We start from the raw sequence: 48,610 nt of genomic DNA, 5'->3' as shown, positions 1-48,610 counted from the left end.
ACCCCGTCGGTCCTCGGCCAGCTCGTCGCCCTCTACGAGCACAAGGTGTTCGTGCAGGGCGCGGTGTGGAACATCGACTCCTTCGACCAGTGGGGCGTGGAACTGGGCAAGGTCCTCGCCAAGCGCATCGAACCCGCCCTCACCGAGGGCGCGGACGTGCCGGGACTCGATCCCTCCACCCGCGCCCTCGTCGCCGCCTACCGTTCTCTCAGGAAGTGAAGTGACATGCAGCTCGGACTGATCGGTCTCGGCAAGATGGGCGGCAACATGCGCGAGCGCATCCGCCACGCCGGCCACACCGTCATCGGCTACGACCGCAACCCCGAGGTCTCCGACGTCAAGAGCCTCGCCGAACTCGTCGAGAAGCTCGACGCGCCGCGCGCCGTCTGGGTGATGGTGCCGGCCGGCACCGCCACCCAGTCCGTCATCGACGAGCTGAAGGACCTGCTCGCCGAGGGCGACACCGTGATCGACGGCGGCAACTCCCGCTGGACCGACGACGAGAAACACGCCGCCGAACTCGGCGTGCGGGGCATCGGCTTCCTCGACGCCGGCGTCTCCGGCGGCGTGTGGGGGCTGAAGAACGGCTACGCCCTGATGGTCGGCGGCGACAAGCAGCACGTCGAGCGGCTGCGGCCCGTCTTCGACGCCCTCAAGCCGGAGGGGCCCTACGGCTTCGTCCACGCGGGCAAGGTCGGCTCCGGGCACTTCTCCAAGATGGTCCACAACGGCATCGAGTACGCCATGATGCAGGCCTACGCCGAGGGCTGGGAGCTGCTGGAGAAGGCCCGTTCGGTGGAGAACGTGCGTGAGGTGTTCCGCTCCTGGCAGGAGGGCACCGTCATCCGCTCCTGGCTGCTGGACCTCGCGGTCAACGCCCTCGACGACGACGAGCACCTGGAGCGGCTGCGCGGGTACGCGGAGGACTCCGGTGAGGGCCGCTGGACGGTCGAGGCGGCCATCGACAACGCGGTGCCGCTCCCGGCGATCACCGCCTCCCTGTTCGCCCGGTTCGCCTCCCGGCAGGAGGACTCGCCGCAGATGAAGATGATCGCGGCGCTGCGCAACCAGTTCGGCGGCCACGCCGTCGAGTCCGCGAAGCAGGACTGAGCCGCCGTGGGGGACCTGCTGCTGGTCCGCCACGGTGAGACGGAGTGGAGCGCGTCGGGACAGCACACCAGCTGGACCGACCTGCCCCTCACCCAGCACGGCGAGGAGCAGGCCAAGGCCCTCGCTCCCCTGCTCACCGGCCGGACCCTCGCCCTCGCGCTGACCAGCCCGCTCGGCCGGGCCGTGCGTACCGCCGTCCTCGCGGGCGTCACCGGCGCCCGGCCCGACCCGGACCTGTGCGAGTGGGACTACGGCGGCTACGAGGGCGTCACCACGGTTGCGATCCACCGGACGCGCCCGCGGTGGTACCTGTGGACGGACGGCGTACCGCCCGGCCCGCAGGGCCACCCCGGCGAGTCGGCCGAGCAGGTGGGGGCGCGCGCCGACCGGGTGCTGGCCCGGGTGGACGCGGCATTGGCGGACGGCACCGGAGACGTGCTGCTCGTCGCCCACGCCCACTTCCTGCGGGTGCTGACCGCCCGCCGGCTCGGCCTCGCGCCCGCCGAGGGCCGCCTGTTCCAGCTGGCGACCGGCACGGTCAGCCGCCTGTCCACCGAGCACGGGCGGCCCGTGCTCGCCGAGTGGAACACGGTGCCGTAGCCGGCCCGCCGCGGTACGACGCCCCGGCCCGGGTCACCGTCGGTGACCCGGGCCGGGGCGTCCGACGTGCGGGGCCGGTCAGGAGGGCGGGGCCACGGCGGCGTCGAGCAGCGGGGCGAGTTCGCGGGCCACGGTCGTGAGGGGGCGTACGTCCCGCTCGGCGCGGGCCAGCAGGATCGCCCCCTCCAGGGCGCTGATCATCAGGACGGCGAGCGCGTCCGCCCGGGCGGCGGGCACGTCCATGCCGGTCAGGGCCTCGGCCAGCGGCGCCCGCCAGGTGGCGAAGGCGTCGGCCGCCGCCTGGCGGGTCGAGGCGCCCGCCGAGGCGCAGTCCACGGTGGCGGCCGCGACCGGGCAGCCGGCCGCGAACCCGGCCGTGCGGTACTCCTCGCTCCACTGCCCCACCATCGCCGCGAACAGCGCGCTCGGCGTCGGCTCCGGCAGCCGCGCCAGGAAGCGGGCGATGCGCTTGCCCGCGTACCGGCCCGCCCAGCTCACGGCCTCGTTGACCAGCTGTTCCTTGCCGCCCGGGAAGTAGTGCTGGAGCGAGCCGCGCGGGGCGCCGGCATGGGCGGCGACGTCCCGCATGCCGGTCGCGGTGACGCCCTCGCACCGGATGAGCTGTGCGGCGCTGAACACCATCCGCTCGCGCGGCCCCCGCGTGGGTTCCTCGGACCCCGCCATCCTCGACCTCCGTTCCTCACCGCCAGCCTATGACCGACGTCATAACAGCCGCTACTATGACCGCTGTCATAGTCGGTCGGGCGAGCGACGCGGGGCGGGCCGTTCCCGGGCGCCCGCGGGCCCGGCACGTCGAGCGGAAGGCGGCATCCGTGCACGTCGGTTTCATCGGTCTCGGAGTGATGGGGCAGCCGATGGCGCTGCGCCTGGCCGCCGCCGGCACTCCGCTGGTGGTCTGGAACCGCACCCCCGGCCGCGCCGAACCCCTGCGGGCGGCCGGCGCCGAGGTGGCGGCGGACGCCGGGGCGGTCTTCGCCCGGGCGGACGTGGTGCTGCTGATGCTCGCGGACGAGGCGGCGGTCGACGAGGTGCTCGGCCGGGGCACGCCGGCCTTCGCCCGGCGGGTCGCGGGCCGGATCGTCGTCCACATGGGCACCACCTCGCCCGGCCACTCCCTCGCCCTGGCGGCCGACGTGCGCGCCGCGGGCGGCGACTACGTCGAGGCCCCGGTCTCCGGCTCACGCGTCCCCGCCGAACAAGGGCAGTTGGTGGCGATGACGGCCGGGGACGAGAAGGCCGTGGACGTCGTACGGCCGCTGCTCGCGCCGCTGTGCCGGGAGATCTTCCACTGCGGCGCGGCACCCGGCGGCCTGCTGATGAAGCTGTCCGTGAACCTCTTCCTGATCACCCAGGTGACCGGGCTGACCGAGGCCTTCCACTTCGCCGAGCGCCAGGGCCTGGACCGGCGGCTGTTCCTGGACGTCCTGGACGCGGGCCCGATGGCCAGCGGCGTCTCGCGGATGAAGGCGCCCAAGCTGCGTGAGCGGGACTTCGGCGTGCAGGCGGCCGCCCTGGACGTGCTCAAGAACAACCGGCTGATCGCCGACGCCGCCCGGGCGGCGGGGCTCGCCTCACCGCTGCTCGACGCCTGCCACGCCCTGTTCGAGGAGACCGTGGCGCACGGGCACGGCGGCGAGGACATGGTGGCGGTGCTGCGCGCGATCGAGGCCCGCACGGACGCGGTGGCGCCGCCGGACAGGGGCCGGGCGGCCGGATAGCGGCACCCTCCGCTCCGCAAAGGCGGCTGGTGGGGGTTGCGTACGATGCAACGGTGACCGACCGGTTGGACCTGAACCTGCTGCGGGTGTTCGACGCGCTGCTCCAGACGGGCAGCGTCACCGCCGCCGCGGAGCGCCTGCACCTGTCCGTCCCGGCGACCAGCCGCGCGCTGGGCCGGCTGCGGCGGGCGATGGGCGACCCGATCCTGGTGCGGGCCGGGCGCGGGATGGCTCCGACGCCGTTCGCGCTGCGCACCGCCCCCCGGGTGCGCTCGCTGCTGGACGAGGCGTCGGCGCTGATCAGCGCCGACCGGGAGGTCACGGTCGCCGATCTCGCCCGGACCTTCACCGTCCGCATCAACGACGGCGTGGCCGCGACCCTGGCCACGGCGGCGGTCGAGGCGACGGCCGCCGCCGCCCCCGGCGTGACCCTGCGCTTCGTCGCCGAGGGCACCGAGAGCGTCGAGGCCCTGCGCGACGGCTCGGTCGACCTGGACATCGGCGTCGGCGACCTCACGGCCCCCGACATCCGCACCGCCCCGCTGTACCGGGAGCGGCTGGTCGGCATCGTCCGCGCCGGCAGCCCGCTCAGCCGGCACCAGCGCCCGACGCTGGCGCAGCTGTGCGAACCTCCCCATGTCTCGGCCTCCCGCCGGGGGCGCGCCCGCGGGCCGCTGGACGACGCGCTCGACGCCGCCGGACTGCGCCGCCGGGTCGCCGCCGTGGTGCCCACCTCCGCCGTCGCCGCGCTCCTGGTCGCGTCGACCGACTACGTCGGGCTCGTCCCCCAGCGCCTCGCCGAACAGCACGGCGCCACCCTGGGCCTGCACTGGTTCCCGGTCCCGGCGCCGCTGCCGGAACTCGACGTACGCCTGTTCTGGCACGCGCGGCTCGACGCCGACCCGGCACAGCGCTGGCTGCGCGCCACGGTGCGCGACGCCCTGCGCTGACCCGGCGGCGGGACGGGGTCCCCGCGGGTGGCCGTGAGCGACGATGGAGAGCGGACGGGACACGCGCGGGAGCCGGGGGGCGCCGCGCAGGACGCGACCGGAGGAGAGCGATGGCACAGCTGCGGCAGGAAGCCGATCCGGGCGAGGCCCGGCTGGACGTGAAGGCGCTGGACCGCCTCGACCGGCACCTCGCCGCCCACGTCGACGAAGGGCGCCTGCCCGGCTACCTGGTGGCCGTGGCGCGCGGCGGCCGCGTCGCCCACCTCACCACGTACGGGTACCGCGACGTCGCGGCCGGGCTGCCGGTGGAGGCGGACACGCTGTGGCGGATCTACTCCATGACGAAGCCGGTCACCGCGGTCGCCGTGCTGCTGCTGGCCGAGGAGGGCCGGCTGTCGCTCGACGACCCGCTGGAGCGCCACCTGCCCGCGTTCGCCGGTCCCCGCGTGTACGTGGACGGCACCGGCGCCGGCGTCCGCACCCGCCCGGCGGACGGCCCGGTCCGCATCCGCCAGCTGCTCACCCACACCGCGGGGCTGACCTTCGGGTTCTACCGGTCCCACCCCGTCGACGCCCTCTACCGCGAGGCGGGCCTGGAGTCGTCGGTGCCGCCGGGCATGGACCTCGCGGAGACCGTGGACGTGTACGCCGCCCAGCCCCTGCAGTTCGAGCCCGGCACGCAGTGGAACTACTCGGTCGCCTCCAACGTGCTCGGCCGGGTCGTCGAGGTGGTGTCCGGGCGGCCGCTGGACGCGTTCTTCGCCGAGCGGATCTTCGGCCCGCTCGGCATGACCGACGCCGGGTTCCACGTCCGGCCCGAACAGGCGGACCGGCTGCCGGAGTTGTACGGCGAGAGCGACGACGGCGGCATCGAGCCGGTCCCCGGGCTGCCGCTGCGGGGCCGCCCCCGCTTCCTGTCGGGCAGCGGCGGCCTGGTCGCCACCGCCCACGACTACCACCGGTTCATGGAGATGCTGCGCCGGGGCGGCGAACTGGACGGCGTCCGGCTGCTCTCCCCCGGCGCCGTCGCCCTGATGACCCGCAACCACCTGCCCGGCGGCGCCGACCTGCGGGCCTTCGGCGCCCCCGCGCACCGGGAACCCGGCAACGCGGGCCTCGGCTTCGGCTTCAACGTCTCCGTCGTCGTCGACCCCGCGCGCACCCTCGCCCCGGCCGCCCCGGGCACCTACGGCTGGACCGGGGTGGCCGGCACCGCCTTCTGGATCGACCCCGCCCGTGACGTCACCGTGCAGTTCATGACCCAGGTGCGCCCGAAGAAGCTGAAGATCTTCCCCGAGCTGCGGCGCCTGGCGCACGAGGCGGTCCTGGACTGACGGGTCCGCAGGCCCGGCCCGGTTCCGGCTGCCGGCTCCCGGCTCCCGGCTCCCGGGTCAGGAGCCGTGGGCGACGGCGTCCAGGTGGGGCAGGATGTGGTCCATCCGCTCCCGCTTGGTGCGCAGGTAGGTGATGTTGCTCTCGCACGGCTCGATCAGCAGCGGCACCTGCTCGGTGACCTGGACGCCGTGCCGCACCAACGCCTCCCGCTTGCGCGGGTTGTTGGACATCAGCCGCACCGAACGCACCCCGAGGTCGTGCAGGATCTCGGCGGCCACGCCGTAGTCGCGGGCGTCGACCGGCAGGCCGAGCGCCAGGTTCGCCTCCACCGTGTCCAGCCCCTCCGCCTGGAGCGCCATCGCCCGCAGCTTGGCCAGCAGGCCGATGCCCCGGCCCTCGTGGCCCCGCAGATAGACGACGATGCCGCTGCCCGCCGCGACCACCGCCCGCAGCGCGGACGCCAGTTGGTCGCCGCACTCGCAGTGCCGGGAGCCGAACGCGTCACCGGTCAGGCACTCCGAATGCAGTCGCGTCAGCACGTTCTCCGTACCGATGTCACCGTGGACGAGCGCCACTTGCTCGTCCCCGCGGTCGTGGTCGAGGTAGCCGATCGCCTGGAATTCCCCGTACACGGTGGGCAGCGGGGCATTCACTACGCGTTCCGCGCCAGAACGCCGCGGGGACTTCGTGCCGAGGACGCCGAGGTTTTCTGTCATGATCTGATTCCTAAGCAGAGACGAAAGGCCGTGAAAAAGATGAGTGGTTCGGGCTCGCCTACGGCGGCACAGAGTATGGTGCCGACGGACACCACGGAAGACGTACGCAGGCGGGCGGCGGACGGTGCGGCCCGGATCGCCGTCCTTCCCGTCGGGAGCTACGAACAGCACGGCCCCTTCCTCCCGCTGGCGACGGACACGCTCGTCGCCTGTGCCGTGGCCCGGGAGATCGCCGCCGCGCACCCGGTGCACCTCCTGCCGCCGGTGACGATCGGCTGCTCCCACGAGCACGCGGCCTGGCCGGGGACCGTCAGCATCTCCGCCGTGACCCTGCACGCGGTGGTGCGGGACATCGCCGACTCGCTGCGCCGCTCGGGCGTCGAGGCGCTCGTCGTGGTGAACGGGCACGGCGGCAACTACGTGCTCGGCAACGTCGTGCAGGAAGCCTCCGCGCGCGGCGAGAAGATGGCGCTGTTCCCGGCCGCCGAGGACTGGGAGACGGCACGGGAACGGGCCGGCGTCGTCACCTCGCTGCTCACCGACATGCACGCGGGGGAAATCGAGACCTCCATTCTGCTGCACGCTCATCCCGAATTCGTCCGCCCTGGTCACGAGTCCGCCGATTTCATCGCCGACGACCGTCGGCATCTCCTCACCGTGGGAATGTCCGCCTATACCGATTCGGGCGTCATCGGCCGTCCTTCCCTGGGGTCGGCGGAAAAGGGGAAGGAACTGCTGGCGAGCCTGGCGGAATCCTTCGGCGCGCACGCGGCGCTGCTCACCTCCGGCGACGGACCGGCACCGGTGCGGGAGTGACCGCGCGGGCCGCGCCGGCGGCGGGTGACGAGGACGACGGCGCCGGGCAGGCTCGCCACGAGGCTGAGCACGCCGTACACCACGGCGGTGGTGACCCCGCTGCCCGCGCCGAGCCCGGCCGCGCCGAACGCCCAGGCGGTGACGCCCTCCCGGGGCCCGAAGCCGCCGACGTTCAGCGGCAGGCCCATGGCGACCAGCGCGAGCACCGCGAGCGGCAGCAGCACGGGCACCCGGGCGGCGCAGCCGGCGACCCGGGCCGCCACCACGAAGGTGGCCAGGTGCCCGGCCAGGACGACGGCCGAGGACAGCGTCACACCCGGCCAGGCGGCGCGGGACAGCAGGGCCGCGCGGGCCTCGCGCAGGGTCGTGCTCAGGGCGCCGCCGCGCCGGGACGGCGCCCGGTTCATCCGGACCGCCGCGGCCACCGCGCAGGCGCCCGCGGCGGCCAGCGCGGCCGGCGCCGCGAAACCGCGGACGTCGGCCAGCACCGGTGAGGGCAGCGTGAGCAGTACGGCCGCGCCGGTCACGCCCAGCGTGACTTGTCCGGCGACGCGTTCGAGGACCACCGCGCGCACTCCGCGCCCGAGGTCACCGGTGCTCCGGCCGTGCCTGACCGCGCGGTGCACGTCGCCCAGGACGCCGCCAGGCAGCGCCGCGTTCAGGAACAGGGCGCGGTAGTAGTCCGCGACGGCCGCGGCGAGGGGCAGCCTGGCACCGAGGCCCCGGGCCACCAGCTGCCAGCGCCAGGCGCTGCACACGGTGGTGACGGCGCCGATGCCGACGGCCGCGAGCAGCGTCACCGCGTCGATCCTGCGCAGCCCGTCCAGCAGGACTCCGGTGCCCAGCCGCCACAGCAGCACGGCCAGGATGACGGTTCCGGCGACGGTGCCCGCGTGGGTGCGCAGCGCCGGGGAGTCGAGGCGGGCGAAGCGTGACGGGGCCGGTGGTGCCGGTGCCGGAGCCGCCGCTACGGCCGCGGGGGCCGGCGCGGTGGGGGCCGGGCGGACCGCCGTACGGGGGCTCATGACGTCTCGCCCGTCGGGGCGGGCAGGGCCAGCAGGTCGGTGTGGTGGACCACGACCCGCAGCGCGCCGGCCGCGCAGGCGGCCAGCCGGTCCCGGAGGTAGCGGTCGGCGCGGTCCCGCAGGGCGGGGCGCTGCTCGACCGCTGCGGCCACCCAGCCCCGCAGCCACTGGGCCGTCAGCGCGGACTCCCCGGGACCGAGGCGCCACGGGCTGGCGTGCACCCGTACCGTCGCCCCGCGCGCGGTGAACGCCTCGCGGGCCGCGGTGACGGCGTCCGGCCCGAGCAGTCCGGCGCGCCGCTGGTGCTCGTTGAACGCCTCGGCCAGTTCGGCGTCCAGCGGGTCGGCCGGGGTCAGCTCGACGCGTCCGGCCACCGACAGGGTCAGCAGGGCCGGGCAGCCCGCCCCGGTGCAGGCGTCCGCGAGGGTCTCGATCTCCGGGCGGGTGAGGACGTCGAGCAGGGCGGACGCCGTCACCAGCGACGCGCCGGCCAGCGCCGGCGGAGTGAGCCGGGCGACGTCGCCGCGCCGGGTCTCGACGGTGACGCGGCTGCCGTCGGCGGCGGCCCGCGGGGAGGCGGCGGCGGCGAAGTGCAGGAGGTAGGGGTCGCGGTCGTGCAGGACCCAGTGCTGGGCGCCGTCGAGGCGGGGGGCGAGCCAGCGGCCCATCGAGCCGGTGCCGCAGCCCAGGTCATGGACGACCAGGCCGTCCGTGCCGCGTGGCAGCCCGGCCTGCCGGGTCCGCAGCGGTTCGAGCAGCTCGGGTGCGCGGGCGGCCGCGTCGGCGCCCTCCCGCAGCTGGAGCCACTCGGGCGCGTACCGGGGCGGCTCGTCCGGCCCGCCGTCCCGCAGCCGTACGGTGGCCCGCTCCCCCGGCCGCCCCACGGGTCCGGCGCCGGCGATCGCGCCGGCGGGTTCGCCGGTCGTGTTCCTCATGCCGCCCTCCGCGGGGTGCCGGGGAGCCGCTGGAGGACTCCGGCCAGGCTGCGGGCGGTTGTCGCCCAGCCGTCGAGTGCCGCGCGGCGGCCGCGGGCCGCGGCCTTGAGGCGGCGGCGTACGTCGGGCTCGCCGAACCAGCCGCGCAGCTCGGCGGCGAGGGCGGCGGGGTCCTCCGGCGGGACGAGGATGCCGGGCACACCGCCGTCGGGTGCCCGGCCGACCGCCTCGGGCAGCCCGCCGACGTCGGTGGCCAGCACCGGGATGCCGCGGGCGAGGGCCTCGGTGACCGCCATGCCGTAGGTCTCGGCGTAGGAGGTGAGGACCATCAGGTCGGCGGCCGCGTAGCGGGCGTCGAGGGCGGCGCCGGAGCGCGGGCCCGTCAGGTGCAGGCGGTCGCCGAGGCCGTGTTCGTCGATCAGGGCGCGCAGCCGGGTCACGTACGCGGGGTCCTGGTTCAGGCCGCCCACGCACTCACAGGTCCACGGCAGGTCCCGGACCGCCGCCAGCGCCTCGACCAGGCGGTGCTGGCCCTTGCGCGGGGTGACCGCGGCGACGCACAGCAGGCGGGAGACGCCGTCGGTGCCGGGTGCCAGGGGGGCGATGTCGGCGCCGGGGGCGGCGACGTGGACGCGGTCGGGGGCGAGTCCGTGGTGGGAGACGAGGCGGCGGACCGCCCAGTCGCTGGTCGCGACGACCGCGGGGACCGCGCGCAGCACGGCGCGTTCCCGGGCGTCGAGGTCCGCGGCGACGGCCGGGGCGAGGCCCGTCTCGTCACCGAGGGGCAGGTGCACCAGGACGGCCGGCCGCAGCCGTTCGGCCTCGGGCCCGACGATCTCGGGCACGCCGCAGGCGACCAGCCCGTCGAGCAGGACGACCGCGCCGTCCGGCAGCTCCCGCAGGACGCGGGCGAGTTCGCGGCGGGCGGCCGGGCCGGGGCGCGGCCAGTCGCCCGCCACGGTGTGCCGGGTGACCTGCCAGCCGAAGCCGGGCAGGTCGAGGCAGAGCCGGCGGTCGTAGGCGTTGCCGCCGCTGGGCACGGCCGGGTCGTCGACGCCGGCCGGCATGACGAAGTGCACGGTGCGCAGGGACATGGGGACGATCCCGACGGTGTCCAGGCCCGCGCGCTGCGCGGGCACGTAGGCCAGGGGCGGGGCGCCGTCCAGGGGCGCCCGGTCGACGGTGCGGCCGGTCACAGCGCACGCTCGTAACTGGCCCAGGCGATGTGCGACTCATGCAGGGTGACGGTGAGCCCCGCCAGGCCCTTGGCGCCCTCGCCCAGGGCGCCCTTGTGGACGCGCTCGGCGAGCCGGTCGGCGACGACCTTCGCGAGGAACTCCGTCGAGGTGTTGACGCCGGCGAACTCCGGCTCGTTGTCGAGGTTGCGGTAGTTCAGCTCGCTGACGACCGCGCCGAGTTCGCGCGTGGCCAGTCCGATGTCGACGACGATGTTGTCGTCGTCCAGCTGCTCGCGGCGGAAGGTGGCGTCCACCAGGAAGGTGGCCCCGTGCAGTCGCTGCGCGGGGCCGAACACCTCGCCGTGGAAGCTGTGGGCGATCATGATGTGATCGCGGACGGTGATGCTGAACAACGGACGACCCTCCAGGTGCGGCGCGTCTGGTGCCCCCCGGCGTTCCCGGCCGGGGGATGACGTGTAGTACGGCTCCTCACTCCCCCGCGTTCAGCCTCCTCATACTCTTTTCTCAGGTCAGGCCGGTGCCGCCGTAGGTGATGCGGTGGCACAGGGCGGGGATGCGCCCCGACGCGAGCCCGGGCATCACCTCGGGCAGGTCCTCGAAGGCGCTCTGCCCGGTGACGAGGGCGTCGAGCGCCGGGTCGGCGAGCAGGTCGAGGGCGAGGGCCAGCCGGTCGCCGTAGCCGCGGCGGGCGCGCCGGGCCGGGGAGACGGCACCGACCTGGCTGCTGCGCACGGTGAGGCGGCGCGAGTGGAAGGCCTCGCCGAGCGGGAGGGTGACGCGCCGGTCGCCGTACCAGCTGAGTTCGAGGACGGTGCCCTCGGGCGCGAGGAGTTCCAGCGCGCGGGACAGGCCCTGTTCGGTGGCGCTGGCGTGGACGACCAGGTCGCAGTCGCCGAGCGCGTCCGCGGGCGCGGCGAAGTCGACGCCGAGGGCCTCGGCGGTCGCGGCGCGGGCCGGGTCGACGTCGACCAGTTGCAGCCGTACGCCCGGGAAGCGGGCCAGCAGGGCGGCCACCGAGCAGCCGACCATGCCGCCGCCGAGCACCGCGATACGGTCCCCGACCAGGGGCGCCGCGTCCCACAGGGCGTTGACGGCCGTCTCCACGGTGCCGGCCAGCACGGCCCGGGCGGCGGGCACGTGGTCGGGGACCACGGTCACCGCGCTCGCCGGGACGACGTAGTGCGTCTGGTGGGGGTAGAGGCAGAACACCGTGCGGCCGGCCAGCGCGTCCGGTCCCTCCTCGACGACACCGACGCTGAGGTAGCCGTACTTCACCGGGCCGGGGAAGTCGCCCTCCTGGAACGGCGCGCGCATCGCGTGGTGCTGGCTCTCGGGGACGCCGCCGCGGAAGACGAGCGTCTCCGTGCCCCGGCTCACCGCGGAGTACAGCGCGCGCACCAGCACCTCGCCCTCGGCGGGGCGTGCCAGCGGCACGTCGCGGATCTCGCCGTTGCCCGGTGAGTGGAGCCAGAACGCGCGGGCCGAACGGTTCATCGGCGTCCTCCTGAACGATCGGGGAGTTGTTCACGTACCGAGAAGTGCACAGGCCGCGCACAGTACGCGGCGGTGATCGACTCTGTCACTCGGCCGGAGGATGCACGGTGGCCCTGAACAACTCGTACGACGCGAGGCCGGTCCTGCAGGAGACCGCTGTGGGAGCGGGCGTGCAGATCCTGCTGCTGGCCGCGCTGGGCTCACTGATCGGCATGGGTCCGGCGGGCTGGCTGACCGGGCTGGCGTTCGCGTTCGCCACCTGGGCGGTGCTCTCCCGGGCGCTGCACCGCGCCCGGCCGCGCTCCTTCGGCCCCGCCAACCGGGTCACCCTCGGCCGGGCCACCCTGGTCGGCGGGGTGACGGCACTGGTCGCGGACTCCTTCGCGAGCGCGCCGCCGGTGACGGTGCTGGTGGGCCTCACGGCCGTGGCCCTGATCCTGGACGGCGTCGACGGCAAGGTGGCCCGCCGCACCGGCACCTCCACCGCCCTGGGCGCCCGCTTCGACATGGAGGTCGACGCGTTCCTGATCCTGGTCCTCAGCGTGTACGTGGCCACGCAACTGGGCCCCTGGGTCGTGCTGATCGGCGCCATGCGCTACGCGTTCGTCGCGGCGGCCCGGGTCCTGCCCTGGCTGAACGCCCCGCTGCCCCCGTCCTTCGCCCGCAAGACGGTGGCCGCGCTGCAGGGCGTCTGCCTGCTGCTGGCGGGTGCCCGGCTGCTGCCGCCCGCGGCCGACCTCGCGGTGGTCCTGCTGGCGCTGGGCTCCCTGCTGTGGTCCTTCGGCCGGGACGTGCTCTGGCTGTGGCAGCGCTCCCACCTTGCCGCCGAGGAGGTGCTCGCCGAGCCGAGGACGCTGGAACTGGCGGCGGGCTGAGCCGGGCACGGGGAACGCGGGAGGGCCCGGACCGAGATGCGGTCCGGGCCCTTCGGGCGTGGGCCCCAGCACGGGCCGGCGGCCTCGGCCGGGGGCTCATTGCCGGTGGCCTTCGCTGGTGGCCTTCGTTGGTGGCCGGCGGACGCGGGGTTCCTCGCCGCGTCCGCCGGTCGTCCGGGCCGGGCTCAGGCGGCCCGGCGTGACTGGGCGCGGTGGACGCGGACGATGTCCGCGTACCGGTGTCCGCTGCCCTTGATCGTGCGCACCTGGGTCTCGTAGTCGACGTGGACGAGGCCGAAGCGCTTGGCGTAGCCGTACGCCCACTCGAAGTTGTCCAGCAGCGACCAGGCGAAGTACCCGGCCAGGGGGGCGCCCTTGCGGGCGGCCGAGGCGCAGGCGGCGAGGTGGCCGACCAGGTAGTCCTGGCGCTCGGGGTCGTCCACGGTGCCGTCGGGGCGGACCACGTCGGGGAAGGCGGAGCCGTTCTCGGTGACGTAGATCTTGCGGGCCTGGTACTCGTCGGTGAGGCGCAGCAGCAGCGTCTCGATGCCGCTCGCGTCGATCTCCCAGTCCATGCCGGTGCGCGGCACGCCGGGCCGGCGTACGGCGCGGGCGTAGGGCGCGGGGCCCTCGGGGTCGGCGGTGACGTACGCGGGGAAGTAGTAGTTCAGGCCCAGCCAGTCCAGCGGCGCCGCGATGGTCGCCAGGTCGCCCTCCCGCTCGGGGAGGTCGACGCCGTACACCTCGCGCATGTCGGCCGGGAAGCCGCGGCCGTGCACCGGGTCGAGCCACCAGCGGTTGACGTGCCCGTCCTGGCGGCGGGCGGCCGCCAGGTCCTCGGGGGCGTCGGTGGCGGCGTGCACCGTGGAGAGGTTGTTGACGATGCCGATCCGGGCGTCGGGCGCGGCGGCGCGGATGGCCTGGGTGGCCAGGCCGTGGCCGAGGAGCAGGTGGTAGGAGGCGCGTACGGCGGCGGTGAGGTCCGTCAGGCCCGGCGCCATGGTGCCCTCGAGGTGGCCGATCCAGGCGGAGCAGGACGGCTCGTTGAGGGTGGCCCAGTGGCTGACGCGGTCGCCGAGGCGTTCGGCGACGGCCGAGGCGTACGCGGCGAAGTGCTCGGCGGTCTCCCGCTCGGGCCAGCCGCCGCGGTCCTGGAGCGCCTGCGGCAGGTCCCAGTGGTAGAGGGTGACGGACGGGGTGATGTCCGCCTCCAGCAGCGCGTCCACCAGCCGGTCGTAGAAGGCCAGGCCCTTGGCGTTGACGGGGCCGTCGCCGCCGGGCACCACGCGGGGCCAGGCGACGGACATGCGGTAGGCGTTGACGCCGAGCCGCCGCATCAGGCCGATGTCCTCGGGCCAGCGGTGGTAGTGGTCGCAGGCGGTGTCGCCGTTGTCGTCGTTGTCGATCTTCCCGGGGGTGTGCGAGAAGGTGTCCCAGATCGACGGCGACCGGCCGTCCTCGGCGACGGCTCCCTCGATCTGGTAGGCCGCTGTGGCCGTGCCCCACAGGAAGTCCTGCGGGAGGGCAGCGAGGTCGATGCGTTCGGACACTGGAGTCCCTTCGGGGATGAGCGGGCCGGTCACTTGACGGCGCCCGCCGTCAGACCGGCGACGAGATAGCGCTGGAGCAGCAGGAAGCCGGCGACCACGGGCACGCTGACGACCAGCGAGGCGGCCATGATCTGGTTCCAGTAGACGTCGTTGAGCGTCGAGTAGCCCTGGAGGCCGACGGCGAGGGTGCGGGTGGCGTCGTTGGTCATGACGGACGCGAAGAGCACTTCTCCCCAGGCCGTCATGAAGGCGTACACGGCGACCGCGATGATGCCGGGGATCGCCGCCGGGACGATGATCCGGAACAGCGCGCCGAGCGGGCCGCAGCCGTCCACCAGGGCGGCCTCGTCCAGATCCCGAGGCACCGAGTCGAAGTACCCGATGAGCATCCAGATCGAGAACGGCAGCGAGAAGGTCAGATACGTCAGGATCAGCCCGCCCCGGGAGCCGAACAGGGCGATCCCGGTGGCGTTGCCGATGTTGACGTACAGCAGGAACAGCGGCAGCAGGAAGAGGATGCCGGGGAACATCTGGGTGGACAGCACCGTCACCGTGAACACGCGCTTGCCGCGGAACTCGTAGCGGCTGACCGCGTAGGCGGCGAACACCGCGATGACCACCGAGCAGAACGTCGCCGCGCCCGCCACGATCAGCGAGTTGACGAAGTACTTCGCCAGCGGCACGGTCGACCAGATGTCGATGTACGGCCGGACGGTCAGCCCGCTGGGCAGCCAGCGGAACTTGCCCGTGACGTCCGCCAGCGGCTTCAGGGAGCTGGAGATCATCACGTACACCGGCAGCAGCACGAACGCGGTGAGCAGGGTGAGGAAGATCCGCCGGGACCACACGAAGGACCGCGGCGGGGCCAGCGGGGAGGAGTTGCTAGACATCGGTGGTCCTCCGTCCGCGCGAGGTGAGCAGCAGGTAGCCGCCGGTCACGACGAGCAGGAACAGCAGCAGCAGGACGGACATGGCCGAGCCGGTGCCGAAGTTCCAGGTCACGAAGGAGGCCTGGTAGATGTGGACCGAGATGAGGTCGGCGGCCTCCGGCGCGGACTTGCCGAACAGCACGTACGGCGTGTTGAAGTCGTTGAACGTCCACAGGAACAGCACCAGGATCAGCACCTGGTTGACCGGGCGCAGCGACGGCAGGGTGATGCGGCGGATCTGCTGCCACTGGCCGGCGCCGTCCAGCGCGGCGGCCTCGTACAGCTCCTTGGGGATGTTCTGCAGGCCGGCCATCACGATCAGGAAGGCGAACGGCCAGCCCTTCCACACCGACACGGTGAGCAGGGCGTAGAAGCTGTTGTCGCCGATGAGCCAGAACGACGGCTTGTCGGTGAGGTGCAGCTGGTCGTGCAGGACGTGGTTCACCAGGCCGTTGTCGTGCTGGAACATGAACACCCAGGTGATGACGGCCGCGTAGACGGGCAGCGCGTACGGCACCAGGAACAGGGCGCGCAGCAGGCCGCGGCCGCGGAAGGTGTCCTGCATGCAGATGGCGGCGGCCGTGCCGATGAACCAGCACAGGCCGACCGACAGCAGGGTGAAACCGACGGTGACGAGGAACGAGTGCAGCAGCGCCTCGCCGACGGGGGCGTCGAAGTCGACCGCCATCTTGTAGTTGCCGAGGCCGGACCAGGGCGCGGTGCCCCAGTCGCGGATGTAGAACTGGGTCAGCTCCTTGAAGCTCATCACCATGCCGATGACCATCGGCACCAGGTGCACGAGGAGTTCGAGCACCAGGGCCGGCAGCAGCAGCAGGTAGGGCAGTGTGATGCGGCGGACCCGCCCGGTGCGGCGGCGGGGTTCGCGCGCCGCACCGGGTGAGGTGTCCCGCACCGGTTCCTTGAGGGCGGTGGTCGTCATGCTGCTCACGCCGCCGGCATCTGCTGCTGGGCCTTCTCCAGCTTGGCCTTGACGGAGTCGGTGGTGATCGCCCGTCCGGCGGCGGCGTCGGCGAACAGGTCCTTCACGGCCGTACCGACCGCCGTCTCGAACTGGGACTCGGAGGACACCTGCGGCAGCGCGGCGGCGCTGGTGGCGAGGGTGTTCTTGAGCACGCCCACGGACGGGGAGTTGAACGCCGCGTCGGCCTGCGCGGTCTTGACCGGCGGGATGGACGTGTAGGCGGTGTTGAGGATCTTCTGCTCGGCGTCGCTCGTCATGAACTTCACGAACTTGGTGGCGCCGGACAGGTTGTGGCTGTTCTTGAAGACGGCGATGTTGATGCCCGCGACCATCGAGTTGGTCTGGGTGCCGGTGCCGGGCTTGCCGGACTGCACGGGGACGGGGGCGACGGCGTAGTCGTCCTCGCTCATGCCCTGGGACTTGAGGTTGGCGACGGCCGACTGCCACAGCAGCATGGCCTGCTTGCCCTTGGCGAAGTCGCTGACGGACTGGTTCTGCGCGTACTCGGCGTCGTTGGTCGGGATGACCTTGTCCTTGGCCATCAGGTCGACGTACTGCTTGACCGCCTCGACCACCTTGGGGTTGGTGAAGTCGGGCTTGCCGTCGGCGGTGAAGAAGTCCGCGCCGTGCTGCTTGGCGAACACGAAGACCTGGTGGATGTTCTCCGACAGGTTGGAGCCCTCGGCGCCGAGCACGATCTTGCCCTTGGCCTTGATCTTCTTGCCGTCGGCGAGCAGCTCGTCCCAGGTGGCGGGCGGCTTGCTGATGCCGGCGTCCGCGAAGATCTTCTTGTTGTAGTAGAGCGCGTACGACATCGAGTACAGCGGCACCGCGGCCGGGTCCTTGCCCTGCACGCCGGTCGAGCCCAGCGCGGAGTCCACGAACCGGTCCCGGCCGCCGATCTTGTCGAAGTTCGCGGCGTCCCACGGCAGCAGCGCGCCGGTCGCCTGGAGGGAGGCGCTCCAGGTGTTGCCTATGTTGAGGATGTCGGGGCCCTGCCCGGAGGTGGTCGCGGTCAGGATGCGGTTGAGCAGGTCCGACCAGGGCACGACCTCCAGCTTCACCTTGATGCCCGTCTGCTTCTCGAACTTGTCGAGTTCGGGCTGGAGGACCTTCTTGTCGACCGAGATACTGGCGCCCTGGTTGGAGGCCCAGTACGTCAGCGTCTTGGGCGAGTCGTTGGACCCCTCGCCGTTGGACGAACCGCCTCCGCAGGCCGTGGCCGCGAGGGCGAGAGACATGGTGACGGCGCCTACGGCCGCGGCTCGGATGCTGCGCATGGCTCCTGGGTCCCTTTCCGGGAGTCGAGGCCCGAGGGCCGCGTTCAGGGGGCCGCGATGCGTCCGGCCCCCATTGGCCCTCATGGCTTAATTTACGACGTGAGTTAAACCCCCCGCAGAGAACTCGTCAAGAGATCCGGCACGGTCCGCGAATCCGGCGGGACACGAAAACCCGGAGGCCAGACGCGTTCCGACGCCGCCGCACCCGGTGTGACCTGCACGGGGAGACCGGGAGAGGGGTTGTACAACGGTTGGGTGTCGACCCGGGCCGGGCGCGCCGCGGACCCGGGAGGGTTCGCGGTGCACCCGGCCGGGTGGGGCTGCGGTTACCGGGACGGGGCCGTGCGGGGCGCCGGGGCGTAGCCGGTGGGCCGGGTGGTGAAGGTGCCCCGGCCCTGGGTGCGGCTGCGCAGCCGGGTCGCGTAGCCGAACAGTTCGGACAGCGGCACGGTCGCCGTCAGCACCGCCGCGCCGCCCCGCGACCCGGAGCCGGTGATCCGGCCGCGCCTGGCCGCCAGATCACCGAGCACGCAGCCCACCGCGTCCTCGGGCAGGGTCACCGTGACCTCGGCGACCGGCTCCAGCACGGTCATCACGCAGCCCCGCAGGGCCTCGCGCAGACCGAGCCGCCCGGCGGTGCGGAACGCCGTGTCGGAGGAGTCCTTCACATGCGTGGACCCGTCCGTCAGCGTCACCCGCAGCCCGGTGACCGGGTGCCCGCCGAGCGGACCCTCGGCCAGGGCGTCCCGGCAGCCGGCCTCCACCGCCCGCACGTACTCCTGCGGCACCCGTCCGCCCACGACCGCCGAGCGGAACTCGAAGCCGGTGGCGCCGGGTTCGTCCCCGAGCGGCTCGACGTCCAGCACGACGTGCGCGAACTGCCCGGCTCCGCCGTCCTGTCTGACGTGCCGGAAGACCAGCCCGCTCACCCCGTGCGCCACCGTCTCGCGCAGCGCCACCCGCGGGCGGCCGACGGCGACCTCGGGGCCGCCGTCGCGGCGGATCTTCTCCACCGCCACCTCCAGGTGCAGTTCCCCCATCCCGGACAGCACCGTCTGCCCGGTCTCGGGGTCGGTCCGCACCACCAGCGAGGGGTCCTCCTCCGCCAGCCGGGCCAGCGCGGAGACCAGCCGGCCGGTGTCGGACCCGCGCCGCGCCTCGACGGCGACGGACACCACCGGGTCCGCGGCCGCGGGCGGTTCCAGCAGCAGCGGAGCGTCCGGGGCGCACAGCGTGGAGCCCGCCCGGGCCGACTTCGGCCCGACCAGGGCGACGATGTCCCCGGCCACCGCCCGCTCCAGGGGCTCGTGCCGGTCGGCCATGACGCGCAGGATCCGCGCGACGCGCTCGGCGCGCCGGGTGCCGGGGTCCCACACGGTGTCTCCCTTCTCCAGCGTGCCCGAGTAGACACGCGCGTAGGTCAGCCGTCCGGTGCTCGTCGCGTTCACCTTGAACACGAGGGCCGCGAACGGCTCGCCGGGGTCGGCGGTCCGCCGCTGCCCGGCGCCCGCGTGGACGCCGCGCACGGCGGGGACGTCCAGCGGGGACGGCAGATACGCCACCACCGCGTCCAGCAGCGGCTCGATCCCGCGGTCGCGGTAGGCCGAGCCGCACAGGACGACCACGCCCTCGCCGGTGCGGGTCAGATCGCGCAGGGCGGTGACGAGGGTGGCGGTGGACAGGGCCGACTGCGCGCAGAACTCCTCCAGGGCCTGCGGATGCCGTTCGGCCACCGTCTCCTCCAGCGCCCGGCGACGCCGCCGCGCCTCGTCCTCCAGCGCTCGCGGCACCGGCCCCCGCACCGCCGTACCGCCGCCGTCCGGCCAGGTGAGGGAGCACATGCGGAGCAGATCCACCACGCCGGTGAAGCCGTCCTCGGCGCCGATCGGCAGCTGGACGACCAGCGGGGCCGGGTGCAGCCGGCGCCGGATCGACTCGACGGCCGTGTCGAGATCGGCGCCGGCCCGGTCCAGCTTGTTGACGAAGGCGATGCGCGGCACGCCGTGCCGGTCGGCCTGGCGCCACACCGACTCGCTCTGCGGTTCGACGCCGGCCACCGCGTCGAACACCGCGATCGCGCCGTCGAGGACCCGCAGCGAGCGTTCGACCTCGTCGGTGAAGTCGACGTGGCCGGGGGTGTCGATGAGGTTGATGCGGTGGGCGTCCCAGGCGCAGCTGACCGCGGCGGCGAAGATGGTGATGCCGCGGTCGCGTTCCTGGGGGTCGAAGTCGGTGACGGTGGTGCCGTCGTGGACCTCACCGCGCTTGTGCGTGGTACCGGTCGCGTACAGGATGCGCTCGGTGACGGTGGTCTTGCCCGCGTCCACGTGGGCGAGGATGCCCAGGTTGCGGACGGCGGCCAGGGTGTCGACGGGGTGCCGGCGGGGTTCGGTGCGCATGGCCCGACGCCTTTCGAAGGATGATCCGTGCAGGGGGCGGCGCGATGTTCCCGGCGCCACGGCCGGACGGACGGCTCCACGACGGGCCGACGGGCCGACGGCGGGTCGGCGGCGACGGCGCGTCGGTGGCCGGGACGGCGCCGGGGCGGGCGTGGGCCTGCCCGGGCGGCGTGGCGGTGACGTCAGCCGGGTGTGACCGGGGTCCGGTGCCGGCCGCGCAGCGGGCACCGGTCGGACGTGGACACGAGGATCACCTCGGAGCGGGAACGGGGAACGACGACAGCGATGCGGTCACGCACGGCCCGGCTCCCCTCGCTCGTCCCCCGGCCTCGGCGGTCGCAGGGGTGTTCCGTGGTCTTGCTGATGTCTGATGTCATCCGCTCGACCGCCCGCACGGCGCGGTGCGGCGCAGCGCGGCACGGCCCGAACAGCGCCACGGCGCACGGCGGTTGCGTGCGCCGCGGTGCCCGGCACCGCGCGGCGGTCGATGCGGCGAGTGTAGGCAGGGCCGGACGGCCGCCTCACCCCATTTTCCTGAAGCGGTGCCGGTCCGCTCCGGCCCACTCCGGTCCGCTCCGACCGGAAACCCGCTGACATTCCCGGGAATCCCGCTGGATCCGCTTTTCGCACCGCGCGATTCCTGGCTTTCCGGTGATCTCGGCGATTCCACCGATTCTCGCGAGTCCCCCGATTCCCGTGATCCCTCACGATTCCTTTGATCCCTCGCGATTCCGGGCGGATTGCCGCGCGATCGGCGGTGGTCCGGCAGGAGACATACGTCCCGAATGTCCTGCCGGGCGTCTCCCGGCGCGCGGGGCCGGTGCGCCGGTCCGGCATTTTCCGGTCATTCATCCGCCGGGCACCCCGAGTCACCCGGCGGCACCCCGGCGCCTCCCCGGGCGGCACGCGGTGCATCTCCGGCGAACGAAGGCAAGAGGCCGCACATCACGACTCTGGCCGAAAATCGCCGTTCCGACGGGCGCCTGTCACCCGGCGGCGTACGACCGGGGCCCGGAACTGGCTTCTCGCGCCCGGGCGGACGGCCGTTTCCGCGCGGCCCGCGACCTCGTGAAGAAGATGTGTGGACTTCCCGCGAAGTGCCGTTCTTGGCCGAGAAAGCGGGAGCGTTTCAGCAGTACCGGGACCGCGGTGAAGGTGTCCGGAAGCAGCCTGCCCGAGTGGCCGGTCGACGACCTTCTCCCGTTCCGGCAGGCCTAATCTGTTGCGCGGCAGCGCGAATGGACGCGGCAGGCAGATGGATTGGACTGGATTGGACACGCACAAGAGGCGGAAGACGACCTTCGCCGCGCTGCGCAGCCGAACGATCCCGGGCGCCGCCCTGGTGCTGATCGCCGGCACGCTGTTCTCCCGCATCGGTGACTCTCTCGCCTCGCTCGGCCTGGTGCTGGACGCCGCGGACAAGGGCATCAGCTGGGGCGTGACGGAGGTCTTTCTGGCCGAACTCCTGCCCACGGTCATCGCCGCGCCCCTCATCGGCTCCCTGGTGGACCGGTTCAGCGCGCGGTCGGTCTGCCTGTGGGCACTGATCGCCCAGGCGCTGTCCCTGGGCGCCGCGACCGCGGTGGACGCCTTCCACGTACGGGTGGCCCTGATCGCGCTGTCGGGTCTGGCCGGGGTGGCGTCGGTGGCCGCCGGATTCAAGATGCTGCCGGTGGTGGCCGGCGCCGAGCACACCGGCCGGGCGAACAGCCTGCTGACGGCCGGGCTGTCGGTGGCGACCCTCATCGGACCGGCCCTGGCGGGCTTCCTGCACTCCGCCTCCGGCACCGGCTACCTGCTCGGCGCGGACGCGGTGTCCTTCCTCGTCCTCGCCTGGTGCACCGTGCTGGCCGTACCGCGCTCGACGGACGTGACGATCGGCCGCCGCCCCGCGTCGAAGATCTCGGACGGCTACCGCGCCCTGCGCGACGCCCCCGTGGTGGGGCCGCTGCTGCCGGCGCTGGCCGCGGCGATGCTGGCCACCAGCATCGAGGTGGTCGCGGGCGTCTTCTACCTGCGCGACGTCGCCGACGGCAACGACACCGTCTTCGGCCTGATCCTGGCGACCTGGGCGCTCGGTTCCGTCCCGGGCGCGCTGCTCGCGGGCCGGGCGAGCTGGGCGCCCCGGCACACCGCGCTGATCGTGGGCGGGGTGCTCGGCATCTCCCTGGGGCTGCTGTTCGCCGGGATCGTGCCCGTGGCGGCGGCGATCTTCCCGCTGTTCCTGCTGGGCGGCTTCGGCAACGGGGTGTGCAACGTCGGGCTGCGCAACGCGGTGCACAGCAATGTCCCGGCCGAGGTGCACGGCAGCGCCTGGGCCTGCTTCCAGGCCCTGTCCCGGTGCTGCATCGGCCTCGGCTACCTGCTGGGCACCCCGAACAGCTTCGTCTCCAGCCAGGGGCAGGTGATCATCTCCGGCGCGATCCCGCTGGCGTCGGTGATGTGGGCGGCGCTGGTCATCCTCCGCCGCAGGCAGCCGGCCCTGACGGAGGCCTCCGGCTGAGCGCAGGCCTCCTGGCCGAGTGCTGGGGCCTCCGGCGAGTGGAGCGGCCTCCGGCCGAGTGCGGGTGCCTCCGGTCGAGCCCGGGGCCGAAGGGCACTCGGCGGGCAGCGTCCGGCGTGCGGATATGCAGGTGAAGGGTGCTGCGAAAGCTTGGTATTGTTGTTCTGTCGCCGCGGGGCAGCGCCCCGGCACGGCGGCGGACACCTCGTCCGGGTGGCGGAATGGCAGACGCGCTAGCTTGAGGTGCTAGTGCCCTTTATCGGGCGTGGGGGTTCAAGTCCCCCCTCGGACACCGGCGAAGACCCCTGTTGACCAGGGGTCTTCTGCTTTTCCGGGCTACGGCCGTCAGGGCATGAGCTGGTAGTCCGGGAAGTTCCCGGCCGGCCGCTCCCCCGCCGGGCCCTCGGTGACGGCGCGCACCAGCAGCTCACCGCCGACGAAGGCCCCCCGCCAGGACGCCCCGAAGCCGCCGAACAGCTCGTCGCGGTCGCCCCGGGAGCGCGGGACGCCGTGGCCGGTCTTGAAGGCGCGGATCTGCGGGGCGAGCCGGTCGTAGGTGGCCCGGTCGTCCGTGGAGAGCGTGGCCACGAGGGCGCCGTTGGAGGCGTTCATCGCGGCGAGCAGCTCCGCCTCGGTGTCGACCAGGACGATGGTGTCGACCGGGCCGAAGGGTTCCGCGTGGTGCAGCGGCGAGGAGGCGGGCGGGCTGAGCAGGGTGACGGGCTGGACGTAGGCCGAGGTGTCCTGGCCGGGCAGGAAGCGGGCCGCGTCCGGACGGCCCCGGTGCAGCGGTACCGCTCCGCGGTCGATGGCCTCGGCGACCTGGTCGGTCAGCTCCTTCGCCTTGGCCGCGTTGATCACCGGCCCGAAGTCCAGCTCGGGCGGCGCGTCGCCGGGGTCCTCGACGGCGAGCGGGTGGCCGACCCGGAGGGTGCGGACCGCGGGCAGGTAGGCGGCGAGGAACTCGTCGAACAGCGTCCGCTGCACCACGAAGCGGGGGTAGGCGGTGCAGCGCTGCTTGCCGTAGTCGAAGAGCTTGGGGACGACGGCGGTGAGCCGCTCCCAGTCGGAGAAGTTCCAGATGCCCCAGGTGTTGAGGCCTTCCTGCTCCAGGACGTGCCGTTTGCCGAGATCGGCGACGGCGGTGGCGACGGCGGCGCCGGTGTCGCGGCCGCCGACGAAGGAGACGCAGCCGATCTCGGGCGCGCGGACCAGCGCCTGCGACAGCTCACCGCCGCTGCCGCTCACCAGTGTGACCGGGACGCCCTCGCGCGCGGCCAGCGCCGAGGCCAGGGTGAGGCAGGCGACGCCGCCGTCGGTCGGGGTCTTGGCGATCACCGCGTTGCCGGCCAGGGCCTGCACCAGCATGGCGTGCACCAGCACGCTCATCGGGTAGTTCCAGCTGGCGATGTTGGACACCGGCCCCTCCAGCGGGACCCGGCCGGCCAGCATCGGCTCGATGCCGTCGACGTACCAGCGCACCCCGTCGATCGCCCGGTCCACGTCGGCCTGCGCGAGCCGCCAGGGCTTGCCGATCTCCCAGACGAGGAGCAGGGCGAGCAGCTCGCGGTGCTCGGTCAGCGCGTCCAGGGTGGCCGTGATCCGGGCGCGGCGCTCGGCCAGGGGGACGTGCCGCCAGGCGCGGTGCTGGTCGAGGGCGGCGCGTACGGCCTGCTGGGCGGTGGCGCCGTCGACGCGCGGGGCACCGGCGATCGGGGTGCCGTCCACGGGTGTGGTGGCGGGCAGCGCGCGCCCGTCCGGGTGCCAGCCGGCGCCCCAGAGGTTCAGGGCGCGGTCGTCCCGGAAGGCCTCGGGGGCGACGGCGAGGCAGCGCTGCCAGGCGTCGTCGAAGGACGTACCGGGCTTGAGGATCGGGGTGGGACGGCTCGCGGGCGTGGGTGCCATGCGTCAGCTCGCTCTCGCTGCACGGTCGGGCGGGGGTGGGGGCGGGTGCGGGTGCGGCAAGGATCGCCCCGCCCGCCTGAGCCCGCTTCGACGCGTGCTCGGGCGGGCGGCCGGCACGAGGTCGAGCGGCCGGCACGAGGTCGGGCGGCCGGCACGAGGTCGAGCGGCCGGCACGAGGTCGGGCGGCCGGCGGGCGGAGGCAGCGCGGAGGCCGGACGGAGGGCTCGACGACGGGCGAAGGTCCCGGGGCCGGACGGGGATCCCGGGGCCGGGCGGAGGTCCCCGGGCCGGACGGAGCGGGCTCGGGGCCGGACGGGGATCCCGGGGCCGGACGGAGCGGGCTCGGGCCGGACGGAGGTCCCCGGGCCGGACGGGGGTCCCGGGGCCGGACAGAGGCCCGGGGCCGGACAGAGGTCCCCGGGCCGGACGGGGGTCCCGGGGCCGGATAAAAGGCGGCCCGGGGCCGACCTCGGGGTATCGGGGCGGGCCTCAGGGAGTCGTCCGGGCGCCGTGTGCGCGCCCGGTGTGCTCGGTGTGCTCGCGCATCAGCTCGGTGGCGCGCGGTGCGTCGCGGTCGGTGAGGGCGGCGAGCAGTGCCCGGTGTTCGCGCCAGGACTGCCGCCCGCGCTGCCGGCCCGGCGGCGGGTGGTGCCAGCGCACCCGGCGGTCGATCAGGTCGGCCAGCCCGGCGAGGACGGCGTTGCCGGCCAGCCGCATGATCTCGGCGTGGAAGCGGGCGCCCAGGGCGGCGGCACCGGCCGCGTCACCCGCGGCGGCGGCCGCCTCGCCCCGCGCGCACAGCTCCTCCAGCGCCGCGAGGCCGTCGCCGCCCGCGTTCGCGGCGGCGAGGCGGGCCGCCTCGGCCGCCAGCAGCGTCCGTACGGTCAGCAGCTGGTCGGTCTCGTCGTCGGTGGGCCGGTGCACGAACGCGCCCTGGGCGGGCCGCAGATCGACCCAGCCCTCGGTGCTCAGCCGGTGCAGGGCCTCGCGCACGGGCTGCCGGGAGACGCCGAGGCGGCCGGCGAGTTCGCTCTCCACGAGGTGCCGGCCGGGTTCGAGGGCGCGGGTGGTGATGAGTTCCAGCAGAGCCTCGTACACACGCTCGCGCAGCGGGCCGGGCCGGCCCAGTCGGGGCACCGCTCCCGGCGGCGGTCCGGTCGGCAGCATCGCGGTCCCCTCCTGGGCCGTACACGGTCGGCGCCCCAGTATCGGCCGTCCCGCGTCGCGCCGTCCGCGGGGTACGGCGGTCGGCGGCGCGGCGGCCGGGAACGGCACACCCCGGGCACGCCCCGGGCGCGCGCAGGGGGAGCGCTCAGGGGCAGCGCACGACCTGACCGGCGTAGGAGAGGTTGCCGCCGAAGCCGAACAGCAGGACGGGGTCGCCGGCCGAGACGTCACCGCGTTCGATCAGCTTGGACAGGGCGAGGGGGATGCTGGCGGCGGAGGTGTTGCCCGACTCGACGACGTCCCGGGCGACGACGGCGTTGACGGCGCCGATCTTCTGGGCGAGGGGCTCGATGATGCGCAGGTTGGCCTGGTGCAGGACGACCGCGGCCAGGTCGGCGGGGGTGACGCCGGACCGCTCGCAGGCGCGGCGGGCGATGGCGGGCAGCCGGGTGGTGGCCCAGCGGTAGACGCTCTGGCCCTCCTGCGCGAAGCGCGGCGGGGTGCCCTCGATGCGTACGGCGTGCCCCATCTCGGGCACCGATCCCCACAGCACGGGTCCGATCCCGGGCTCCTGGTCCGCGGCGCACGCCTCGACGACCGCGGCGCCGGCGCCGTCGCCGACCAGGACGCAGGTGGTGCGGTCGGTCCAGTCGGTGACGTCGGACATCTTGTCGGCGCCGATGACCAGCGCGCGGGTGGCGGCGCCCGCGCGGACGGTGTGGTCGGCGGTGGCGAGGGCGTGGGTGAACCCGGCGCAGACCACGTTGACGTCCATCGCGGCCGGCTCCGGGATGCTCAGCCGGGCGGCGACGCGGGCCGCGGTGTTCGGCGAGCGGTCGATCGCGGTGGAGGTGGCCACCAGCACCAGGTCGATGTCGCCGGGGGTGAGGCCGGCCGCGGCGAGGGCCTTGCCGGCCGCGTGCGCGGCGAGTTCGTCGACCGGCTCGCCGGGCCCGGCGATGTGCCGGGTGCGGATGCCCACCCGGCTGCGGATCCACTCGTCGCTGGTGTCCACCAGGCCCGCCAGGTCGTCGTTCGTGAGCACCTGGGCGGGCTGGTAGTGGCCGACCGCGGTGATGCGCGAGCCGTTCATGGGCGGGTCCCCCTCGTGGACTCGGGTAGCGGGATCCACCAGTCTGTTCAGTGACTCGCCGGTACGGAGGCAGGTGATGCCACAGGAAACAGGGCCCTCCGTTGTCGGCTTCCCTCACATTCGCCCCGATTCTCGCGTGCGCCTCGCGCGCCGCTGGGGCAGGGGGCGGGCGGCGGACAAGCACGGGTGGACGGGCGGTGGACCCGGCTCGCGGGCCGGATTCGCGACCGCCGTGCGCGCGCCTCCCGGCGGGGGCCATGGCCCGCCGCGCACGGCGCGAGGACACCCGTCGTTCACCGCGCAGGGCACCCGCCGCCCACTGTGCAGGACAATGGACCGGAGGTCACCTCGCCGCGCGGCGGCCCGGTGGCCCACGGCGGTCTCCGTATCGCCGCGGCAGCGGCCGTTCGGGCCACCAGCACGACAGAACCGGGGCTGATCAGGGCATGGGACGAGTGACGGAACGACGCAAGGTCCTCCGTATCCGGGACGGGGCGGTCTCCACCCGGCCGGACACGCTCGTCGCCGAGGAGCCCCTGGAGATCCGGCTCGGCGGCAAGCCCCTGGCCATCACCATGCGGACACCGGGCGACGACTTCGCGCTGGCTGCGGGCTTCCTGGTGAGCGAGGGCGTGCTGGCCACGGCGGCCGACCTGGTGAACATCGTCTACTGCGCGGGCGCGACGGCCGACGGCGTCAACACCTACAACGTGGTGGACGTCCGGACCGCCCCCGGCGTCACGCTGCCCGACTTCACCCTGGAGCGGAACGTCTACACGACCTCCTCGTGCGGTCTGTGCGGCAAGGCGAGCCTGGACGCCGTCCGCACGACGGCCCGCTGGCCGATCGCCGACACTCCCCCGCTCCGGGTCGGCACCGATCTGCTCGCGGCCCTGCCCGACCGGCTGCGCTCCGCCCAGCGGGTGTTCGACCGGACCGGAGGCCTGCACGCGGCCGCCCTGTTCACGGAGGACGGTGAGCTGCTGGACGTGCGCGAGGACGTGGGCCGGCACAACGCCGTCGACAAACTGGTCGGGCGGGCGCTGCAGAACGGGCAGCTGCCGCTGTCCCGGACGATCCTGCTGGTCTCCGGACGGGCCTCGTTCGAGCTGGCCCAGAAGGCCGTGATGGCCGGTATCCCGGTGCTGGCGGCGGTCTCCGCGCCGTCCTCGCTGGCCGTCGACCTGGCCGCCGAGACGGGCCTGACCCTGGTGGGCTTCCTGCGGGGCAGCTCCATGAACGTCTACGCGGGCGAACACCGCGTCGCCGTGCGCTCCACAGCCGCCCGGAGCTGACTTCGGCCCCCCACGCCATGCGGCTCCACGGCGGTCCGTGCGGGCCGCGTCAGGCGTCCGTACCGGCGATCCGGGTCAGCAGGGCCATGAATCGCTCGCGTTCGGCGGGCGACAGCGGGGCGAGCAGTTCGTCGTTGGCCGCCCGGGCCAGCCGTTCGCAGCGCTCCAGCAGCGCGCCGCCCCGCGCGGTGAGCGAGACGGCGTTCTTGCGGCGGTCGGCGGGGTCCGGGGCGCGCACCACGAGGCCCGCGGCCTGGAGGTCGTTGAGGACGCCGACCAGGTCCTTCGGGTCCAGGCCGACGCCGCGGCCGAGGTCGGCCTGGGCGACGGGGGCGAGATCGCGGACGGCCGAGAGCACGACGTGGTGCCACATCCTCATGTCCTCGGCCGCCAGGGCGTCGGCCACCAGGGCCCGGCCGCGCGCGGCGGCACGGCCGAGGAGCCAGCTGGGCAGGGAACGGATCGCGAGGAGCGGTGCTTCGGCCATGCGCGCAGCTTAGGCGGCGCGGACACGGCGGACTCCGGCCGCGGGCGTTCCCCGGACACGCGCGTTCCCCGGACACGCGAAGTCGCGGACTATTCGTTGGAGTTCCCAACGGGTTGCCTATACCGTTGGGCTTCCCAACGAATTGACCTGGAGGTGCGATGCGTCGCGTCCGGTACGACACCGCCGGCGGCCCCCTGTTCCTGGAGGAGGTGCCCGTCCCCGAGCCCGGGCCGGGCGAGCTGCTCGTGCGCTGCGAGGCCGTCGGCGTCACCCTGCCCGTGGTGCGCAAGGTGACCGAGGCCGCCGAGCCGGTCCCGCTGGGCGGGGAGGTCGCCGGCGAGGTGGTGGCCGTCGGCGCGGGCGTCACCCGGTTCCGCGCCGGGGAGCGCGTGACCGGCCTGTGCTTCGGCCACGGGTACGCCGACTTCGCCTGCCTGCTGGAGACGATGGCCTCCGCCGTACCGGACGGCGCCTCGGCCGTGGACGCGGTCGCGCTGGTCCGCAGCGGCCTGGTCGCGCTCGGCGCCCTGGAGGCGGCGCGGCCCGAGCCGGGCGAGTCGGTCCTGGTCACGGCGGCCGCCAGTGGGGTCGGACACCTCGCGGTGCAGCTGGCCCGGGCGCCGGGCGCCGGGCGGGTGGTGGGCGCCGTGTCGCGGGCCGCCAAGGCGGACTTCGTCCGCGCGCTGGGCGCCGACGACTGTGTCCTGTACGGCGACGAGCGCTGGGGGGAGCCGGTCGACTGCCTGCTGGACGCGGTCGGCGGCGCACTGCTCACTCCGGCGCTCGCCGCCCTCGCCCCGGGCGGCCGGCTGGTGGCCTACAGCTCGGGTGGCGGCACGATCCAGGCCTACGACCTCCTCGTGGGCGCCAGGACCGTGACCGGTTTCCAGCTGGCCCGGATCGCCCGGGAGCGGCCGGAGCAGTACGAGCGGTGGCGGCGGGAGCTGTGGCGGCGGCACGCGGACGGCACCCTGAGACCGGCCGTGCACGCCGAGTTCCCCCTGCCGGACGCGGCGCGGGCCCATGCGGTGATCGAGTCGCGCGGCAACCTCGGCAAGGTGGTGCTCCGGCCGTGAGGCCGCGCGAACCCGGCTCAGCGCAGGGCGCCGCGCTGCGGCTGCTCCCCGGCCGCACCGGCCGTGCCCTCCGGGGAAGCCGTCCCCGCCGTGCCGGGCGGCGGCGGGCCGCCGGCCACGGCCGGCTGCGGGTCCCGGGCCCGGCGCTTCGCGATCACCGCGCACACCATGAGCTGCATCTGGTGGAACAGCATCAGCGGCAGCACCGCCAGGGAGGCGTGCGCGCCGAACAGGACGCTCGCCATCGGCAGCCCGGAGGCGAGGGACTTCTTCGAGCCGGCGAACTGCAGGGCGATGCGGTCCTCCCGGCCGAAGCGCAGCGCCTTGCCGCCGTACCAGGTCAGCGCCAGCATCACGGCCAGCAGCGCCGCCTCCACGGCCAGCAGCCCGGCCAGTCGCACCGCGCTCACCTGGTGCCAGATGCCACGCGTCATGCCCTCGCTGAACGCGGTGTAGACGACCAGCAGGATCGAGCCCCGGTCGACCAGCCCGAGCACCTTCTTGTGGCGGGTGACGAAGCCGCCGATCCAGCGGCGCAGCACCTGTCCGGCGAGGAAGGGCACCAGCAGCTGGAGCACGATCTTGACCAGCGCGTCGGTGGAGAAGCCGACGCCCTCCCCGCCCAGCAGCGCGGCGGCCAGCACCGGGGTGAGCACGATGCCGGCCAGGGAGGAGAAGGAGCCCGCGCAGATCGCGGCGGGCACGTTGCCGCGGGCGATGGAGGTGAAGGCGATCGAGGACTGGATCGTCGAGGGGACGAGCGTGAGGAAGAGCAGCCCCTGGTAGAGCGGCTGGCTCAGCAGCGCCGGCACCAGGGCGCGGGCGGCCAGGCCGAAAGCGGGGAAGAGGACGAAGGTGCAGGCCAGCACGGTGAGGTGGAGCCGCCAGTGGCGCAGTCCGTCCAGCGCCTCGCGGGTGGAGAGCCGGGCGCCGTAGAGGAAGAACAGGAAGGCGATCGCGACGGTCGACGCCCCGGACACCACGTCCGCCGCGGCGCCGCGGGCCGGCAGGAGCGCGGCGAGGCCCACCGTCCCGAGCAGCAGCAGGACGTACGGATCGATCGGCAGCCGACTCGGCCGGCGCAGGCGTTTCACGGTGCTCCGATGACGTGGTGCGGGTGACTGTGCAGGTGACTGTGCGGGTTCGACTGGGGGGTGGGGGGCGCGGTGGACGGGCGGGATCGGCTCCCGGGTTCCCCGGGCCTCGTCCATCGTGCCGCGAAGGACGGCGATCGGGAAACCGGTACACCACTCTGACTGCCATCATGCTTCGCGATGGCCGCGCTACGCTGCCGGTGTGTACGACCCTTCCCAGCTGCGCACGTTCCTCGCGGTGTCCCGGACGCTGAGCTTCACCCGGGCCGCCGGGCGGCTGGGGCTGCGCCAGTCCACCGTCAGCCAGCATGTGCGCCGGCTGGAGGAGGCGACCGGCCGGCAGCTGTTCTCCCGGGACACCCACTCGGTGGAGCTGACCGTGGACGGCGAGGCCATGCTCGGCTTCGCCCGCCGGATCCTGGAGGTGCACGAGCAGGCGTCGGCCTTCTTCAGCGGCACCCGGGTGCGGGGGCGGCTGCGGCTCGGCGCGTCGGAGGACTTCGTCCTGACCCGGCTGCCGGAGGTCCTCGAGAGCTTCCGCTACGACCACCCCGAGGTGGACCTGGAGCTGACGGTGGAGCTGTCCGGCACGCTGCACGACCTGCTGGCCGCCGGGAAACTGGACCTGATCCTGGCCAAGCGGCGCGGCCGCGACCCCGGCGGCGAGCTGGTGTGGAGCGACGAGCTGGTGTGGATCGGGGCCGAGCGGCTGCGGATCGATCCCGGCCGGCCGGTGCCGCTGATCGTGTACCCGCCGCCCGGGATCACCCGCGCCCGGGCCCTGGAGGCGTTGCAGCGCCAGGGCCGGCAGTGGCGCGTCGTCTGCACCAGCGGCAGCCTCAACGGTCTGATCGCCGCGGCCCGCGCCGGGCTCGGGGTGATGGCCCACTCCCGCGGTCTCGTGCCGCCCGGGCTGTTCCGGGTGTCCGAGCGGGCCGGGCTGCCGGAGCTGGGCGGGGTCGACTTCGTCCTGGTCCACGGGGACCGCCGGGGGCCCTCGGGAGCGGCGGCGGACGCGCTGGCCACCGCGATCCTGTCCGGCGGCGAGCGCCTGCGGCGCCGGGGCGGCTGACCGGGCGGGAGCCGGAGCGGCCACGGATCGGGCGTCCGGGTCAGCGGGGCGCCACCGGGTACGTCAGCTGTTTGACCTGGCGCAGGAACGGCGTCGCCTCCACGTGCTGCACGCCCTCCAGCCGCCCCAGCGGCCCGCTGAGGTAGTCGTACAGCCCGGCGGTGCTGCGGACGACGACGGTGGCGACGAGGTGGGAGGGGCCGGCCGTGGCGGCGGCGAAGGCGATCTCGTCGTGCCCGGCGAGGGCCTCGCCGACCGAGCGCAGCGCGGCGGGTGTGGTGGTGATCCACAGCACGGCGGCGCGGGGATGGCCGAGCAGCTCCGAGCGGTACTCGACGTCGATGTACACCGCCCCCGAGGCGAGCAGCGCGCTCAGGCGGCGTTTGACGGCGGACTCGGAGCGTCCGGTGATCCGCTGGAGTTCGGGGTAGGTGGCGCGGCCGTCGCGTTCCAGGGCGGCGAGCAGCGGGCCGTCGGCCGGTTCCAGCCGGGCCGGTCCGGGCGTCGGCTCGGGCAGGTCCCGGCGCAGGGCGGCGATCTGCTCGCCGGTGAGCGCCCCGAACCTGCGCAGCCAGCCGACCGGGCCGCCGTGGAAGCGGTGCAGGAGCTGGAAGGCGCGGATCTCCACCACGCGCGGGGTGCGGGGCAGTTTGCCGACGAGCAGGTCGTCGTGGTCGCCGGGGTTGCGCGGCCGGGTCATGAGGACGATCTCGGTGCCTCCGGAGGCCAGCCCGATCCAATTGGTGTCGGGGCGCTTGGCCAGGGCGTCGGCGATGACGGCGGCCCCGTCCGGTGCGCAGCGCAGGCGGAGCATCCACTGGTCCTGGCCGAGGCGTTCGGCGTCCCGGACGGCGACGACCCGCAGTCCGCCCTCCGCGCTCAGCCGGCGGAAGCGGCGCGCGACGGTCTGGTCGGAGACGCCGAGCACCGCCCCGATGCGGCTGAAGGGGGCCCGTCCGTCGATCTCCAGCGCCGAGAGCACCTGGAGGTCGAGCTGATCGAGGGTGTCGGATCGCATCTCCAGCACGCGTGCTCCTGTCGGATTCCGTCACCCGGATGCCCGTGTGCGTCCTGATCGGCCGTGACCCGTCCATCGTACGGAGCGCTACGCAGCCGTCGTACAGGGAGTTGAGGACATGCGTACATGGGGGCCGCTCACAGCGGTGTGTCTGGGCACGTTCATGCTGCTGCTGGACGTGACGATCGTGGTGGTGGCGCTGCCGGACATGGCGGCGGCGCTGCACACCTCACTGAGCGACCTGCAGTGGGTGGTGGACGGGTACGCGCTGGCGCTGGCCGCGCTGCTGCTGGGGGCCGGTGCCGCGGCCGACATCCTCGGGCGGCGCCGGGTGCACGTGGCGGGCGTGGTGGTGTTCGCCGTGGCCAGCCTGCTGTGCGGGCTGGCGCCGGGGGCCGGGACGCTGGTGGCCGCGCGGGCGTTGCAGGGGGTGGGCGCCGCCGCCATGTTCGCGACCACGCTGCCGCTGCTCGGGTCCGTCTACCAGGGCCGCCGGCGGTCGGCGGCGCTCGGCGTGTGGGGAGCGGTCAGCGGTGCGGCCGCGGCCGTCGGGCCGGTGCTCGGGGGCCTGATCACCGAGGGGCCCGGCTGGCGGTGGATCTTCTACGTGAACCTCCCGGTGAGCCTGGTGGCGGTGTGGCTGACGCTGCGGCTGGTGCCGGAGTCGCGCGGGCCGCGCGGGATGCGCGTCGACTGGGCGGGCACGGCCGCCTTCGCGCTGTTCGCGGGCGGCACGACGTACGCCGTGGTGCGGGCCGGGGAGGACGGGTGGACGGCCCCGGCGGCGCTGTTGGCGTTCGCCGTGGCGGCGCTGGCGCTGGTGGCGTTCGCCGTGGTGGAGCGGCGGGCCGCGCATCCGCTGCTGGATCTGGCGCTGCTGCGCCGCCCGGCCTTCACCGGGGTGATGCTGGGCGCGTTCGCCTTCAACGGGGTGGCCTTCGGCGGGGTGCCGTACCTGTCGATCTGGATGCAGACGCTGCTCGGGATGTCACCGGTGCGCGGCGGTCTGACGCTGCTGCCGATGACGTGCGCGGCGATGGTCGTCGCGGTGCTGGCCGGGCGCCTGCTGCACGGGGCGCCGGCCCGGCTGACCATAGGCGGCGGGCTGCTGCTGATCGGCGCGGGCACCGCGTGCCAGGCGGTGCTGGACGCGGGGGACGGCTGGAGCGCGCTGGTGCCCGGGTTCGTGCTGGTCGGCATCGGCACCGGGCTGGTGGCGCCGAACGTCGCCGGGGCGGCGCTCGCTGCGGTGCCGCCGGAGCGCAGCGGGATGGCGGGCGGCGCGGTGAACACCGTCCGGCAGCTGGGCTACGCCCTCGGTGTCGCCGTCTTCGGCACCTTGCTGACCTCCCGGATGACCGGCACGCTCCCCCACCGGGCCGCCCACACCCTGGCCGGTGGCGGCGCGGCGGCGCTGCGCGCGGAGGTCCCCGAGCACGCGCTGCGCTCCGCGTTCGCCTCGGGCCTGGACACCGCGCTGCTGGTCACGGGCGTGGCCGGGCTGGTGGCCGGCGCGCTGGTGCTGCTCCTGGTGCGTACGGCACCGGCCGCGGGCGAGGCGGCGGCGGCCACGGCGGCCGGACCGGTCCAGGAGGCGGTAGCGGCCCCGGAGTGAGGCCGCGGCGAGGCCGCGCCGGCGGTGCGCGCGGCCGGTGAGGCGGCCCCGGAGCACGTCCGGGGCCGCCTCACCCGTGCGCGTGACCAGGAGGTACAGATTCGGTGGAGATTACGGCAGCGAAACCTACTGAACCGTAAGTATTCTGTCCGTCCCTTCCGCATGTGCGGGCATTTTCCGGTGGTCGCGGCGGACCTACGTGACCTTTGACCGGTTTCCGCCCCCCTCCCGCGGGGTGTGGTCGTGGGGTACCTTTCACGGCCTGTGCGGAGCGTCACCGAGGACGAGGAGCGGGAGCGGTTTGCGCGAGTTCACCACCCCTCCGCTGGCGGAGGCGCCGACGGCGGGCGGTCTGGCCGACGTCGTCTTCGAGCGTGCCCTGACGGACCCGCTGCACGTCTCCCTGGGCCGCAAGGACGACGCCGGCCGGTGGCGGGAGGTGACGGCCGCAGAGTTCCGCGACGAGATCCTCGCCCTCGCCAAGGGACTGCTGGCCCGCGGCATCCGGTTCGGCGACCGGGTCGCGATCATGTCCCGCACCCGCTACGAGTGGACCCTGTTCGACTTCGCCCTGTGGGCGATCGGCGCCCAAGTGGTGCCCGTGTACCCCACCTCCTCGGCGGAGCAGTGTTTCTGGATGCTGTACGACGCCGAGGTGTCGGCGGCGGTCGTCGAGCACGAGGACCACGCGATGACCATCGCCACCGTCATCGACCGGCTGCCCCGGCTGCACCAGCTGTGGCAGCTGGACGCCGGCGCCGTGCAGGAGCTGTACGACGCGGGCGCGCACCTCGACGACGAGGTGGTGCACCGCCACCGGGAGGCCGTCACCCCGGAGTCCGTGGCCACGATCATCTACACCTCGGGGACGACCGGCCGGCCGAAGGGCTGTGTGATCTCGCACGGCAACTTCATGTTCGAGGCCGACACCGTCATCCGGCGCTGGGAGCCGGTGTTCCACTCCAAGAAGGGCGACGAGGCCTCCACCCTGCTGTTCCTGCCGCTCGCGCACGTCTTCGGCCGGATGGTGGAGGTGGCCGCGGTCCGCGGCGGGGTCCGCCTCGGGCACCAGCCGCAGCTGCACGCGGCCGCCCTGCTGCCCGACCTGGCCGCGTTCCGGCCGACGTTCATCCTGGCGGTGCCGTACATCTTCGAGAAGGTGTTCAACGCCGCGCGCCGCAAGGCGGAGAAGGAGGGCAGGGCCGGCCCGTTCGAGAAGGCGGTCGAGGTCGCGGTGAAGTACGCGGAGGCCCTGGAGGCGAAGGCCTGGGGCACCGGGCCCGGCCCCTCGGCGGCGCTGCGGATGCAGCACCAGCTGTTCGACAAGCTCGTGTACGCCAAGGTGCGCGCGGCGATGGGCGGCCGCATCCGCAACGCGATGTCCGGCGGCTCGGGGATGGACCGCCGCCTGGGCCTGTTCTTCGCGGGCGCGGGCGTGCAGATCTACGAGGGGTACGGCCTGACCGAGTCGACGGCGGCGGCGACCGCGAACCCGCCGGAACGCACCCGGTACGGCACGGTCGGCCAGGCCGTTCCGGGCGTCACCGTGCACATCGCCGACGACGGGGAGATCTGGCTGCGCGGCGGCAACGTCTTCCAGGGCTACCTCAACAACCAGAAGGCCACCGACGCGACCCTGCACGACGGCTGGCTGGCCACCGGCGACCTGGGCGCGCTGGACGAGGACGGCTATCTGACCATCACCGGCCGCAAGAAGGAGATCCTGGTCACCTCCGGCGGCAAGAGCGTCTCGCCGGGCGTGCTGGAGGAACGGGTCCGCGACCATCCGCTGGTCAACCAGTGCATCGTCGTCGGCAACGACCGCCCCTACATCGCCGCGCTGGTCACCCTGGACCAGGAGGCCGTCGAGCACTGGCTGACGATGCGCAACAAGCCGTCGCTGACCCCGGCCCAGCTGGTGCGCGACGCCGATCTGGAGACCGAGGTGCGGCGGGCGGTCGTCGCCGCCAACACGCTGGTCTCCCAGGCCGAGTCGATCCGCACCTTCCGCATCCTGGCCCAGCCCTTCACCGAGGAACACGGGCTGCTGACACCGTCGTTGAAGCTGAAGCGCAAGGCGATCGAGAGCGCCTACGCGGCCGAGGTGGAGGCGCTGTACCAGGCGTGAGCCGCCGTCCGGATGCGGTCGGTTCCCGCGCGTCCGGAATGCATCCGGGGCCGTGATCGTTGACGATGGGGAGTACCACCTGTCGACAACCGAAGGATCAACGAGCTCGTGAGCAGCAAGGTCCCCCCGATCAACCTCAACAACGGCGTCGAGATGCCCCAGCTGGGTTTCGGCGTCTGGCAGGTGCCGGACGACGAGGCCGAGCGGGCCGTCGCCACCGCGCTCGAGGCCGGGTACCGCAGCATCGACACAGCGGCGATCTACGGCAACGAAGAGGGCACCGGAAAGGCCATCGCCGCCTCCGGCCTGCCCCGTGAGGACGTCTTCGTCACCACCAAGCTCTGGAACAGCGACCAGGGGTACGACTCCACGTTGCGGGCCTTCGACGCGTCGCTGGAGAAGCTGGGTCTGGACTACCTGGACCTGTACCTCATCCACTGGCCGCTGCCGGCCCGGGACACGTACGTCGACACCTACCGGGCGTTCGAGAAGCTGCACACGGACGGCCGGGTGCGTGCCATCGGCGTGTCCAACTTCCCCGAGGAGCAGCTGCGGCGGCTGCTCGCCGAGACGTCGGTCGTCCCGGCGGTCAACCAGATCGAGCTGCACCCCCATCTCCAGCAGGAGGCGGCGCGCGCGTTCCACGCGGAGCACGGCATCGCCACCGAGGCCTGGTCGCCGCTCGGCCAGGGCAAGGGGCTGCTGGAGGTGCCGGCGATCGTCGCCATCGCGCGCAAGCACGGCCGCACCCCGGCCCAGGTCGTGCTGCGCTGGCACCTGCAGCTCGGCACCATCGTGATCCCGAAGTCCGTGACGCCGTCCCGGATCGAGGAGAACATCGCGGTCTTCGACTTCGCTCTGGACGACGAGGACCTCGCGGCGATCAGCGCACTGAACGAGGACCGGCGCCTGGGCCCGGATCCGGCCACCTTCGACATGGCCTGACCGGGACGGTCCGACCGGCACTGACCAGGGCGGTCCACCAGCATTGACCAGGGCGGGCCGACCGGCAGGGTCCTACCGGCACCGCCGCTCCGGCCGCCCTCTCACGGCCGCCCGCCCGCCGCATGGCGGGCGGGCGGCCGTGGCGTGCCCGGGGCCCGTCAGCCGGGCCGCGCGTCGGCGTGCACGACCTCGAACTCCTCCAGGCCGGTCACCCGCACGTGCGCCTTCGCCGCCCCTTCGTGCCGGGCCGCCGCCTGGCCCGCGCGGGAGGCCACGAGGGAGGTGCGGTCGACGAACACCGTGCCCACGAGGGCGCGCCCGCGGTCCCGGTCCAGGAAGAGGGCCGCCCTGGCCAGGCCGGGCAGCGTCTCGTAGCGCGGCAGCACCGTCGCGCGGAACGTCTCGGTGAACAGGTCGGCGTCCGCCGGGTCGAACTCCACCCGGGTGAGGCGCAGTCCCCCGCCCGCCGCCAGGTGCTGGACCAGGTGGAAGACCGGTACCTCGTAGGTCTCGACGGTCACGGTCGCGGCGAAGGGCTCCAGCAGCGCGGGCCGCCGCTCCCGCATCACCTCGTCGCTGTTGGCCCGGGTCTCCTCGGACGTCCACCAGCTCATGCTCAGCAGTTTGCCGAGGTCGCGGTCGACGAAGACGCCGGCGCCGAGGTAGCCCGGCCGCTCCTCGAGCAGGTCACGCCCGGCGGTGTTCAGGGCCCGTACGGCTGTGTCGATGCCGCCGGGATCGCCGGTCACGTACACGGTGCGGACGAACACGGCGCCTCACCTCCCTGGAGCCGCCGGAATGCGGGACGCATCCGTCGCCCTCAGTCTTCTCCCGTGGACAAACACCCGCAATCGGTACACCGGCCGGGAGTTAGCGACCAAGGGATTGACGGGGACATGCAAGCGGGTCCACCTTGTACCCCACTCAGTAAGGAAAGTTTCCTAACAGAAGGGTCACCCCACAGTGCGTCTTCGATCACTGACCCTCGCCGCGGCCTCCGGCGCGGCCCTGCTGGCCGCCGCCCTGCCCGCGCAGGCCACCGGCCACTCCTCCGCCCGCTCGGTCCAGGAGGGCACGGTCAGCGCGGCCGACCTGCTCGCCAAGGTGACCTCCTGCGCGCAGATCTCCAACGGCAAGTACCGCACCGACGAGGAGACCTCGGCCACGGTCCCGGTGTGCGGCAAGAACGGCGCGGTGTTCTGGAAGGCCGACATGGACATCGACTGCGACGGCCGGCCCACCACCAACTGCAACGCGGACCGCGACCCCTGGTTCCAGGACGACACCGCCTTCCACCAGTCCGACGGCAGGGCGCTCAGCGCCGAGTCGCTGCCGTACGTCGTGGTGCCCAGCTCCAGCAGCATCTGGAACTACGCCGGCTCCGGCATCCAGGGCGGCGGCGTGGTCGCCGTGATCTACGGCGGCAAGGTCGAGTACGCGGTGGTCGGCGACACCGGCCCCACGCAGATCATCGGCGAGGCGTCCTACGCCACCGCGAAGGCGCTCGGCATCGACCCCGACCCGGCGACCGGCGGCACGGACTCCGGGGTGACGTACATCCTGTTCAAGAACTCCAAGGTGTCGCCGATCGAGAGCCACAGCGCGGCGGTCACCCTCGGCGACAAGCTGGCCCGGCAGTTCCTCCAGAACAACTGACTCCGCGACCGAACGGACCGGACATGCCGCGCCGGGGCCCGTGCGTGCGGGCCCCGGCGCGGTGTCAGGCGGTCAGGACAGGGGCGGGTAGGCGTTCTGCATCAGCTGCTGGAACTGCGCGGAGAACCAGTGTCCGGCCAGCGGAGCGTTCGGCAGTGCGCCGGTGGGGCTGTTGCCGTTGCGGGCGTTGCCCCCGTAGGTCGGGTCACACATCTGGTCGAAGCCCTTGCCCTCGTCGTTGGCGACGGCGGAGCTGGCACCGTCCGACTCCCCCGGAGGCTTGACCCACACGTAGGCGTCGATGCCCGCGGCCGGCGCGGCGGTCGGCCGTTCACCGAGGCCCGCACCGCTCTGGTTGCACCAGTTGCCCTGGTGGATGCGCCGGTCGATGCGGCTGCCGTTGACGTAGGCGTCGACCGAGGTCAGCGGGCCCGGGCCGGTGGGCCGGGCGGAGCCGCCCCAGCCGTTGCGGGAGGTGTCGATCAGCATGCCGAGGCTGGAGTTGAAGCCGGCCGCGACCAGCTTGTCGCGCAGCCCCTGGGCGAAGGACTGCTCGTCGACGTACTGGTTCCAGTCCACCCACTTGGACTGGCGCACGGTCGTGCCGTTGACCGTGTCGGTGACCTTGAAGTTCGGCTCCTTGGTGGGGCTGTAGTTGGCGGTGTTGACGATGAAGCCGGTCACGTCGTTGACGCTGGCGCCGTTGCTGGTGGCCGTCTTGTAGAACTCCTGCACCGACGGGCCGAGGTTGGAGTCCCAGCCGAGCCAGCCGTGGTGACCGGCGTCGATGTAGTTGTAGACGTTGGAGAGGGCCCCGAGCTTGTCCAGGGCGTAGCCGACGCCCTTCTCGTAGTTGCCGTTGGCCTTCATGGTGGAGCAGGCCTCGGTGGTGGTGTTGGTGCCGCCGGCGTTGGTCACCAGGTTGGGCAGCGAGTCGGGCTCGATGACCGTGGCGATGCGCAGGCCCGCGTACTTCGAGTCCGCCAGGATCGAGGCGATCGGGTCGATGTACTGCGACTTGTACTTGTCGATGTCCGTCGGGCCGAGTTCGCCGTTGGAGGCGAGCGCCGCGCAGTCGCGGCCGGGGAGGTCGTAGATGACCAGCTGGACGACGAGGTTGCCGCTGCCCTTCTGCTTCAGGGCCTCGTCCAGGTGGGCGCGCAGACCCATCCCCCCGTTGACGCCGTTGATGGCGGCGATCCGGTCGAGCCAGACGGCGGTGGGCTGGTTGGAGATGCGGCTGCCGCCCGGTTCGGCGGCGGCCAGGGCCGACCACTCGGGGTTCACGTACACCTTGGCCCCGGTGTAGGGGTTGTCGACGCGGCCGCCGCCCCCGCCGTCGTCGCCGCCGGTGGTGCCACCGGTCGTACCGCCGGTCGTACCGCCGGTGGTCCCTCCGGTCGTACCGCCGGTGGTCCCTCCGGTGGTGCCGCCCGTGGTCGTCCCGCCCGTGGTGGTCCCGCCGGTCGTGCTGCCCGTGGTCCCGCCCGTGGTGCCACCGGTGGTCCCGCCCGTGGTGCCGCTGCCGGCGTTGCACGTGACGCCGTCGAGCGTGAACGTGGCCGGGACGGCGTTGGTGCCGCTGTAGGAGCCGTTGAAGCCGAAGCTGACCGTGCCGCCGCTGGCGATGGAGCCGTTGTAGCTCTCGTTGGCCGCGGTGACGGCCGTACCGCTCTGGGTGATCTTCGCGTTCCAGCCGTTGGTGACCTTCTGGCTGCCGCCGTACGTCCACTTCAGCGACCAGCTCGACTTCGCGGCCGCGTTGTTGGTGATCGTGACGGCCGCGGTGAAGCCGGTGTCCCACTGGCTCTGGATCTTGTAGTCGACGGCACAGGCCGGCGCGGCTGCCGCGGAATCGGCCGGGATGGCCGCGAACGCCGTCCCGGTGGCTCCGGCGAGGAGGCCGAGGGCCACCAGCAGCGTTGTATTGGTACGACTCATGAGTGCGGGTTTCCTTCTTCCGAGGTGCGGGGGTTACGGGTTGAGGGCACGCAGGTGATCGCGCAGCCCGGTGCCGTACGCGGTGGGTGTGCCGTCGTACGAGGAGATGAGGGACGGCCCGGAGGAGCAGTCCCAGGTGTTCCAGGTCCACCCGAGGTACGACAGGTTCCGGTCGTCGAACCACTTCATGACCTGGTCGACGAACCCGTGCGAGCAGGTGTTCTCCCCGATCTCGCCCGCGACCAGCGGCACCTTGGCCGCGACGGGCGCGAGGGTGGAGTTCCAGCAGCTTTCATTCGCACAGGTGTTGAAGTTGTAGACGTGGTACGCGGCGGCGAGATTGCCCGCCGGGTCGGCCGGCCGGTAGGTCAGCCACTGGCTCAGGTCGTTGGAGTACGCGAGACCGCCGGCCATGACGACGTTCTTCGCGCCGGCGCCGCGGACGGCGTCGAGCATGTCCTGCATGCCGGCGACCTCGTAGGAGATGCCGGGGCAGGTGCCCCCGTCGCGCCAGCACGTCCAGGCGTCCGCGGTGCTGGAGGTCGCCCGGTCCGGGTACGGCTCGTTGAACAGGTCGAACACGGGCGCCGGGTCGTTCTTGAAGGTGGCCGCCACCGAGGACCAGAAGGACGGGCTGTACTGCATGTCGGGCATCGGCTTCTGGCAGGTGGCGTGCACGTCGGAGCAGCCCGCCGAGTTGCCGGTGTACTGGCCGTAGGTCCAGTGCAGTTCGAGGACCGGCGTCATGCCGTGGGCCTCGACCCGGGCCACCAGGTCCTTGACGGCGGCGATGTAGTTGGCGCCGCCGTACTCCGGCTTGACGTTGGGCAGGCCCAGCCAGCACTCCTCGTTGAGCGGGATGCGGACGGTGTTCGCGTGCCAGTCGGCGATCGCCTTGATCGCGGCGTCGTCGACCGGTCCGTCCCAGATGCCGTATCCCTGGACGCACATGAACTCGCCGCCGGAGCGGTTCACGCCGAGCAGCCGGTGGGCGGTGCCCTGGGCGTCCACCAGCTTGGTGCCCGAGACGTGCAGCGCGGGCGCGGAACCGTTCGCCGGGGGTGGCGGGTCGGTGGGTGTGGGGGTCGGGGTCGGGGTCGGTTCCGTGTCCGTGTTGCAGGTGGTGCCGTTCAGCTTGAACGCCGTGGGCACGGCGTTGCTCCCCGACGTGGAGCCGAGGAAGCCGGCGCTGACGCTCGCGCCCGTGCCGAGAGAGCCGTTCCAGCTCTCGTTGGCCGCGGTCACGGTGGTGCCGGACTGGGACCACTTGGCGTTCCAGCCCTGGGTGACCTTCTGGCCGCCGGCGAAGTCGAAGGTCAGCTTCCAGCTGCTGACCGCCGCGGTGTTGTTGGTGATCTTCACGGCGCCCTGGAAGCCGTTGTCCCACTGGCCGGTGACGGAGTACTCCACCGTGCAGGCAGGTGTGGCTCCCTCAGCCGTCACCACCGGTACGACCACGCTTCCGACGAGCGCGGCCGCCCCGGCAACGGCTAAAAGTGCTGAACGCGGGGGGTGTCGCATGAGCGAGTCCTTGCAGCTCGGGCGCGCCGTGACGGACGCGTCGACTGGATGGAACCGCTCCCACTGGTGCGATGGAAGGTAGCGCCAACTCGCCCTGAGGAACAGGGTCTTCGCGCGAATTTTCTCCGACAGGCCTGTCGAACTTTTTCGACTCTTCAAGCATCTTGACCGCCCCAGCCCCCGTCCCCACTATGGGAGCGCTCCCACTGGTTCAAGACTTGTTTTCTCCCCGAGCTTCCCCGAGCCGCAAGCCGCAAGGAGGAACCAGCACCATGGATCCCGGACGCAGACAGAAGGCCGTGCGGCGGGTGTGGACCGCCGTGCTCGCCGCACTCGCCCTGCCCGTCTCCTTACTGGCCACCGGCACCGCTCCCGCGCAGGCCGCGACGGTGCAGTGCAGCGTGGACTACAAGACGAACGACTGGGGGTCCGGCTTCACGGCCGACCTCACGATCACCAACCGCGGCACCGACGCCATCAGCGGCTGGACCCTGACCTACGGCTACTCGGGCAACCAGAAGCTGGTCAGCGGCTGGAACGGGACCTGGTCCCAGTCCGGCCAGTCGGTCACCGTGAAGAACGCGTCGTACAACGGGTCGATCGCGGCCGGCGCCGCGGTCTCCACCGGTGCGCAGTTCACCTACAGCGGCAGCAACGCCGCGCCCTCCTCGTTCGCGGTCAACGGCACCACCTGCGCCGGTGCGCACCAGCCGCCGGTCACCGTGCTGACCAGCCCCGCGGCGGGGGCGGTCTACACGCAGGGTGCGGCCGTCCCGCTGGCCGCCACCGCGGCGGCCGCGGACAACGCGACGATCAGCAAGGTGGAGTTCTACGACGACACCACGCTGCTCGGCACGGACACCAGCGCGCCCTACACGCTCTCGGTCTCCAATTTGACCGTGGGCAGTCATTCCCTGGTGGCGAAGGCCTACGACAGCCTGGGCGCGTCCGCCGCGTCCACGCCGGCCGGCATCACGGTGGCCTCCGGGCCCGCCGTCGTCGCCTCACCGAGCCAGCTCGGGGTCCAGCAGGGCAAGTCGGGCACCTTCACGGTGAAGCTGTCGACGCAGCCGAGCGCGAACGTCACGGTGAGCGTGGCCCGCACCGACGGCAACACCGGGCTGTCCGTCACCGGCGGTTCCTCGCTGACCTTCACGCCCGCCAACTGGAACACCGCGCAGACGGTGACCGTCACCGCGGACTCCTCCGGCACCGGCACCGCGACCTTCACCGCCTCGGCCACCGGACACGCCAAGGCGACGGTCGCCGTGACGGAGCTGGCCGCGACGAAGGCGTACGACGCCCGCTTCCTGGACCTCTACGGGAAGATCACCAACCCGGCGAACGGCTACTTCTCCCCCGAGGGCATCCCCTACCACTCGGTGGAGACGCTGATCGTGGAGGCCCCGGACCAGGGCCACGAGACCACGTCGGAGGCGTACAGCTACCTGCTGTGGCTCCAGGCGATGTACGGCAAGGTCACCGGCGACTGGTCGAAGTTCAACGGCGCCTGGGACATCATGGAGAAGTACATGATCCCCACGCACGCCGACCAGCCGACGAACTCCTTCTACAACGCCTCCAAGCCGGCGACCTACGCGCCCGAGTACGACACGCCGAACGAGTACCCGGCGAAGCTGGACACCTCGGTGCCGGTGGGCTCTGACCCGATCGCCGGTGAGCTGAAGTCCGCGTACGGCACGGACGACGTCTACGGCATGCACTGGATCCAGGACGTCGACAACGTCTACGGCTACGGCAACGAGCCCGGCAAGTGCGAGGCCGGCCCCACGGCCACCGGACCGTCGTACATCAACACCTTCCAGCGCGGCCCGCAGGAGTCCGTCTGGGAGACGGTCCCGCAGCCGACCTGCGACGCGTTCAAGTACGGCGGCAAGAACGGCTACCTGGACCTGTTCACCGGGGACTCCTCGTACGCCAAGCAGTGGAAGTACACGGACGCCCCGGACGCGGACGCCCGGGCCGTCCAGGCCGCCTACTGGGCCGACCTGTGGGCGAAGTCGCAGGGCAAGAGCGCCGACGTCTCCGCGACGGTCGCCAAGGCCGCGAAGATGGGCGACTACCTGCGGTACGCGATGTACGACAAGTACTTCAAGAAGATCGGCAACTGCACGAGTCCCTCGTCCTGCCCGGCGGGCACCGGCAAGGACGCCTCCCACTACCTGCTGTCCTGGTACTACGCCTGGGGCGGCGCCAACGACACGTCCGCGGGCTGGGCCTGGCGCATCGGCTCCAGCCACGTCCACGGCGGCTACCAGAACCCCCTCGCCGCCTACGCGCTCAGCTCCAACGCCGACCTCAAGCCCAAGTCGGCGACCGGCTCGGCCGACTGGTCCAAGTCGCTCCAGCGGCAGCTGGAGTTCTACCAGTGGCTCCAGTCGTCCGAGGGCGGTATCGCGGGCGGTGCGACCAACAGCTGGGGCGGCCGGTACGCCACCCCGCCGGCCGGCACCTCCAGCTTCTACGGCATGTACTACGACCCGGCGCCCGTCTACCACGACCCGCCCTCCAACCAGTGGTTCGGGTTCCAGGCCTGGTCGATGGAGCGCGTCGCCGAGTACTACCAGCAGACCGGGAACGCCCAGGCGAAGGCGGTCCTCGACAAGTGGGTGAAGTGGGCGCTGTCCAAGACCACGATCAACCCGGACGGCACCTTCCGCATCCCCTCCACGCTGCAGTGGACCGGCCAGCCCGACACCTGGAACGCGTCGAGCCCCGGCTCCAACAGCGGACTGCACGTGACCGTCGCCGACTACACCGAGGACGTCGGGGTGGCGGCCGCGTACGCCAAGACCCTGTCGTACTACGCCGCCAGGTCGGGTGACGCGACCGCCAAGTCCACGGCGAAGGCGCTGCTGGACGGCATGTGGGCGAACGACCAGGACAGCCTGGGCATCGCCGTGCCCGAGACCCGCACCGACTACAGCCGGTTCAACGACAGCGTGTACGTGCCGAGCGGCTGGAGCGGCACCATGCCCAACGGTGACGCGGTCAACTCCTCGTCCACCTTCGCCTCGCTGCGGTCCTTCTACAAGAGCGACCCGAACTGGTCGAAGGTCGAGGCGTACCTCAAGGGCGGCGCCGCGCCCGTGTTCACGTACCACCGCTTCTGGGCCCAGGCGGACATCGCCATGGCCATGGGCGCGTACGCGGAACTGCTCGAGTAGAGCGCAGCCCTGCTCGTGCGCGCGGCAGCCCGAAACCGTCCCCGCTGAACGCCGCGCGCACGCGACCTCGCCACCGGACGGCGAGGTCACCGGACCGGGCGGTCCCCACCCGAACAGGGGGCCGCCCGGTCTCCCGCGCTTTCCCCCCTCCCCGACGCGCCCCCTGCCCAGACGCCTCTTCGAGAGGACCCCCACCGTGCGCAGAACCCGCATCCTCACGGCCGTGCTGGCGCTCGCCGCCGGCCTGCTCGCCGGCACCCCGCCCGCACTGGCCGCGGCCACCTCGCAGGTCACGGTCGCGGCCGACACCTACACCTGGCGCAACGTCCGCATCGACGGCGGCGGCTTCGTCCCGGGCATCGTCTTCAACCGCACCGAGAAGAACCTCGTCTACGCCCGCACCGACATCGGCGGCGCCTACCGCTGGCAGCAGTCGACGAAGACCTGGACACCGCTGCTGGACTCGGTCGGCTGGTCCGACTGGGGGCACACCGGGGTCGTCAGCCTCGCCTCCGACTCCGTCGACCCGGACAAGGTGTACGCGGCCGTCGGGACGTACACCAACAGCTGGGACCCGGGCAACGGGGCGGTGCTGCGCTCCGCCGACCGGGGCGCGAGCTGGCGGAAGGCGGACCTGCCGTTCAAGCTGGGCGGCAACATGCCCGGCCGGGGCATGGGCGAGCGCCTGGCCGTCGACCCGAACCGCGACAGCGTGCTCTACCTCGGCGCGCCCAGCGGCAAGGGCCTGTGGCGCTCCACCGACTCCGGGGCAAGCTGGTCGCAGGTGACGAGCTTCCCGAACCCGGGCACCTACCGGCAGGACCCGGGTGACACCAGCGGCTACGCCAGTGACAACCAGGGCGTGGTCTGGGTGACTTTCGACGAGTCGACGGGGACGGCCGGGAGCGCCACCAGGACGGTGTACGTCGGGGTCGCCGACCAGGACAACGCGGTGTACCGCTCGACGGACGCGGGCGCGACCTGGACCCGGCTGGCCGGACAACCGACGGGCATGCTCGCCCACAAGGGCGTCCTGGACGCGAAGAACGGCTACCTCTACCTGGCCTACAGCGACAAGGGCGGCCCGTACGACGGCGGCAAGGGCCGGCTGTGGCGGTACGCGACGGCGAGCGGCACCTGGACCGACATCAGCCCGGTGGCGGAGGCGGACACCTACTACGGCTTCAGCGGGCTGACCGTGGACCGGCAGCATCCCGGCACTGTCATGGCCACCGCGTACAGCTCCTGGTGGCCGGACACCCAGATCTTCCGCTCCACGGACAGCGGCGGCACCTGGACGAAGGCGTGGGACTACACGTCGTACCCCACCCGCTCCGACCGCTACACCATGGACGTGTCCAGCACGCCCTGGCTCACCTTCGGCGCCACCCCCTCGCCGCCCGAGGAGAGTCCGAAGCTGGGCTGGATGACGGAGTCGCTGGAGATCGACCCGTTCGACTCCGCGCGGATGATGTACGGCACGGGCGCGACGCTGTACGGCACCGAGAACCTGACGAACTGGGACAGCGGCGGCCGGTTCACCGTCCGGCCCATGGTGCAGGGCCTGGAGGAGACGGCCGTCAACGACCTGGCCGCGCCCCCGTCCGGCGGGGCGCAGCTGTTCAGCGCGCTCGGTGACATCGGTGGCTTCCGGCACACGGACCTGACGAAGGTGCCGGCGCTGATGTACACCTCCCCCACCTTCACCACGACCACCAGCCTGGACTTCGCCGAGACGAACCCCGCCACGGTGGTGCGCGTCGGCGACCTGGACTCGGGCCCGCACATCGCGTTCTCGACCGACAACGGCGCCAACTGGTTCGCCGGCACCGACCCTCCGGGGGTCTCGGGCGGCGGCACGGTCGCGGCCGCCTCGGACGGCAGCCGGTTCGTCTGGAGCCCGGCGGGCGCGGGCGTGCGGTACACGACCGGGTTCGGCTCGTCCTGGTCGGCGTCGAGCGGCATCCCGGCGGGGGCCGTCGTCGAGTCCGACCGCGTCGACCCCAAGACCTTCTACGGCTTCAAGTCCGGCACCTTCTACGTGAGTTCGGACGGCGGCGCCAGCTTCACGGCGTCCGCCGCGAGCGGTCTGCCGAGCGGGGACAGCGTGCGGTTCAAGGCGCTGCCGGGCACCCGGGGCGATGTGTGGCTGGCCGGCGGGGCGGCCGACGGCGCGTACGGCCTGTGGCACTCGACCGACGGCGGGGCGGGCTTCACCAAGCTGCCGGGCGTCGAGCAGGCCGACACCATCGGCTTCGGCAAGGCGGCGCCGGGGGCGTCGTACCAGACGCTCTACACCAGCGCGAGGATCGGCGGGGTGCGCGGCATCTTCCGCTCCACGGACCGGGGCGCCACCTGGACCCGCGTCAACGACGACGCCCACCAGTGGGGCTGGACGGGCGGGGCCATCACCGGCGATCCGAGGGTCTACGGGCGGGTGTACGTCTCCACGAACGGCCGGGGCGTCGTCTACGGCGACACCGCCGCCGGTGACGGCGGAGGCGGCACCGACCCGACGCCGACCCCCACCCCGACGCCGACCCCGACGCCGACGCCGACCGGTGCCTGCGCGGTGACGTACAAGGTCACCAACCAGTGGTCGGACGGCTTCCAGGCCGACGTCCAGCTCGCCAACACCGGCTCCACCGCCTGGAACGGCTGGTCGCTGAACTGGTCCTTCGCCGACGGGCAGCAGGTCACCCAGCTCTGGAACGCCGGCGTCACCCAGTCCGGCACGGCGGTGACCGCGAAGAACGTGGCCTGGAACGCCACCGTGGCCCCGGGCTCCTCGGTGGGCTTCGGCTTCACCGGTACCTGGACCGGGGCGAACGCCACGCCGGCGTCGTTCCGAATGGGGACCCAGAGCTGTACGGTCCGCTGAGCCGGACCGGTCATCGAGGGCGCGTGCCGCGGCCGGCACGCGCCCTCCGCCGCGGTTACGGCGTGTACACCGCCGGGCGCGGCGCCGTCCG

38 protein-coding genes, 1 tRNA gene and 2 pseudogenes (1 of these 41 running past the window's edge) are annotated in these 48,610 nt (G+C 73.2%); 19 read left to right on the top strand and 22 right to left on the bottom strand.

Annotated features, from left to right (window positions below; translation table 11 throughout):
• The 3 genes and pseudogenes from ACZ6CZ_RS11040 to ACZ6CZ_RS11030 form a co-directional block, all read left to right on the top strand.
• Positions 1–219: pseudogene (locus ACZ6CZ_RS11040) on the top strand (glucose-6-phosphate isomerase); the annotation flags it as partial.
• Positions 220–225: 6 nt separating this feature from the next.
• Complete coding sequence (gene gnd, locus ACZ6CZ_RS11035; RefSeq protein ID WP_469017862.1) at positions 226–1,110, top strand: phosphogluconate dehydrogenase (NAD(+)-dependent, decarboxylating); 885 nt, start codon at positions 226–228, stop codon at positions 1,108–1,110.
• Positions 1,111–1,116: 6 nt separating this feature from the next.
• Complete coding sequence (locus ACZ6CZ_RS11030) at positions 1,117–1,710, top strand: histidine phosphatase family protein (RefSeq protein WP_469017860.1); 594 nt, start codon at positions 1,117–1,119, stop codon at positions 1,708–1,710.
• 78 nt (positions 1,711–1,788) lie between these two features.
• Here the strand turns inward: ACZ6CZ_RS11030 and ACZ6CZ_RS11025 are convergent, their stop codons facing one another.
• Positions 1,789–2,394: an LmrA/YxaF family transcription factor gene (locus tag ACZ6CZ_RS11025; RefSeq protein ID WP_469017857.1), complete on the bottom strand. Its 606-nt coding sequence runs from the start codon at positions 2,392–2,394 to the stop codon at positions 1,789–1,791.
• Positions 2,395–2,450: 56 nt separating this feature from the next.
• Between ACZ6CZ_RS11025 and ACZ6CZ_RS11020 the strand changes: the two genes are divergently transcribed.
• The 3 genes from ACZ6CZ_RS11020 (at position 2,451) to ACZ6CZ_RS11010 (ending at position 5,733) form a co-directional block, all read left to right on the top strand.
• Positions 2,451–3,449 carry an NAD(P)-dependent oxidoreductase gene (locus ACZ6CZ_RS11020; RefSeq protein ID WP_469017854.1) on the top strand — a complete coding sequence of 333 codons (999 nt, stop codon included), beginning with the start codon at positions 2,451–2,453 and terminating at the stop codon, positions 3,447–3,449.
• 53 nt (positions 3,450–3,502) lie between these two features.
• Entirely contained in the window at positions 3,503–4,399 is an 897-nt protein-coding gene (locus tag ACZ6CZ_RS11015) for a LysR family transcriptional regulator (RefSeq protein WP_469017852.1), read from the top strand.
• 110 nt (positions 4,400–4,509) lie between these two features.
• Complete coding sequence (locus tag ACZ6CZ_RS11010) at positions 4,510–5,733, top strand: serine hydrolase domain-containing protein (RefSeq protein ID WP_469017849.1); 1,224 nt, start codon at positions 4,510–4,512, stop codon at positions 5,731–5,733.
• A gap of 57 nt (positions 5,734–5,790) precedes the next feature.
• Here ACZ6CZ_RS11010 and ribA read toward each other — a convergent pair whose 3' ends face one another.
• Positions 5,791–6,450, bottom strand: coding sequence for a GTP cyclohydrolase II (gene ribA / locus ACZ6CZ_RS11005; RefSeq protein WP_469017847.1), 660 nt, complete (start codon positions 6,448–6,450; stop codon positions 5,791–5,793).
• Positions 6,451–6,489: 39 nt separating this feature from the next.
• On the opposite strand from ribA, the gene ACZ6CZ_RS11000 reads away from it, so the two are divergent.
• Positions 6,490–7,266: a creatininase family protein gene (locus tag ACZ6CZ_RS11000; RefSeq protein ID WP_469017926.1), complete on the top strand. Its 777-nt coding sequence runs from the start codon at positions 6,490–6,492 to the stop codon at positions 7,264–7,266.
• Between the two features lie 104 nt (positions 7,267–7,370).
• Here ACZ6CZ_RS11000 and ACZ6CZ_RS10995 read toward each other — a convergent pair.
• The 5 genes and pseudogenes from ACZ6CZ_RS10995 to ACZ6CZ_RS10975 all read right to left on the bottom strand — a co-directional run.
• Positions 7,371–8,291 (bottom strand): annotated as a pseudogene (locus ACZ6CZ_RS10995) (lysylphosphatidylglycerol synthase transmembrane domain-containing protein); the annotation flags it as partial.
• The gene (locus ACZ6CZ_RS10990; protein WP_469017844.1) at positions 8,288–9,226 is read right to left on the bottom strand and encodes a class I SAM-dependent methyltransferase; all 939 of its coding nucleotides are present in this window, start codon (positions 9,224–9,226) and stop codon (positions 8,288–8,290) included. The pseudogene ACZ6CZ_RS10995 and the gene ACZ6CZ_RS10990, both read right to left, overlap by 4 nt.
• Positions 9,223–10,422: a glycosyltransferase family 4 protein gene (locus ACZ6CZ_RS10985; protein ID WP_469017842.1), complete on the bottom strand. Its 1,200-nt coding sequence runs from the start codon at positions 10,420–10,422 to the stop codon at positions 9,223–9,225. The genes ACZ6CZ_RS10990 and ACZ6CZ_RS10985 overlap by 4 nt, the downstream gene beginning before the upstream one ends.
• Complete coding sequence (locus ACZ6CZ_RS10980) at positions 10,419–10,817, bottom strand: 6-pyruvoyl trahydropterin synthase family protein (RefSeq protein WP_469017840.1); 399 nt, start codon at positions 10,815–10,817, stop codon at positions 10,419–10,421. The genes ACZ6CZ_RS10985 and ACZ6CZ_RS10980 overlap by 4 nt, the downstream gene beginning before the upstream one ends.
• A gap of 112 nt (positions 10,818–10,929) precedes the next feature.
• The gene (locus tag ACZ6CZ_RS10975) at positions 10,930–11,919 is read right to left on the bottom strand and encodes a zinc-dependent alcohol dehydrogenase (protein ID WP_469017837.1); all 990 of its coding nucleotides are present in this window, start codon (positions 11,917–11,919) and stop codon (positions 10,930–10,932) included.
• A 107-nt stretch (positions 11,920–12,026) separates the two neighbouring features.
• Between ACZ6CZ_RS10975 and ACZ6CZ_RS10970 the strand changes: the two genes are divergently transcribed.
• Positions 12,027–12,794: a CDP-alcohol phosphatidyltransferase family protein gene (locus ACZ6CZ_RS10970; protein ID WP_469017835.1), complete on the top strand. Its 768-nt coding sequence runs from the start codon at positions 12,027–12,029 to the stop codon at positions 12,792–12,794.
• Between the two features lie 185 nt (positions 12,795–12,979).
• Here the strand turns inward: ACZ6CZ_RS10970 and ACZ6CZ_RS10965 are convergent, their stop codons facing one another.
• The 5 genes from ACZ6CZ_RS10965 to fusA all read right to left on the bottom strand — a co-directional run bounded on the left by ACZ6CZ_RS10965 (position 12,980) and on the right by fusA (position 19,934).
• Positions 12,980–14,344 (bottom strand): GH1 family beta-glucosidase, encoded by a 1,365-nt coding sequence (locus ACZ6CZ_RS10965; RefSeq protein ID WP_469017832.1) that lies wholly within the window; start codon positions 14,342–14,344, stop codon positions 12,980–12,982.
• Positions 14,345–14,373: 29 nt separating this feature from the next.
• Complete coding sequence (locus tag ACZ6CZ_RS10960; protein WP_469017830.1) at positions 14,374–15,234, bottom strand: carbohydrate ABC transporter permease; 861 nt, start codon at positions 15,232–15,234, stop codon at positions 14,374–14,376.
• On the bottom strand, positions 15,227–16,213 hold the full coding sequence (locus ACZ6CZ_RS10955; protein WP_469017923.1) for a carbohydrate ABC transporter permease: 987 nt from the start codon (positions 16,211–16,213) through the stop codon (positions 15,227–15,229). Before ACZ6CZ_RS10955 ends, ACZ6CZ_RS10960 begins: the two co-directional genes overlap by 8 nt.
• A gap of 5 nt (positions 16,214–16,218) precedes the next feature.
• Positions 16,219–17,535: an ABC transporter substrate-binding protein gene (locus ACZ6CZ_RS10950; RefSeq protein WP_469017827.1), complete on the bottom strand. Its 1,317-nt coding sequence runs from the start codon at positions 17,533–17,535 to the stop codon at positions 16,219–16,221.
• 326 nt (positions 17,536–17,861) lie between these two features.
• The gene (fusA, locus tag ACZ6CZ_RS10945; RefSeq protein WP_469017824.1) at positions 17,862–19,934 is read right to left on the bottom strand and encodes an elongation factor G; all 2,073 of its coding nucleotides are present in this window, start codon (positions 19,932–19,934) and stop codon (positions 17,862–17,864) included.
• A gap of 1,270 nt (positions 19,935–21,204) precedes the next feature.
• Between fusA and ACZ6CZ_RS10940 the strand changes: the two genes are divergently transcribed.
• Entirely contained in the window at positions 21,205–22,437 is a 1,233-nt protein-coding gene (locus ACZ6CZ_RS10940) for an MFS transporter (RefSeq protein ID WP_469017820.1), read from the top strand.
• 207 nt (positions 22,438–22,644) lie between these two features.
• Positions 22,645–22,729, top strand: a tRNA-Leu gene (locus ACZ6CZ_RS10935).
• A gap of 53 nt (positions 22,730–22,782) precedes the next feature.
• Here the strand turns inward: ACZ6CZ_RS10935 and ACZ6CZ_RS10930 are convergent.
• The 3 genes from ACZ6CZ_RS10930 to ACZ6CZ_RS10920 all read right to left on the bottom strand — a co-directional run bounded on the left by ACZ6CZ_RS10930 (position 22,783) and on the right by ACZ6CZ_RS10920 (position 26,602).
• Positions 22,783–24,342, bottom strand: a complete 1,560-nt coding sequence (locus tag ACZ6CZ_RS10930) for an aldehyde dehydrogenase family protein (protein WP_469017818.1) — start codon at positions 24,340–24,342, stop codon at positions 22,783–22,785.
• Between the two features lie 489 nt (positions 24,343–24,831).
• The gene (locus ACZ6CZ_RS10925) at positions 24,832–25,509 is read right to left on the bottom strand and encodes a GntR family transcriptional regulator (protein ID WP_469017816.1); all 678 of its coding nucleotides are present in this window, start codon (positions 25,507–25,509) and stop codon (positions 24,832–24,834) included.
• Between the two features lie 145 nt (positions 25,510–25,654).
• Complete coding sequence (locus ACZ6CZ_RS10920) at positions 25,655–26,602, bottom strand: beta-ketoacyl-ACP synthase III (RefSeq protein ID WP_469017813.1); 948 nt, start codon at positions 26,600–26,602, stop codon at positions 25,655–25,657.
• A gap of 446 nt (positions 26,603–27,048) precedes the next feature.
• Between ACZ6CZ_RS10920 and fdhD the strand changes: the two genes are divergently transcribed.
• Complete coding sequence (gene fdhD / locus ACZ6CZ_RS10915) at positions 27,049–27,897, top strand: formate dehydrogenase accessory sulfurtransferase FdhD (protein ID WP_469017811.1); 849 nt, start codon at positions 27,049–27,051, stop codon at positions 27,895–27,897.
• Positions 27,898–27,946: 49 nt separating this feature from the next.
• Here the strand turns inward: fdhD and ACZ6CZ_RS10910 are convergent, their stop codons facing one another.
• Positions 27,947–28,384 carry a MarR family winged helix-turn-helix transcriptional regulator gene (locus ACZ6CZ_RS10910; RefSeq protein ID WP_469017809.1) on the bottom strand — a complete coding sequence of 146 codons (438 nt, stop codon included), beginning with the start codon at positions 28,382–28,384 and terminating at the stop codon, positions 27,947–27,949.
• Between the two features lie 158 nt (positions 28,385–28,542).
• Here ACZ6CZ_RS10910 and ACZ6CZ_RS10905 point away from each other — a divergent pair, with 158 nt between their 5' ends.
• Positions 28,543–29,460: a quinone oxidoreductase family protein gene (locus tag ACZ6CZ_RS10905; protein WP_469017807.1), complete on the top strand. Its 918-nt coding sequence runs from the start codon at positions 28,543–28,545 to the stop codon at positions 29,458–29,460.
• Between the two features lie 17 nt (positions 29,461–29,477).
• Here ACZ6CZ_RS10905 and ACZ6CZ_RS10900 read toward each other — a convergent pair whose 3' ends face one another.
• On the bottom strand, positions 29,478–30,527 hold the full coding sequence (locus ACZ6CZ_RS10900) for a bile acid:sodium symporter family protein (RefSeq protein ID WP_469017921.1): 1,050 nt from the start codon (positions 30,525–30,527) through the stop codon (positions 29,478–29,480).
• A gap of 229 nt (positions 30,528–30,756) precedes the next feature.
• On the opposite strand from ACZ6CZ_RS10900, the gene ACZ6CZ_RS10895 reads away from it, so the two are divergent.
• Positions 30,757–31,626 carry a LysR substrate-binding domain-containing protein gene (locus tag ACZ6CZ_RS10895; RefSeq protein WP_469017805.1) on the top strand — a complete coding sequence of 290 codons (870 nt, stop codon included), beginning with the start codon at positions 30,757–30,759 and terminating at the stop codon, positions 31,624–31,626.
• A gap of 40 nt (positions 31,627–31,666) precedes the next feature.
• Here the strand turns inward: ACZ6CZ_RS10895 and ACZ6CZ_RS10890 are convergent, their stop codons facing one another.
• A complete protein-coding gene (locus tag ACZ6CZ_RS10890) occupies positions 31,667–32,644 on the bottom strand; it encodes an Lrp/AsnC family transcriptional regulator (protein WP_469017918.1) in 978 nt (325 codons plus the stop codon).
• A 118-nt stretch (positions 32,645–32,762) separates the two neighbouring features.
• Here ACZ6CZ_RS10890 and ACZ6CZ_RS10885 point away from each other — a divergent pair, with 118 nt between their 5' ends.
• From ACZ6CZ_RS10885 to ACZ6CZ_RS10875, 3 genes are all read left to right on the top strand, one after another.
• A complete protein-coding gene (locus ACZ6CZ_RS10885) occupies positions 32,763–34,259 on the top strand; it encodes an MFS transporter (protein WP_469017803.1) in 1,497 nt (498 codons plus the stop codon).
• Between the two features lie 301 nt (positions 34,260–34,560).
• Positions 34,561–36,387, top strand: coding sequence for an AMP-dependent synthetase/ligase (locus ACZ6CZ_RS10880; RefSeq protein WP_469017800.1), 1,827 nt, complete (start codon positions 34,561–34,563; stop codon positions 36,385–36,387).
• A 108-nt stretch (positions 36,388–36,495) separates the two neighbouring features.
• Positions 36,496–37,332: an aldo/keto reductase gene (locus ACZ6CZ_RS10875; protein ID WP_469017798.1), complete on the top strand. Its 837-nt coding sequence runs from the start codon at positions 36,496–36,498 to the stop codon at positions 37,330–37,332.
• A gap of 158 nt (positions 37,333–37,490) precedes the next feature.
• Here the strand turns inward: ACZ6CZ_RS10875 and ACZ6CZ_RS10870 are convergent, their stop codons facing one another.
• Positions 37,491–38,102 (bottom strand): antibiotic biosynthesis monooxygenase, encoded by a 612-nt coding sequence (locus ACZ6CZ_RS10870; protein WP_469017795.1) that lies wholly within the window; start codon positions 38,100–38,102, stop codon positions 37,491–37,493.
• Between the two features lie 193 nt (positions 38,103–38,295).
• On the opposite strand from ACZ6CZ_RS10870, the gene ACZ6CZ_RS10865 reads away from it, so the two are divergent.
• Positions 38,296–38,988, top strand: coding sequence for a glycoside hydrolase family 75 protein (locus ACZ6CZ_RS10865; protein ID WP_469017793.1), 693 nt, complete (start codon positions 38,296–38,298; stop codon positions 38,986–38,988).
• A 72-nt stretch (positions 38,989–39,060) separates the two neighbouring features.
• Here ACZ6CZ_RS10865 and ACZ6CZ_RS10860 read toward each other — a convergent pair whose 3' ends face one another.
• Positions 39,061–40,929 carry a glycoside hydrolase family 6 protein gene (locus ACZ6CZ_RS10860; protein WP_469017790.1) on the bottom strand — a complete coding sequence of 623 codons (1,869 nt, stop codon included), beginning with the start codon at positions 40,927–40,929 and terminating at the stop codon, positions 39,061–39,063.
• A 33-nt stretch (positions 40,930–40,962) separates the two neighbouring features.
• Complete coding sequence (locus ACZ6CZ_RS10855) at positions 40,963–42,450, bottom strand: cellulose binding domain-containing protein (RefSeq protein ID WP_469017787.1); 1,488 nt, start codon at positions 42,448–42,450, stop codon at positions 40,963–40,965.
• Between the two features lie 272 nt (positions 42,451–42,722).
• Here ACZ6CZ_RS10855 and ACZ6CZ_RS10850 point away from each other — a divergent pair, with 272 nt between their 5' ends.
• Entirely contained in the window at positions 42,723–45,638 is a 2,916-nt protein-coding gene (locus tag ACZ6CZ_RS10850; RefSeq protein WP_469017785.1) for a glycoside hydrolase family 48 protein, read from the top strand.
• Between the two features lie 196 nt (positions 45,639–45,834).
• The gene (locus ACZ6CZ_RS10845) at positions 45,835–48,519 is read left to right on the top strand and encodes a cellulose binding domain-containing protein (RefSeq protein WP_469017783.1); all 2,685 of its coding nucleotides are present in this window, start codon (positions 45,835–45,837) and stop codon (positions 48,517–48,519) included.
• Positions 48,520–48,574: 55 nt separating this feature from the next.
• On the opposite strand, the gene ACZ6CZ_RS10840 is transcribed toward ACZ6CZ_RS10845, so the two are convergent.
• Positions 48,575–48,610, bottom strand: partial view of a rhamnogalacturonan lyase gene (locus tag ACZ6CZ_RS10840; RefSeq protein WP_469017780.1) — the 3' portion only. 1,881 nt of this gene lie beyond the right edge of the window; the window shows 36 of its 1,917 coding nt (coding positions 1,882–1,917); the start codon falls outside the window, past its right edge; the stop codon is at positions 48,575–48,577.

The sequence above is a fragment of the Streptomyces sp. NPDC041135 genome, assembly GCF_055592085.1.
This window is presented reverse-complemented; position numbering and strand designations above follow the sequence as displayed.

Coding starts and splice junctions, on each gene's coding strand:
- gnd (WP_469017862.1), top strand. CDS start 226: ATGCAGCTCGGACTGATCGGTCTCGGCAAGATGGGCGGCAACATGCGC.
- ACZ6CZ_RS11025 (WP_469017857.1), bottom strand. CDS start 2,394: ATGGCGGGGTCCGAGGAACCCACGCGGGGGCCGCGCGAGCGGATGGTG.
- ACZ6CZ_RS11020 (WP_469017854.1), top strand. CDS start 2,451: ATGACCGCTGTCATAGTCGGTCGGGCGAGCGACGCGGGGCGGGCCGTT.
- ACZ6CZ_RS11010 (WP_469017849.1), top strand. CDS start 4,510: ATGGCACAGCTGCGGCAGGAAGCCGATCCGGGCGAGGCCCGGCTGGAC.
- ribA (WP_469017847.1), bottom strand. CDS start 6,450: ATGACAGAAAACCTCGGCGTCCTCGGCACGAAGTCCCCGCGGCGTTCT.
- ACZ6CZ_RS11000 (WP_469017926.1), top strand. CDS start 6,490: ATGAGTGGTTCGGGCTCGCCTACGGCGGCACAGAGTATGGTGCCGACG.
- ACZ6CZ_RS10990 (WP_469017844.1), bottom strand. CDS start 9,226: ATGAGGAACACGACCGGCGAACCCGCCGGCGCGATCGCCGGCGCCGGA.
- ACZ6CZ_RS10975 (WP_469017837.1), bottom strand. CDS start 11,919: ATGAACCGTTCGGCCCGCGCGTTCTGGCTCCACTCACCGGGCAACGGC.
- ACZ6CZ_RS10960 (WP_469017830.1), bottom strand. CDS start 15,234: ATGTCTAGCAACTCCTCCCCGCTGGCCCCGCCGCGGTCCTTCGTGTGG.
- ACZ6CZ_RS10955 (WP_469017923.1), bottom strand. CDS start 16,213: ATGACGACCACCGCCCTCAAGGAACCGGTGCGGGACACCTCACCCGGT.
- ACZ6CZ_RS10950 (WP_469017827.1), bottom strand. CDS start 17,535: ATGCGCAGCATCCGAGCCGCGGCCGTAGGCGCCGTCACCATGTCTCTC.
- fusA (WP_469017824.1), bottom strand. CDS start 19,934: ATGCGCACCGAACCCCGCCGGCACCCCGTCGACACCCTGGCCGCCGTC.
- ACZ6CZ_RS10930 (WP_469017818.1), bottom strand. CDS start 24,342: ATGGCACCCACGCCCGCGAGCCGTCCCACCCCGATCCTCAAGCCCGGT.
- ACZ6CZ_RS10925 (WP_469017816.1), bottom strand. CDS start 25,509: ATGCTGCCGACCGGACCGCCGCCGGGAGCGGTGCCCCGACTGGGCCGG.
- ACZ6CZ_RS10920 (WP_469017813.1), bottom strand. CDS start 26,602: ATGAACGGCTCGCGCATCACCGCGGTCGGCCACTACCAGCCCGCCCAG.
- fdhD (WP_469017811.1), top strand. CDS start 27,049: ATGGGACGAGTGACGGAACGACGCAAGGTCCTCCGTATCCGGGACGGG.
- ACZ6CZ_RS10910 (WP_469017809.1), bottom strand. CDS start 28,384: ATGGCCGAAGCACCGCTCCTCGCGATCCGTTCCCTGCCCAGCTGGCTC.
- ACZ6CZ_RS10905 (WP_469017807.1), top strand. CDS start 28,543: ATGCGTCGCGTCCGGTACGACACCGCCGGCGGCCCCCTGTTCCTGGAG.
- ACZ6CZ_RS10890 (WP_469017918.1), bottom strand. CDS start 32,644: ATGCGATCCGACACCCTCGATCAGCTCGACCTCCAGGTGCTCTCGGCG.
- ACZ6CZ_RS10885 (WP_469017803.1), top strand. CDS start 32,763: ATGCGTACATGGGGGCCGCTCACAGCGGTGTGTCTGGGCACGTTCATG.
- ACZ6CZ_RS10860 (WP_469017790.1), bottom strand. CDS start 40,929: ATGAGTCGTACCAATACAACGCTGCTGGTGGCCCTCGGCCTCCTCGCC.
- ACZ6CZ_RS10855 (WP_469017787.1), bottom strand. CDS start 42,450: ATGCGACACCCCCCGCGTTCAGCACTTTTAGCCGTTGCCGGGGCGGCC.
- ACZ6CZ_RS10850 (WP_469017785.1), top strand. CDS start 42,723: ATGGATCCCGGACGCAGACAGAAGGCCGTGCGGCGGGTGTGGACCGCC.